At 68.7% G+C, this 55136-nt stretch carries 55 protein-coding genes and 6 pseudogenes (1 of these 61 running past the window's edge); 42 read left to right on the forward strand and 19 right to left on the reverse strand.

Going from position 1 to position 55136, the window contains the following annotated elements:
* Positions 1 to 182 precede the first annotated feature (182 nt).
* The 3 genes from ACFVVO_RS34380 to ACFVVO_RS34390 form a co-directional block, all read right to left on the reverse strand.
* Positions 183 to 662 (reverse strand): hypothetical protein, encoded by a 480-nt coding sequence (locus ACFVVO_RS34380; protein ID WP_386341258.1) that lies wholly within the window; start codon positions 660 to 662, stop codon positions 183 to 185.
* A 414-nt stretch (positions 663 to 1076) separates the two neighbouring features.
* Positions 1077 to 1364, reverse strand: coding sequence for a hypothetical protein (locus tag ACFVVO_RS34385; RefSeq protein WP_390060310.1), 288 nt, complete (start codon positions 1362 to 1364; stop codon positions 1077 to 1079).
* Between the two features lie 64 nt (positions 1365 to 1428).
* Positions 1429 to 2040 carry an alpha/beta fold hydrolase gene (locus tag ACFVVO_RS34390; RefSeq protein WP_390060312.1) on the reverse strand — a complete coding sequence of 204 codons (612 nt, stop codon included), beginning with the start codon at positions 2038 to 2040 and terminating at the stop codon, positions 1429 to 1431.
* 76 nt (positions 2041 to 2116) lie between these two features.
* Here ACFVVO_RS34390 and ACFVVO_RS34395 point away from each other — a divergent pair, with 76 nt between their 5' ends.
* From ACFVVO_RS34395 to ACFVVO_RS34410, 4 genes and pseudogenes are all read left to right on the forward strand, one after another.
* Complete coding sequence (locus ACFVVO_RS34395) at positions 2117 to 2605, forward strand: MarR family winged helix-turn-helix transcriptional regulator (protein WP_390060313.1); 489 nt, start codon at positions 2117 to 2119, stop codon at positions 2603 to 2605.
* A 186-nt stretch (positions 2606 to 2791) separates the two neighbouring features.
* Positions 2792 to 3361 (forward strand): annotated as a pseudogene (locus ACFVVO_RS34400) (IS5 family transposase); the annotation flags it as partial.
* Between the two features lie 144 nt (positions 3362 to 3505).
* Complete coding sequence (locus tag ACFVVO_RS34405; RefSeq protein ID WP_067271683.1) at positions 3506 to 3910, forward strand: PaaI family thioesterase; 405 nt, start codon at positions 3506 to 3508, stop codon at positions 3908 to 3910.
* The gene (locus tag ACFVVO_RS34410) at positions 3903 to 4580 is read left to right on the forward strand and encodes a TetR/AcrR family transcriptional regulator (protein ID WP_390060314.1); all 678 of its coding nucleotides are present in this window, start codon (positions 3903 to 3905) and stop codon (positions 4578 to 4580) included. Before ACFVVO_RS34405 ends, ACFVVO_RS34410 begins: the two co-directional genes overlap by 8 nt.
* Here ACFVVO_RS34410 and ACFVVO_RS34415 read toward each other — a convergent pair.
* Entirely contained in the window at positions 4568 to 4798 is a 231-nt protein-coding gene (locus tag ACFVVO_RS34415; RefSeq protein ID WP_390060316.1) for a Tn3 family transposase, read from the reverse strand. The genes ACFVVO_RS34410 and ACFVVO_RS34415 overlap by 13 nt on opposite strands.
* Positions 4799 to 4832: 34 nt before the next feature.
* On the opposite strand from ACFVVO_RS34415, the gene ACFVVO_RS34420 reads away from it, so the two are divergent.
* Positions 4833 to 5012, forward strand: coding sequence for a hypothetical protein (locus tag ACFVVO_RS34420; RefSeq protein ID WP_390060318.1), 180 nt, complete (start codon positions 4833 to 4835; stop codon positions 5010 to 5012).
* 448 nt (positions 5013 to 5460) lie between these two features.
* Here ACFVVO_RS34420 and ACFVVO_RS34425 read toward each other — a convergent pair.
* A pseudogene (locus ACFVVO_RS34425) lies at positions 5461 to 6186 on the reverse strand (alpha/beta hydrolase family protein); the annotation flags it as partial.
* 472 nt (positions 6187 to 6658) lie between these two features.
* Here ACFVVO_RS34425 and ACFVVO_RS34430 point away from each other — a divergent pair.
* The gene (locus ACFVVO_RS34430; RefSeq protein WP_390060319.1) at positions 6659 to 7483 is read left to right on the forward strand and encodes a GNAT family N-acetyltransferase; all 825 of its coding nucleotides are present in this window, start codon (positions 6659 to 6661) and stop codon (positions 7481 to 7483) included.
* 72 nt (positions 7484 to 7555) lie between these two features.
* Here the strand turns inward: ACFVVO_RS34430 and ACFVVO_RS34435 are convergent, their stop codons facing one another.
* On the reverse strand, positions 7556 to 8008 hold the full coding sequence (locus tag ACFVVO_RS34435) for a DUF6192 family protein (RefSeq protein WP_390060321.1): 453 nt from the start codon (positions 8006 to 8008) through the stop codon (positions 7556 to 7558).
* Positions 8009 to 8202: 194 nt separating this feature from the next.
* A complete protein-coding gene (locus ACFVVO_RS34440; protein ID WP_390060322.1) occupies positions 8203 to 8580 on the reverse strand; it encodes an STAS domain-containing protein in 378 nt (125 codons plus the stop codon).
* A gap of 162 nt (positions 8581 to 8742) precedes the next feature.
* Here ACFVVO_RS34440 and ACFVVO_RS34445 point away from each other — a divergent pair, with 162 nt between their 5' ends.
* Complete coding sequence (locus tag ACFVVO_RS34445; protein ID WP_390060324.1) at positions 8743 to 9222, forward strand: ATP-binding protein; 480 nt, start codon at positions 8743 to 8745, stop codon at positions 9220 to 9222.
* A 118-nt stretch (positions 9223 to 9340) separates the two neighbouring features.
* On the opposite strand, the gene ACFVVO_RS34450 is transcribed toward ACFVVO_RS34445, so the two are convergent.
* The 3 genes from ACFVVO_RS34450 to ACFVVO_RS34460 form a co-directional block, all read right to left on the reverse strand.
* On the reverse strand, positions 9341 to 9589 hold the full coding sequence (locus ACFVVO_RS34450) for a hypothetical protein (RefSeq protein WP_390060325.1): 249 nt from the start codon (positions 9587 to 9589) through the stop codon (positions 9341 to 9343).
* Positions 9590 to 10217: 628 nt separating this feature from the next.
* A complete protein-coding gene (gene tpg / locus ACFVVO_RS34455; protein WP_390060326.1) occupies positions 10218 to 10694 on the reverse strand; it encodes a telomere-protecting terminal protein Tpg in 477 nt (158 codons plus the stop codon).
* 116 nt (positions 10695 to 10810) lie between these two features.
* Positions 10811 to 11560: an IclR family transcriptional regulator C-terminal domain-containing protein gene (locus tag ACFVVO_RS34460; RefSeq protein ID WP_390060328.1), complete on the reverse strand. Its 750-nt coding sequence runs from the start codon at positions 11558 to 11560 to the stop codon at positions 10811 to 10813.
* Positions 11561 to 11674: 114 nt separating this feature from the next.
* On the opposite strand from ACFVVO_RS34460, the gene ACFVVO_RS34465 reads away from it, so the two are divergent.
* Genes ACFVVO_RS34465 through ACFVVO_RS34475 form a run of 3 tightly spaced genes read left to right on the forward strand, consistent with a single transcriptional unit; the run spans position 11675 to position 14432 of the window.
* Positions 11675 to 12973: an aromatic ring-hydroxylating dioxygenase subunit alpha gene (locus ACFVVO_RS34465; RefSeq protein WP_390060330.1), complete on the forward strand. Its 1299-nt coding sequence runs from the start codon at positions 11675 to 11677 to the stop codon at positions 12971 to 12973.
* On the forward strand, positions 12973 to 13437 hold the full coding sequence (locus ACFVVO_RS34470; RefSeq protein WP_390060332.1) for an aromatic-ring-hydroxylating dioxygenase subunit beta: 465 nt from the start codon (positions 12973 to 12975) through the stop codon (positions 13435 to 13437). The genes ACFVVO_RS34465 and ACFVVO_RS34470 overlap by 1 nt, the downstream gene beginning before the upstream one ends.
* A complete protein-coding gene (locus ACFVVO_RS34475) occupies positions 13434 to 14432 on the forward strand; it encodes a PdxA family protein (RefSeq protein ID WP_390060334.1) in 999 nt (332 codons plus the stop codon). The genes ACFVVO_RS34470 and ACFVVO_RS34475 overlap by 4 nt, the downstream gene beginning before the upstream one ends.
* Here the strand turns inward: ACFVVO_RS34475 and ACFVVO_RS34480 are convergent.
* A complete protein-coding gene (locus ACFVVO_RS34480; RefSeq protein ID WP_390060336.1) occupies positions 14429 to 15637 on the reverse strand; it encodes an RNA-guided endonuclease InsQ/TnpB family protein in 1209 nt (402 codons plus the stop codon). The two genes, ACFVVO_RS34475 and ACFVVO_RS34480, sit on opposite strands and share 4 nt — an antisense overlap.
* A gap of 158 nt (positions 15638 to 15795) precedes the next feature.
* On the opposite strand from ACFVVO_RS34480, the gene ACFVVO_RS34485 reads away from it, so the two are divergent.
* The 11 genes and pseudogenes from ACFVVO_RS34485 to ACFVVO_RS34535 form a co-directional block, all read left to right on the forward strand.
* Positions 15796 to 16803: a 2Fe-2S iron-sulfur cluster-binding protein gene (locus ACFVVO_RS34485; protein WP_390060338.1), complete on the forward strand. Its 1008-nt coding sequence runs from the start codon at positions 15796 to 15798 to the stop codon at positions 16801 to 16803.
* A 23-nt stretch (positions 16804 to 16826) separates the two neighbouring features.
* Entirely contained in the window at positions 16827 to 18197 is a 1371-nt protein-coding gene (locus ACFVVO_RS34490) for an MFS transporter (protein WP_390060340.1), read from the forward strand.
* Positions 18198 to 18567: 370 nt separating this feature from the next.
* A complete protein-coding gene (locus tag ACFVVO_RS34495) occupies positions 18568 to 18717 on the forward strand; it encodes a hypothetical protein (RefSeq protein WP_390060342.1) in 150 nt (49 codons plus the stop codon).
* A 613-nt stretch (positions 18718 to 19330) separates the two neighbouring features.
* A complete protein-coding gene (locus ACFVVO_RS34500; RefSeq protein ID WP_390060343.1) occupies positions 19331 to 20545 on the forward strand; it encodes a hypothetical protein in 1215 nt (404 codons plus the stop codon).
* Positions 20542 to 20850, forward strand: coding sequence for a hypothetical protein (locus tag ACFVVO_RS34505; protein WP_390060345.1), 309 nt, complete (start codon positions 20542 to 20544; stop codon positions 20848 to 20850). The genes ACFVVO_RS34500 and ACFVVO_RS34505 overlap by 4 nt, the downstream gene beginning before the upstream one ends.
* A gap of 702 nt (positions 20851 to 21552) precedes the next feature.
* Positions 21553 to 21843, forward strand: coding sequence for a DUF6087 family protein (locus ACFVVO_RS34510; protein WP_390060346.1), 291 nt, complete (start codon positions 21553 to 21555; stop codon positions 21841 to 21843).
* 980 nt (positions 21844 to 22823) lie between these two features.
* Positions 22824 to 24656, forward strand: a complete 1833-nt coding sequence (locus ACFVVO_RS34515) for an AMP-dependent synthetase/ligase (RefSeq protein WP_390060348.1) — start codon at positions 22824 to 22826, stop codon at positions 24654 to 24656.
* Positions 24657 to 25201: 545 nt separating this feature from the next.
* The gene (locus ACFVVO_RS34520) at positions 25202 to 25522 is read left to right on the forward strand and encodes a DEAD/DEAH box helicase family protein (RefSeq protein ID WP_390060350.1); all 321 of its coding nucleotides are present in this window, start codon (positions 25202 to 25204) and stop codon (positions 25520 to 25522) included.
* Positions 25516 to 25785, forward strand: a complete 270-nt coding sequence (locus ACFVVO_RS34525) for a DEAD/DEAH box helicase family protein (protein WP_390060351.1) — start codon at positions 25516 to 25518, stop codon at positions 25783 to 25785. Before ACFVVO_RS34520 ends, ACFVVO_RS34525 begins: the two co-directional genes overlap by 7 nt.
* A 48-nt stretch (positions 25786 to 25833) precedes the next feature.
* On the forward strand, positions 25834 to 27297 hold the full coding sequence (locus ACFVVO_RS34530) for a Helicase associated domain protein (protein WP_390060353.1): 1464 nt from the start codon (positions 25834 to 25836) through the stop codon (positions 27295 to 27297).
* Positions 27298 to 27317: 20 nt separating this feature from the next.
* Positions 27318 to 27572, forward strand: a pseudogene (locus tag ACFVVO_RS34535) (LLM class flavin-dependent oxidoreductase); the annotation flags it as partial.
* A 94-nt stretch (positions 27573 to 27666) separates the two neighbouring features.
* Here ACFVVO_RS34535 and ACFVVO_RS34540 read toward each other — a convergent pair.
* Positions 27667 to 28878 (reverse strand): tetratricopeptide repeat protein, encoded by a 1212-nt coding sequence (locus tag ACFVVO_RS34540; protein WP_390060354.1) that lies wholly within the window; start codon positions 28876 to 28878, stop codon positions 27667 to 27669.
* A gap of 50 nt (positions 28879 to 28928) precedes the next feature.
* Here ACFVVO_RS34540 and ACFVVO_RS34545 point away from each other — a divergent pair, with 50 nt between their 5' ends.
* Together ACFVVO_RS34545 and ACFVVO_RS34550 are read left to right on the forward strand one after the other, a co-directional pair.
* The gene (locus ACFVVO_RS34545) at positions 28929 to 30191 is read left to right on the forward strand and encodes a hypothetical protein (RefSeq protein WP_390060355.1); all 1263 of its coding nucleotides are present in this window, start codon (positions 28929 to 28931) and stop codon (positions 30189 to 30191) included.
* Between the two features lie 131 nt (positions 30192 to 30322).
* The gene (locus ACFVVO_RS34550; RefSeq protein WP_390060356.1) at positions 30323 to 31858 is read left to right on the forward strand and encodes an ISL3 family transposase; all 1536 of its coding nucleotides are present in this window, start codon (positions 30323 to 30325) and stop codon (positions 31856 to 31858) included.
* 136 nt (positions 31859 to 31994) lie between these two features.
* Here ACFVVO_RS34550 and ACFVVO_RS34555 read toward each other — a convergent pair whose 3' ends face one another.
* Complete coding sequence (locus ACFVVO_RS34555; RefSeq protein WP_390060358.1) at positions 31995 to 32372, reverse strand: STAS domain-containing protein; 378 nt, start codon at positions 32370 to 32372, stop codon at positions 31995 to 31997.
* Between the two features lie 176 nt (positions 32373 to 32548).
* Between ACFVVO_RS34555 and ACFVVO_RS34560 the strand changes: the two genes are divergently transcribed.
* Together ACFVVO_RS34560 and ACFVVO_RS34565 are read left to right on the forward strand one after the other, a co-directional pair.
* Complete coding sequence (locus ACFVVO_RS34560; RefSeq protein WP_390060360.1) at positions 32549 to 33013, forward strand: ATP-binding protein; 465 nt, start codon at positions 32549 to 32551, stop codon at positions 33011 to 33013.
* Between the two features lie 637 nt (positions 33014 to 33650).
* Positions 33651 to 34910 (forward strand): protein kinase, encoded by a 1260-nt coding sequence (locus ACFVVO_RS34565; RefSeq protein ID WP_390060362.1) that lies wholly within the window; start codon positions 33651 to 33653, stop codon positions 34908 to 34910.
* Positions 34911 to 35202: 292 nt separating this feature from the next.
* Here ACFVVO_RS34565 and ACFVVO_RS34570 read toward each other — a convergent pair whose 3' ends face one another.
* Both ACFVVO_RS34570 and ACFVVO_RS34575 read right to left on the reverse strand, forming a co-directional pair.
* Positions 35203 to 35619 (reverse strand): YeeE/YedE thiosulfate transporter family protein, encoded by a 417-nt coding sequence (locus ACFVVO_RS34570; protein WP_390060363.1) that lies wholly within the window; start codon positions 35617 to 35619, stop codon positions 35203 to 35205.
* Positions 35619 to 36275 (reverse strand): YeeE/YedE family protein, encoded by a 657-nt coding sequence (locus ACFVVO_RS34575; protein WP_390060365.1) that lies wholly within the window; start codon positions 36273 to 36275, stop codon positions 35619 to 35621. The genes ACFVVO_RS34570 and ACFVVO_RS34575 overlap by 1 nt, the downstream gene beginning before the upstream one ends.
* A 1570-nt stretch (positions 36276 to 37845) precedes the next feature.
* On the opposite strand from ACFVVO_RS34575, the gene ACFVVO_RS34580 reads away from it, so the two are divergent.
* The 7 genes from ACFVVO_RS34580 to ACFVVO_RS34610 all read left to right on the forward strand — a co-directional run bounded on the left by ACFVVO_RS34580 (position 37846) and on the right by ACFVVO_RS34610 (position 42896).
* Positions 37846 to 38889 carry a YihY/virulence factor BrkB family protein gene (locus tag ACFVVO_RS34580; RefSeq protein WP_390060367.1) on the forward strand — a complete coding sequence of 348 codons (1044 nt, stop codon included), beginning with the start codon at positions 37846 to 37848 and terminating at the stop codon, positions 38887 to 38889.
* 159 nt (positions 38890 to 39048) lie between these two features.
* A complete protein-coding gene (locus ACFVVO_RS34585; protein WP_390060369.1) occupies positions 39049 to 39501 on the forward strand; it encodes a phosphatase PAP2 family protein in 453 nt (150 codons plus the stop codon).
* A 375-nt stretch (positions 39502 to 39876) separates the two neighbouring features.
* Complete coding sequence (locus ACFVVO_RS34590; RefSeq protein ID WP_390060436.1) at positions 39877 to 40308, forward strand: phage holin family protein; 432 nt, start codon at positions 39877 to 39879, stop codon at positions 40306 to 40308.
* Positions 40305 to 40754, forward strand: a complete 450-nt coding sequence (locus ACFVVO_RS34595; RefSeq protein ID WP_390060371.1) for a DUF3618 domain-containing protein — start codon at positions 40305 to 40307, stop codon at positions 40752 to 40754. Before ACFVVO_RS34590 ends, ACFVVO_RS34595 begins: the two co-directional genes overlap by 4 nt.
* A gap of 4 nt (positions 40755 to 40758) precedes the next feature.
* The gene (locus ACFVVO_RS34600; protein ID WP_390060372.1) at positions 40759 to 41025 is read left to right on the forward strand and encodes a DUF4235 domain-containing protein; all 267 of its coding nucleotides are present in this window, start codon (positions 40759 to 40761) and stop codon (positions 41023 to 41025) included.
* 385 nt (positions 41026 to 41410) lie between these two features.
* Positions 41411 to 42532, forward strand: coding sequence for an endonuclease NucS domain-containing protein (locus ACFVVO_RS34605; RefSeq protein ID WP_390060373.1), 1122 nt, complete (start codon positions 41411 to 41413; stop codon positions 42530 to 42532).
* Between the two features lie 220 nt (positions 42533 to 42752).
* A complete protein-coding gene (locus tag ACFVVO_RS34610) occupies positions 42753 to 42896 on the forward strand; it encodes a hypothetical protein (RefSeq protein WP_390060375.1) in 144 nt (47 codons plus the stop codon).
* Positions 42897 to 43061: 165 nt separating this feature from the next.
* Here the strand turns inward: ACFVVO_RS34610 and ACFVVO_RS34615 are convergent, their stop codons facing one another.
* Together ACFVVO_RS34615 and ACFVVO_RS34620 are read right to left on the reverse strand one after the other, a co-directional pair.
* The gene (locus ACFVVO_RS34615; RefSeq protein ID WP_390060376.1) at positions 43062 to 43820 is read right to left on the reverse strand and encodes a calcium-binding protein; all 759 of its coding nucleotides are present in this window, start codon (positions 43818 to 43820) and stop codon (positions 43062 to 43064) included.
* Between the two features lie 155 nt (positions 43821 to 43975).
* Positions 43976 to 44475, reverse strand: a pseudogene (locus ACFVVO_RS34620) (molecular chaperone Hsp90); the annotation flags it as partial.
* 800 nt (positions 44476 to 45275) lie between these two features.
* Between ACFVVO_RS34620 and ACFVVO_RS34625 the strand changes: the two are divergent.
* The 4 genes from ACFVVO_RS34625 (at position 45276) to ACFVVO_RS34640 (ending at position 49261) form a co-directional block, all read left to right on the forward strand.
* Positions 45276 to 46310, forward strand: coding sequence for a type IV toxin-antitoxin system AbiEi family antitoxin domain-containing protein (locus ACFVVO_RS34625; RefSeq protein ID WP_390060378.1), 1035 nt, complete (start codon positions 45276 to 45278; stop codon positions 46308 to 46310).
* 132 nt (positions 46311 to 46442) lie between these two features.
* Positions 46443 to 47291 carry a nucleotidyl transferase AbiEii/AbiGii toxin family protein gene (locus ACFVVO_RS34630; RefSeq protein ID WP_390060380.1) on the forward strand — a complete coding sequence of 283 codons (849 nt, stop codon included), beginning with the start codon at positions 46443 to 46445 and terminating at the stop codon, positions 47289 to 47291.
* A gap of 303 nt (positions 47292 to 47594) precedes the next feature.
* Positions 47595 to 48440, forward strand: a complete 846-nt coding sequence (locus ACFVVO_RS34635) for a sigma factor-like helix-turn-helix DNA-binding protein (RefSeq protein ID WP_390060381.1) — start codon at positions 47595 to 47597, stop codon at positions 48438 to 48440.
* A complete protein-coding gene (locus ACFVVO_RS34640) occupies positions 48437 to 49261 on the forward strand; it encodes a hypothetical protein (protein ID WP_390060383.1) in 825 nt (274 codons plus the stop codon). The genes ACFVVO_RS34635 and ACFVVO_RS34640 overlap by 4 nt, the downstream gene beginning before the upstream one ends.
* Before the next feature lie 525 nt (positions 49262 to 49786).
* Here ACFVVO_RS34640 and ACFVVO_RS34645 read toward each other — a convergent pair.
* Positions 49787 to 50185 (reverse strand): VOC family protein, encoded by a 399-nt coding sequence (locus ACFVVO_RS34645; RefSeq protein ID WP_390060385.1) that lies wholly within the window; start codon positions 50183 to 50185, stop codon positions 49787 to 49789.
* Positions 50186 to 50301: 116 nt separating this feature from the next.
* Here ACFVVO_RS34645 and ACFVVO_RS34650 point away from each other — a divergent pair, with 116 nt between their 5' ends.
* Positions 50302 to 50964, forward strand: a complete 663-nt coding sequence (locus ACFVVO_RS34650; RefSeq protein WP_390060387.1) for a TetR/AcrR family transcriptional regulator — start codon at positions 50302 to 50304, stop codon at positions 50962 to 50964.
* A gap of 166 nt (positions 50965 to 51130) precedes the next feature.
* Here the strand turns inward: ACFVVO_RS34650 and ACFVVO_RS34655 are convergent.
* A pseudogene (locus ACFVVO_RS34655) lies at positions 51131 to 51364 on the reverse strand (TetR/AcrR family transcriptional regulator); the annotation flags it as partial.
* 674 nt (positions 51365 to 52038) lie between these two features.
* On the opposite strand from ACFVVO_RS34655, the pseudogene tpg (ACFVVO_RS34660) reads away from it, so the two are divergent.
* From tpg (ACFVVO_RS34660) to ACFVVO_RS34680, 5 genes and pseudogenes are all read left to right on the forward strand, one after another.
* Positions 52039 to 52399 (forward strand): annotated as a pseudogene (gene tpg, locus ACFVVO_RS34660) (telomere-protecting terminal protein Tpg); the annotation flags it as partial.
* 500 nt (positions 52400 to 52899) lie between these two features.
* Entirely contained in the window at positions 52900 to 53121 is a 222-nt protein-coding gene (locus ACFVVO_RS34665) for a hypothetical protein (RefSeq protein ID WP_390060389.1), read from the forward strand.
* Complete coding sequence (locus ACFVVO_RS34670) at positions 53118 to 53726, forward strand: RNA polymerase sigma factor (RefSeq protein ID WP_390060391.1); 609 nt, start codon at positions 53118 to 53120, stop codon at positions 53724 to 53726. Before ACFVVO_RS34665 ends, ACFVVO_RS34670 begins: the two co-directional genes overlap by 4 nt.
* Position 53727: 1 nt before the next feature.
* Positions 53728 to 54438 (forward strand): hypothetical protein, encoded by a 711-nt coding sequence (locus ACFVVO_RS34675; RefSeq protein ID WP_390060393.1) that lies wholly within the window; start codon positions 53728 to 53730, stop codon positions 54436 to 54438.
* 128 nt (positions 54439 to 54566) lie between these two features.
* Positions 54567 to 55136, forward strand: partial view of a hypothetical protein gene (locus ACFVVO_RS34680; protein WP_390060395.1) — the 5' portion only. It continues 243 nt past the right edge of the window; 570 of the gene's 813 nt are visible here — the first part of the coding sequence; the start codon lies at positions 54567 to 54569; its stop codon lies off the right edge, out of view.

The following is a 55136-nucleotide window of genomic DNA, read 5'->3' on the forward strand; positions in this document are numbered from 1 at the left end:
ACACCGCGCACGCCGACGTCAATGCGGCCATCAACATCAAACACGCGGGCGGGCAGCCCGTGTCAGCCTGTGGAGACCTCGCCGCCAGGCGGTCTGTGAAGCAGGAACCTGAAAGCCGGGCGACCGGCCGAACCCCCTCATAGGGGAATCCCCCTCGTTCACGAGGGGGAGGACGTCAAACATCACTCGATACCGAGGGGGCCGATGCCCAGGTCCTCACGCATGAGGCGACGCATCTGCGCCATAGCCTTGCGTCGTCGCTCTATCAGGGGGGCGTCGTCGGCGGAGCCGACAGCCACTCCACGGGCATAGGCGTCGCGGATCGCGCGCAGGCGATGGAACGCCTCGTTCCCCGCCTCCACGACCTGCGGGGGGCCCACGAGCCAGAGGCGTTCGCTCGCCGTGTAGATGCCGGTGCCGCGCACGGCTTCCCGCACCGCCGCGTCGCGTGCCGACTCGGACATGTGGTCGCCCAGGGCGACGGCCCGTATCTCCTCACCCGCGGCTTTGAGGGCGGAAACATACTCCGTGTAGACCTCGCGCCGTACTTCCAGAGCGTGCCTGGCTTCCTCCCGCCGCCACCGGTTGCGGTCGGCGATCAGAGTGGCTGCGATGCCGATGACGGCACCGGTCAGCGTGGAGAGCAGGGGCGTCCAGTCCATGTGGCGCAGCTTGTCGAAGCCGGTGCGCTGGCGCCAGTGGCTTTCGCTACGCGTCGCTGTGACCAGCACTTTCGAAACGCGCCCCTAGCGCTCGCTGCGTGTCGAGCCAGGGATCGTCAGCTGCACGCGGTTGGTACGCAAGATGTTCGGTTGAGGTCCAAGAAGATGGCGGAGACGGGACCCCTGGACGGGTGCCGTTAGTCGTGCGGGTTGCTGTTGAGCCGGGCCGAAGCCTCACCGATGACGCCTACGTCAGCGAGCCCCGCTCGCCCCGCGCGGCCGTTGCGCGATCTCCGTGATCACCCCTGGTCGAGGACAGGGCCACTGCCCGCTTGGGGCGCCCGGGACGATGCTGCCTGCCTCACAGCGGAAGGGTTCCGCTGGCCGAGTCTCGGTGCTCACCAGCCGGTGGCTTCAGGCGTGTTCCTGCTCGTCCGTCTTCTCGCCGGCCGTGGGCTGGCCACGGCGTCGGCCCATCAGGGTGCATCCCAGGGTCACCAGGCCGATGGCGATGAGCTTGGCGGCCCCGTGGTAGCCAAGCGCCGACTCCTGCGGGGTGCCGGGCAGCCGGAGAAAGACCCATGCTGTCGCGATGCCCCCGAAAGCGATCAGTGCGATAGCCCCCCACGTTCCCAGGTCCGCCCACCAGGGTCCCGCGACGTAGTTGGGCTCGTCGGCCTGTTCAACGGCCTTGTCGTCCACGGTTTGATTCTCCTGCGCGTGAGGGGGCGGTCGCGCAGGAAGACGGGGGCCCGGCGCGGAAGGTTCACCGCCGCCAGGCCGGCTTCGTCCCCGCATGGTGCACGTACAGGCGTTTGAAGTCCTCGTCCACACCGGTACCCGCGGTTTCCCAGTCGAGGTAGGTGCCCACCCGCCGCTCGGTGGGCCGCAGCAGCATCCACAGTGCGCGCAGCAGGTAGCCCGGCCGGTATCCGCCGAACACCTGGGTCGGGTCGAGCAGCGCGAGGCGCTGCACCCGACGCGGGGCGTGCAGCGCGTACGCGGCGGCCACCCAGCCCCCGTACGAGTGCCCGCACAGGGCGGCCGCCGGCAGCTCCAGCCCGTCCAACACGGCGTCCAGCCACGCCGTGAGGTCCCGCGGCGTGCGCAACGGCAGTCCGGCGCGTTCGCTGCGGCCGACGTCGCCGAGGATGTCGACTGCGTACACCCGGTGCCGCGCGCCCAGCGCCGGGGCGTTGGCGAACCACGCCGTGCCGGTGGCTCCGCCGCCGTGCAGCAGCACCAGGGGCCGGCTGTCCGGCGGGCCGTAGGCGTGCACCCGGGTCGGGCCGTACGACGTGGGCACGGTCAGCTCGGCGGTCCCGGCCGGCCAGCGGGCCAGCAGCGCGTCGTAGGCGGCGAAGTATGTTTCGGACACACCGGCTCCTCGGCAGATCGCATGACATATTCTCTCGCTGAGCGAGATACTAGGCAGGCGAGAGGATGGCGCGTCAATGAGTACCGAGGAGACTCGACAGGACCCCCGGATCCGACTGGTCCACCAACTGCGTTCGGCGACAGTCGAGTTCGACCTGCTCGCCGCTGAGTTCGCCGCCCGCCACGCATTGCACCCCACCGACCTGCGGGCCCTGATCGCCCTGCTCGACGCAGCCCGGGCCGAACGACCCATGACGCCCGGCCGGCTCGGCGAACAGCTCCGCCTCAACTCCGCCGGCACCACCACCCTCATCGACCGCCTGGAGCGGCTCGGCCTGGTCCGCCGCGAACGCGACACCACCGACCGTCGGCGAGTCCTGCTCACCGTCGAACCACGGGCGGTCGACCTCGGCTGGTCTTTCTTCGGCCCCGCCATCGGCACGCTGCTCACTGCTATGGACGCCTTCACCCCGGTGGAACTCGACACCGTTGAACGCTTCCTCAGCGCGATGGCCATCGCCACCGCCACCGCCCGCGGGAATGCCGCTACCTCCCCTGACCCGTAGCCGAGCGCAGTTGGGCAGCAGGACGCTTCACATCCCGGCCGCACCGGCCACGCATGATGCCTCCGGGAGCCGACGACGCCGGGGAGTGTGACGACCAGTGACCTGATAGGCGACCATCACAACGCGCGTCTGGTGGGGTGGGAAGTCGTGGGGCAGGTAGCGCCAGGGGATGCCGGTGCGGTCGCCGTCTACGGCTACTTCGCCCGCTGGGCAGCCGACGGCATCTTCGACCAACTCACCGGCCTGTTACGCGGCAAAGTCCGCCAAGCCGAAGGCCGCACCAGCGAGCCCAGCGCCTGCCTGATCGACAGCCAGAGCATCAAAACCTCCGCCACCGTCCCCCTGACCAGCCAAGGCATCGACCCGGCCAAGAAGATCATCGGACGCAAACGGCACATCGTCACCGACACCCTCGGCCTCCTCCTGGCCGTCACCGTCACCGCCGCCAGCGTCCACGACTCCGCCGCCGGCACCCACTTGACCCGAGTCCGCGAGCGCCACCCCACCATCACCAAAGCCTGGGCCGACAACGGCTACAAGACCAAAGCCGTCGAACACGCCGCACACCTCGGCATCGACCTCGAGATCGTCCAACGCAACCCCACCGTCCGCGGCTTCCACGCCCAACCCCGCCGCTGGGTCATCGAACGCACCCTCGGCTGGCTCATGCACCACCGCCGCCTGGCCCGCGACTACGGGCGGCGGAGCCGAAGTGGGACGGTTCTCCAGACACTTGAAGTTGTCTCATCCGAGTGACAGCTCGGCGTCTCTCAGCACGCCTCCAATCGGCACCGGAAGCCGGCACAGCCCTGCAGCCTCGCGCCACAGGCGTGGACGCGAAGCGTGACGTCCACATAACATGTCACCGTTAACTTAACGGCGACAACCTGAGGGGTCGCGATGACCATCACCGCGCAAGACGTCTACACCTTGGCGCCGTTCGCCAGGACGCTCGGGATACGCTTCGGATCCCTCAAGGCCGACGCTGTCACCGCGCAACTCGCCTACACGCCCGAGCAGTCCACCGTCGGCGCCGCGATGCACGGCGGGGCACTGATGGGGCTGGCCGATGTAGCCGGCGCCGTGTGCGCCACGCTGAACGGGACCGCCGACACCGTCCCCGCGACCATGGAATCCACCACCCACTTCCTGCGGCCCGTACACGGCACCGGCGCCTTCGCGACCTCCCGCCCGCTGCACGTCGGCAAGTCAACGGTCGCCGTGGAAATCGACATCAGGGATGACAAGGACCGGCTCTGCGTCCGCGTCACTCAACTCGTTGCCCTCCGGAGGCGCCATGACTAAGGGACCCGGCCAGACCACGGCCGACGGCCGCGCCAGCACAACCGAAGGCCGTCGGCGCAGTCGCGCCAAGCGAGGCCACGGCGGCCGACTGAGGGACGAGCTCATCGAAGCGGCCGGCACGCTGCTCGACGACGCCGGCGAGGACGGCGTGACCATCCGTGCGGTGGCACAGGCTGTCGGGGTCAGCACCCCCTCGGTATATCTGCACTTCGACAACCGACTGGAACTGCTGCACACGGTGTGCCTCGGGATCTGGGACGAGCTCGGCCGACGGATGCTGAGCATCAGCGCCCAGACCACCGACCCGTTCGCCGAACTCCACCAGCGCAGTGTCGCCTACATCAGGTTCGGGCTCGACCATCCCCTGCGCTACCGCCTGGTCGCGACCGGACCCGCGACAGCCGCCACTGAGCAGGTCGCCGACGCCTGCTTCCGATTCCTGCGGGAAACGGTGCAGCGATGCGCCGACGCCGGCGTGCTCCATGGCGATGTGACGGCGCTGACCCGGGCCATTTGCGCGTGCCTGCACGGCGCCGTCTCGCTGCTGATCCTCCAGCCGACCTCGAAATGGCCCGACGACATCCCCCAGTACGCAGACGATGCCGCCACCCTCGCCTGCCAGGGCGCCGCCGCCCTCTCACGCACGCATCACGGCCGCTACGAAACGTGAACTGTTCTGCCCTGGGCAACGCTCCGCTCCGCCTCGCTGGCGTTCTCATCGGCTGACGGTTGGCGCAGCGGTCGGCGGCCGGCCTGCGCGGGGCGGGAAAAGGGCTGGTCCTCCCTGCCCTTGCGGTAGTGCTGGCGCAGTACGCCGCGCTGTCCGAAGAAGATCCGCCGGGCCAGGCGGTGGCGGGCCTCGGCGGTGTTGAGCTGCTTGCCGATCATGCGCCGATTTTGAAGTGGCCCAGACAGCGAGCTGATGTCTCATGAGACATATCAAAGTCTGGAGAACGACGGCTGGCGTGCACTGCTGTCCTGGGACGCTCACCGCCTGCCCCTGCGCTCCCGCAGGGGCACCGACCTCGAACCTTCCTTCCCGGAGCTGCGCGCAGGCGCCGAGCAGCTTCCCGACGCGACCGCCCTGGACGGGGTTATGTGACCTGTACGGGTGTCTCAGACCCAAGGTGTCTCAGGCGGTGCACCTCCGTAGACGAGACGCGTTCGCCGCCGATGGTTCGGGGAGCCGAGGATGGAGATAGGGCCGTGCGACCGTTGTCCGGTCCCAGCGACGTGTAGGCAGTCCCGCTTTTCTGTAGGCGAGTGCGCTCGCGTCCCCGTTTCCTGTAGGCAGGTTCCGTGGCTCTGTTCGCGAGTACCAGCAGCAGTTATTCACCAGTTTGAACGGTGTGCGCGGTCGGCTGCGATTCGAACAGTGCAGGAGTCTGGGCAGCGCAGAGGCAGCGAATACGGCTGAGGGTCCTGGGTGCCAAGCGCTTCACAACGTGGCGGCCGACCGCCCAGACACCGTCGTCGAGTACGAGCCCGCTGACTGTCCCTATGCGCCCTCTTCCGCCTCGCCCGGCAGGGCGCCGATGGGGGCGGGAGGCTTACTTGGATTCGACTCGTCCTACCGGGTTGGGGCCGGTCGTCAGTGCCTCGCATTCGGTCGGCCATGTGGGAGCGCCGGGGTGAAGCTGGGTGTGGAGATAGGCCGCGGTGAGCCGGGCGAGGGCGGCGACTCGCTCGGGGTCCTCGTCCGTGGTCTCGGCGGCGTCGTATCCGGCGATCCCGCCAAGTCCGTGCTCCGCGTCGAACAACGTGAACAGGGTCTTGGGTCCGGGGGCGAGGGTGTAGGGGTCGGCGTGCCAGTCCGGTCCCATGTCCGTGAAGTGCCGGGAGTCGTCCTTGTCGCCAGCGACGACCAGCGCCGGTGTGGTCATGGTGGAGAAGTCGACGGCGCCAATAATGGGCCACTGCTCGGCCATGGGCCCGTTGAAGGCGTCGCCGCCCCTGCCGGGCGCGGCGAGCAGTACTCCGGCCTTGATCCGAGGCTCGACGAGGTGCACCACGTTCCCGGTGCCGGGGTCATTGAGCCCGGCGCCCAGCAGGAGGGCGGCGGTGAAGCCGCCGAGCGAGTGTCCGGCGACGGCGACCTTGGCGGGATCGATCCGTCCCGCGAGCTGCGGCACAGCGCGTTCGATCAGGTCGAACCGGTCGAGGATGTAGGTCATGTCCTCGGCGCGGGAGCGCCAGAAGTCGGGTGCGCCGGGTGCGTCGGCGACCAGGTGGCTCAGTGTCCGGGAGGTGAGGTGGGTGGGCTGAACGACAGCGAATCGTGCGGGCGGTCCACCGCGAACTGGTTGTGCGTGCTGCCCGTCAGTCCCCGCCCGTGGACGCACCGTCGCTGACGACGCTGCACCGGGCGATCCGCCGTGATCTGACGCCGGGGGAGCGGGCCGGCCTTGCGGGTGGGGAGCGGGCGGCGCGCAAGCATGATGTGTTCCTGGCCCGGCCGCGCGGCTGGCGCAACCAGGTGTGGGAGACCGACCACGTCCAGGCGGCGGTGCTGGTCGATCCTCGAACAGGACATCCGAGCACCAGTCCCAGTCGAAGTCACGGTGGCCTTCCCGTGAGGGATGTTCCGTTCGGCTGTGACACTGACGGTGGTCTGGTGGAGGCTGGCGTCGCTGGCCCTGTGGGGAGGAAGCTGGGGTAAGGCCGAAAGCGCCAGAGAGCGTGGTGATCAGCTTGAGCCGGTTGGGATCACCCCGTCTGCGTCCGTATGAGTCGGCGGATGAGGCGGCGGTGCTTGAGTTGCTTGCGGCAGATCGGCTGCCTGGGCAGCCGATCTGCACCGCTTCGATGCTCGCTGACGCGCTGGCCAGCCGCTCAGTAGCTGATCCGGCTGCGTGGGCGGCGCTGGATGGGCTTGTCACTACTGTGCTGTGCACGCCCGATGGCGGCATTGGCGGCATCGTCTGCTGTGCCGGGCGCCCCTGCGACGACGCGTCGTTGATCTTGTGGCTGCACTGCCGTGACAGCTTCGAGACGGCCGCGACTTTGATCGCTCGGGCTCTGGAATGGAGCGGCGCCCGCCTCGTGTATGCCTTCCCACTCGCCTCCGCCCTCACCGGGGGCCTGATAGGTCTGCCGGAGCGCCGTAGCCGGGCTACGCACGAAGCCCTCCTGGCTGTGGGCTTCACCGGTCTGGGGCGGTGCCGGTATCTGCGTGCCGAGCTTCCCGTCGCAGGCTTGCCCCACCTCGGGGACGTGGTGCTGAAGGACACTGTCTCGCCGCCCGGCAAGCGTCTTGAGGTCCGCCGCTATGGGCGGGTGCTGGCCCAGGCCATCGTGGAGCGTCCTGTCGGCGGGGTCGGCGTGATCCGCAGCCTCACGGTCGCCCCGGATACCTGCGGCCTGGACTTGACCCTGGGTCTGCTGGGCAACGCTATGGACGTGCTCCTCGGGTTCGGTGCTCGCGAGACGATCGTCTACCTGGATGAGTCTCATGATGACCCGGAGTGGGATCCCGCCGCTGCCCTGCGCACGTATCTGTTCGCTGACTTCATCGAGGTCGACCGGCTGCTCACTTTCACCAGGCCGCCGACGCCGTCTGGGATGCGGGGTTAGACAGCTTGCGTGAGAGACTGGCGAGTGCTGGATAAGCCGTTCGTAATCCCTCGCATGTCGGCGAGGCGTTCATCATCCAGTCCAGTGACCTCTCCACGACCCGGCGACGGGGCAGGACCACAAACTCGGAGCAGTCCTCGGCCGGGCATCTGCCGAGCGGCCTGGGCGACGGGGCTGTGTTGTCGAAGTCCTTTCGCGGGCCTGCTGGCCCTGCACGGTCTGGGCGTTGACGTGGAAGCGGGCCGTGTCGTTGCACATCACCTTTAACGCGACTTCCAGCCGGCGCAGCAGCCCGGCGGTGGCCTTCACTGCCACCGTCTCATTGCGGGTGGGCTCCTCCACCGCTCGAATCTTGTCCTGCACCGGGACGTGGGCCGCGATCACCGCGGCGAAGAGAAGCGCTGCGGCCTCCGCCGAGCTGGCCGCGCACACCCGACGAGACTGGGCACGCCGGCAGATCCGCGCCATCCCCGGATCCCGCCCCGTTAGCCCGCCGACCGGAGCAGCATCCAGGCGGCTGGTCACCTGCCAACTATGGCCAAGCTCCTGTTCTGCGGGAGTGTGACACCCCCGGTCCTCTTGGCGCTGTAGGGGGGTGGCCCCAGGGATCCAGGGGTCCCGTGGCGCTCGCTATCCCCCGTTTGAGCGAGCAGTCGCGTACAGGGGGCAGGCAGGTACGTCCCCGTCATATGCCCGCCCCGTACGCGCTGCTGTCGAGGTCAGCCGGTCAGTGCGTGGTCGAGGGTTTCGCGGCAGTCGATGACGGTGTCGAGGCCGATGAGTTGCAGGGTGCGCAGCACCGTACCTGTCGGGTTTGACAGGCGGAGCCAGCCGCCGGCCTCGGTGAGGGTGCGGTGTGCGGCGATGAGGATGTTGATGCCGCTGGAGTCCATGAAGGTCACCTGCCCCAGGTCCACAACGACGTGGGGGCGGGGCGTGCCGGACAGGTCAAGGGCCTGGCTAAGCGCGTCGCCGGTGTGGTGGTCGATCTCTCCGGCCACTGTCAGGACGTGGATCCCGTTGGTGGTGGTGGCCACGATGGACAGCTGCTCCGGCTGCACAGCCTGTTCGGTGTCCGCCACTTCTTCCTCAGCCATGTCGGTGATCCTGGCACAGCCAGGTCTTCATCCGGAATCCGTTGCCCCGTATGTATCGGGTGATGCCCGGGTGAGACGCAGGCAACACAAGGGAATCGTGTATCACTCTCGCTGTGGCGGGTATCCGCGCGAAGTGTGAACGGGGTATTGAAGGTGGCCACGATGGAAGCAGCGCCTGTGGGTGAGGACGGCACCACGCCGGGCGAACAGGTCCTGCAGGCCACCATTGCCCTGGACGGGAACGACACGGTCATCGCCCAGGCCCGTCACCTGGCCGCCGACTTCCTCACCCATGTCCAGGCCGGCCATGGCCTGCCGGTCTCGCAGCGGGCCATGGATCTGACGCAGCTGGTGGTCAGCGAGCTGGTCACCAACGCCATCAAGTACGCTCCCGGCCCGGTGCTGCTGGATGTGCGGATCGCCGGCGACACGGTCGAGGTCGTGGTGTGGGACTCCGACCCGGTGCTGCCCGTCGCCCGGGCCGCGGACGTCGGCCGGGTTGGCCAGCACGGCCTGGAGATCGTCATGGCCGTCTGCCAGAGCTTCGAAGCGCAGCGGGAGCCGGTCGGCAAGCGCATCACCGTCCGCATCGCCCTGCTGGACGATCCAGGCGGCGCCATCGCCGGCCGCCGCCCCCTGTAACGCTTGCCTGCTGCTGCCGATGGTGGCGTTCGCGCTGTACGGAACGGACCGCATCGAGGACTGGCCGCCGGGCCCGCCTCGCAGCGACCGCGCTGCGCCGCTGCGGCCCGGGTGGCTGTCAGGGTTCCAGTTCCAGGCACAGTCCGACTTGGTGACCGCCGGCCCGGCCCTGCACCGGTGTCATGGCGCTGGCGCCATCGCTGGTGAGGGGCACGCTACTGGTCGACAGGGCCGCATACGCCTGGGCGAGTTGCAGGAGGGCGGCTGCGGCGGCGCCTGGCTCCTTGTCCACGACGGCGGCCGTTTCTCGCGTGATGGCGGTGAGCAGTGCGTCGCGCGCCTCGATGGCGGCGGGAACTTCACGCACCTTGAGCACTGCCGTCGGTGCGGGTTCGCGGGGGCGACGTCCTGGATTTCCATGTGCTCTCTTTCGCTCGAACCCTGATGCCGTGGGGCTTGCGCAGCAGCCCTCGGCACAGGGAGGGGTGGTGGGGCTTTCGAGTAGCGCTACCAGTGGACGGCCGGCCACGGCGGAGGCGCGCCGGTGCGCCCCTTGAGCGAGACCGATTCCGACCCGCTTCACCGGTCAACAGGGGGAGCGTCAGGGCCAGGCCATTGATCAGGAAGCGGCAGTTCGCCCAGCCGATGCGGCCACCTGACCACAGCGGCGGTGGTCACCCGGTGGTGTCCTTCCTGGTCTCGACTGCGGAACGCGGCGAGCCGGCCGGGCGTGCGGGTTCTTCGGCCGGTTCCGAGTCGCACGCTACCGTGCGTACCTGCTGCACGTTGCGGAGACGGCCAGGCTGCGCCCGCCACAGCCACCTGCGGCCCGCCGCCAAGGCCCGGTCGGCAGTGCAGCCGGGGCCCCGGGCGTGGACCCGGGGCACCGGGGCCGCTGCGGCAGCCGCTTTCCCTGTGCCGCAGCGACGCCTTTCCTGATGCGGGACCATAGTGGCCCGTGAACCGTGCAGGCCGCGTCCGCCGGCCCGGGCACGTCACCGCACCGTAAGAAGGCCGCCGGCGAACAGCTCCCGGGCGACCTCTCCTGGCAGGGGCTGGGTGATCCACCGCACCCGCGGATCGTCCGAGGACCCTGCCGGAGCAACGAACCCGAATCGCGCCCTGGTATGGAAGACGAAGCCTTCCGCCTCGGCCTGGGCACGCAGGCGGGCCCGTACCCGGGGCTGCCACCGCGCCAGGACCGCTTCTTCGATCGCCTTCACCTGCAGGGGACCCGGCGGGCGACGCGCTCCGGGCTTCTTCGTCACCCACCGCTGCACGGTGCGCTGCGACACTCCCAGCACGGCGGCGACCCTCCGGGTGGAGCCCCGGTGCGCCTTCAGCAGAAGGACCGTGCGGTGGTGCGGCGGGAGCGGGAGGAGCAGCACACGCGGCAGGCACTGTCGGAACTCGCTCTCGCCGGGCCGCGGGAAGGCGACGCGGCGAAGGTGGCGGCGCGCCGGCCGCCGCACCCTGCGCCGACGGCGGTCATGGGCCTGCCGGTGGGGGAGGGCGGTGCGCTGGAGGGTGAGTTCACCCCCGGCGCGGCCGCCTTTGTCAAAGTGACAGGTTGACCGGATCCCGTCTCCTACAGCTTCCGGCCGAGCGCTGCCGCGTGCTGCTGCATCACCGGGGCAACCCGGTCGCGGAGTTCATCGACGGTGACGCGGGAGCTTGAGGCGCTGACCGAGATGGCGCCGACCAGCTGGCCGGCCGGATCGTGGACCGGTACAGCGATGGAGAGCAGCCCGAGTTCGAGCTCCTCGGAGTTGATCGCCATGCCTGCGGCGCGGACAGCCCGGACGCGGTCTTCGACTTCGGCGGCCGTGGTGGGGGTCCCTGGGGTGCGTGCGGGAAACGGAGCGGCGGCGAGGTAGTCGGCCAACTCGGTTGAGTCCAGGGCGCCGAGCAGAACCTGTCCGGTGGAGGAGGCGTAGAGGGGGAGCCGGGCGCCGACACGTATGCCGTTGTCGATGAGCCGGGTGCCTTCGCTGCGCGCGATGAACAGTGATTCGTTGTCGTAGCGCACGGCCAATGAGGCGGACTCGTCGGTTGCGTCGCGGATGGCGGCGAGGTGCGGCTGGGCGAGTTGGGGAAGCGCGGCGGACTCGCCGTAGGTGGCGCCGATGCGCAGTACGCGGGGAGTGGGCGCGAAGAACTTCCCGTCGAAGGTGACGTAGCCGAGCTCGGTGAGCGTGTTCAGGCAGCGGCGTGCCGTTGCCCGGCTCAGGCCGGTGGCGCGGGACGCATCGCTGATGGTGAGCCGGGGAGTGCTGTCCCCGAATGCCTCGAGGACTGCCAGTCCCTTGGCAAGTCCTGCCATTCCTTCGACGGCCATGCGGCCTCCCCCCTTGACAGATGTGACTACTGGCAAATCTACTGGCGCTCTGTTCGGATAGCGAGCAAACGTTCGCATAGCGAACGAGGGTTGTCAAGCACTGGAGGTGCACGCATGAGCGCACGGAACACGGGGGCGGGTGCTCCGGCCCCGGCCGGGATTTCGGAGCGCCGCTGGCCCGAGTCCCTGACCGAGGTGCCGTACTGGGTCTTCCAAGACGAGGACGTCTACCGGGCCGAGCAGGAGCGGATCTTCCACGGCCCGATGTGGAACTACCTCTGCCTCGAGGCCGAGCTGGCCGAACCGGGCGACTTCTGCGCCACCTTCATCGGCGAGCAGCCGGTGCTCGTGACCCGCGACCACGACGGCCAGATCTACGCCTTCGAAAACCGGTGCGCCCACCGCGGCTCGCTGATCGCTATGGAGCACTACGGCCACACCAAGGACTTCACCTGCGTCTACCACGCCTGGACGTACAACCTTCAGGGTGACCTCACCGGTGTCGCCTTCGAAGAGGGCATCAACGGCAAGGGCGGCATGTCGCCGGAGTTCTGCAAGGCCGCCCACAGCCCCCGGCGGCTGCGGCTGGCCAATGTGCACGGCTTGGTCTTCGGCAGCCTGGACAACGACGTGCCGGAGATCGAGGAGTACCTCGGCCAGGAGATCCTCGACCGGATCGAGCGGGTCCTCGGCGGCCGCAAGCCGGTCGTGCTAGGCCGGTTCACTCAGAGCCTGCCGAACAACTGGAAGCTGTACATGGAGAACGTCAAGGACTCCTACCACGCCAGCATCCTGCACCTGTTCTTCACAACCTTCGGGCTCAACAAGCTGAACCAGAAGGGCGGCATCATCGTCTCGGAGAACGGTGGCCACCACGTGAGCTGGTCGGCCATCAACCCAGAGGCGGAGGCCGCGGCGCACTACAAGGACCAGAAGATCCGCTCCGACTCCGAGTACCAGCTCGAAGACCCGTCGCTGGTCGACAGCTTCAGCGAAGTCGGGGACGACATCACGCTGCAGATCCTCTCGGTCTCGCCCGGCTTCGTACTCCAGCAAATCCAGAACTCCGTCGCCGTACGCCAGGTGCTGCCGACCGGGGTCGACTCCACCGACCTCCACTGGACCTACCTCGGCTTCGAGGACGACACCGAGGAGCAGCAGCTGATCCGCCTCAAGCAGTCCAACCTGGTCGGTCCGGCCGGCTATGTCTCCATGGAGGACGGCGCCATCGGCGGCTTCGTGCAGCGGGGCATCACCGGGGCGAGCAAGGAGTTCGCGACCGTCCAGATGGGCGGTGACCAGGCGGTCTCCAGCGAGAGCCGGGTCACCGAGGCTTCGATCCGCGGCTTTTGGAAGGTCTACCGCGAAGCCATGGGTTTCGCCGTCAGCGCGGGCAAGGGAGCACAGGCCTGATGGATGCACACAACCTGATCAGCCGGGCCCAGGGGCACTACGTCCGCGCCATCGATGACGGCCCGATCGAGGACTGGCCGGAGTTCTTCGCCGACGACGCCTTCTACAAGGTCACCACGGCGGACAACCACCGGCGCGGGCTGCCGGCCGGGATCATCTGGGCGAACAACAAGGCGATGCTCAAGGACCGGGTCTCTGCGCTGAAGGAGGCCAACATCTACGAGCCGCACGCCTACCGGCACATGCTCGGCCAGCCTGCGGTGCTTCAGGAGAGCGAGGCCGGCGCGACCAGCGAGACCTCGTTCCTGGTCATCCGCATCACCGGGAACGGGCCGACCGATGTGTTCGCCAGCGGCCGCTACCTCGACGAATACGTCTTCGAGGACGGCAGAGCCCTGATCAAGAAGCGGATCGTGGTCTGCGACAGCTCCCGTGTCGACACACTGCTGGTACTGCCGCTGTGACCGGGATACCCAGACTGCTGCTCACCACCGGCGACCCGAACGGGATCGGGCCGGAGATCGCGCTCGCGGCGGTCGCCGAGCTCGATGACCAGGCGCCGGTCGTGGTGGGCGACCGTCATGTACTCCAACCGTACGCTGAGCGCGCGGGGCTCGCGCTGCGCGCGGCGCAGCCGGGTGCGGCCGCCGAGCGCGGCGTGTGCGACCTGGTCGACGTCGGCGCCCTGGCCCCCGGTGACCTGGCGGTCGGTCAGGTCACCGCGCCTGCGGGCGCCGCCACCATCGCGTACACCGCCGCAGCGGTACGGCTGGCGATGGACGGCAGTTACGCCGGTGTGGTCGCCTGCCCGCACTCGGAGACGGCCGTCCACCGGGCCGGAATCGCCTTCGCCGGCTACCCGCCGCTGATCGCGGAGCTCACCGGAACCCCGCTTGAGAAGGTCTTCCTGATGCTGGTCGGCGGCGGTCTGCGAATCGCGCACGTCACACTGCACGAGCGGCTGGCCGACTCGCTGGCCCGGCTCACCCCCGAGCTGGTCACCAACGCCGGGCTGGCGCTGCACCGGGCGCTGCGGGCAACCGGCATCGCCGATCCCCGGATCGGCGTCTTCGGGCTCAATCCGCACGCCGGTGAAAACGGCCTGTTCGGCGACGACGACAAGCTGGTCACCGAGCCTGCGGTGGCTGCTCTCCGCGAACTCGGCGTCCCCGCCGAGGGCCCTGTCGGAGCCGACATCCTGCTCGGCGGCGCCCGCCACCACGACGCCTACCTGGCGATGTACCACGACCAGGGGCACATCCCGGTCAAAGTCCTGGCCGGACGTACCGCGGCCGCAGTCACCATCGGTGCCGGTGCGCCGTTCGCCAGCGTGGGCCATGGCCCCGCCTTCGACATCGCCGGGCAGGGCAATGCCGACCCGGGCGCCGTGCTCGCAGCTCTCCGGCTGCTCGCTCCGACTGTGTTCAGGAAGGCTGAGTTGACTTCCTCCCCCGCCTAAAGGCGGGGGATTCCAGCGGTCGCCCGCTGGGGTTCCTGCTTCATCGACGACCGCCCCGTCCGGGAGGACTCCCGTTGAGGTCTTACACCGTCTCCACAGGCAGACGCCGCCAGCCCGGCGGCCAGGATGTTGCGTGCCGCGTTCACGTCGCGGTCATGCACGGCGCCACAGGCGCACGTCCACTCGCGGACGTTCAGCGGCAGCTTCCCGCGAACCGTGCCGCAGACCCCGCACAACTTGCTGGACGGGAACCAGCGGTCGATCACGACGAGTTCGCGCCCGTACCAGGCGCACTTGTACTCCAGCATGGAGCGAATTTCCGTCCACGACGCATCCGAGATGGCTCGCGCGAGCGAGTGGTTCTTCAGCAGGTTGCGGACGGTGAGGTCCTCGATCACGACCGTTTGGTTCTCACGGACGAGCCGAGTGGACAGGTTGTGCAGGAAGTCGCGGCGCCGGTCGGCGATCCGCGCGTGGATGCGAGCGGCCTTACGCCGGGCCTTCTCGCGGTTGGCCGAGCCCTTCGCCTTCCGCGACAGCTCCCGCTGTGCGCGGGCGAGGCGGGCACGGTCGCGGCGTTCGTGCTTCGGGTTGGCGATCTTCTCCCCGGTGGACAGCGTCACCAGGGAGGTGATCCCGGCGTCGATGCCCACGGCCGCCGTGGTGGCGGGGGCCGGGGTGATGGTGTCCTCGCAGAGCAGGGACACGAACCAACGCCCGGCCGCGTCGCGGGACACGGTCGCCGTGGTCGGCTCCACGCCTTCGGGCAGGGGACGCGACCAGCGGATGTCCAGTGGCTGGGCCATCTTCGCCAGCGTCAGCTTCCCGTCACGCCACTTGAACGCGCTGCGGGTGTACTCGGCCGACGCTCGGGACTTCTTCCGGCTCTTGTAGCGCGGGTACTTCGCTCGCTTGGCGAAGAAGTTCCCGAACGCGGTCTGAAGGTGACGCAGCGCCTGCTGAAGAGGGACGCAGGACACCTCCGCCAGGAAGGCCAGTTCCTCGGTCTTCTTCCACTCCGTGAGCGCCGCCGACGACTGCACGTAGGAGACGCGGCGCTGCTCGCCGTACCAGGCGCGAGTGCGGTCCTCCAACGCCTTGTTGTACACGAGGCGGACGCAGCCGAACGTGCGGGACAGCTCTGCTGCCTGCTCGTTCGTGGGGTAAAAGCGGTACTTGAACGCCCGCTTGACCTGCTGCGTCATAGCTCACACAGTATCAGTTCCCGTGTGAACTACGGGTGTCGGTCGGTGGCCATAGACGGCGAATCGCCCTGGCGGCGATTCGCCTTTCCCTGCCCCGCTACGCGGGAGCTTCGTTACCTCCCCGGCCTGAAAGCCGGGGTATCCACGAAGGAGACCCGATGACCTTCACCATCAGTGTCCGCGGCTCTGATATCGCCTTCGGTTGCGAGCCGAGGCAGAACGTCCTGGACGCCGCCGAGGCGGCCGGTTGGGCGATTCCGTACTCCTGTCGCAAGGGCGTGTGCGACACCTGCCTCGGCTCGGTGACCGCAGGCCCGCTGGACATGCCAGGCAGTGGTTCCGTCTGCGGCCCGGCCGAGGTCCGGCTCTGCCGGGCACAGCCAACCGGCGATATCGAGATCGCGCCGCGCCGGATCGCGGCACGGACCCCGTCGGTGCGCAAGCGGCTGACCACAACGGTGTACCGGCGCCGCCAGGTCGCCCCCGGCGTCACCGTTCTCGACCTGCGCTACCCCATCGGCCGGCGGACGCCCTTCCAGGCCGGCCAGTTCCTCAACGTCATCCTCGACGACGGCGATACCCGGTCGTACTCGCTGGCCAATGCACCCCAGTACAACGACCTCGCCCAACTGCACGTCCGGCACGAACCAAACGGCGTGTTCTCAGCACGGATCCTGCAGCAGCTGGAGTTCCACGACACCGTGGAAATCGAGGCGCCCTTCGGCGAGTTCTTCGTCGAGGACGGCGATGGGCCCCTCCTCCTGCTCGCCACCGGCACCGGGTTCGCACCCATGCGGTCGATCATCCTCGACCACATCGCCCGGCGCCTGACCCGCCCGATCCACCTGTACTGGGGCGCCCGCACCCTCGAGGATCTCTACGCCCGCACCACCCTCCAAGCCTGGACCCGGCGCTACCCATGGTTCCGGTTCACCCCAGTGCTCTCCCAGCCGCACACCGGCTGGGAAGGCGCCGCCGGTTGGGTACAAGCAGCCGCGATCGCGGACCATCCCGACCTGAGCAGCCACCACATCTACGCCTGTGGCAGCGAAGCGATGACCCGAACCGCCGCCCAGGAGCTGGCGCGCGAGCGCGATGTGGCTTCCGACCAGTTCCACTCCGATGCGTTCGTCCCGGCCGCGGGAGCCCTCGCCAGAGTCGAGTAACCCTTCTCCATGTGGAGTGCATTATGTCCAAAACCACTTCATCCCCGTCCGCCGCCGTATCGGACCCCCAGGGGCCGCTCAAGCTCCCCGGCTTCATCGACGGACGCCGCCCGGGCGGTTTCCAACTACGTACCGTGCTGCTGTGCGGGCTGGTCATGCTGCTCGACGGGTTCGACACCCAGGCGATCAACTACATGGCCCCGGCCATCACCCAGGACTGGGGTATGTCCAAGGGCACCATGGCCACGATCTTCTCAGCCGCACTGGTCGGCCTGATGATCGGCTATCTGCTGCTGGCCCCGCTCTCCGACAAGTTCGGCCACAAGCGGCTCGTCATGGCGGGAGTCGCAGTCTTCTCGCTCTCGACGCTGGTCTCGGTGTGGGCGCAGAGTCCCGACCAGCTCATGATCATGCGAGTGATCACCGGAATAGGCCTCGGCGCAGCCACCCCGAGCACCATCGCGCTCACCGCCGAGTACAGCCCCAAGCGGCTGCGGGCCAGCCTGGTCCTGGCGATCTACTGCGGTTTCTCACTCGGATTCGTGGCCGCCAACTACGCCGCCGACTGGCTCATCCCCGCCCACGGATGGCGCTCAGTCTTCGTCGCCGGCGCCGTGCTGCCCCTGGCCCTGCTCCTCGTACTGGTCTGGCAGCTGCCCGAGTCGATCTCCTATCTGCTGCGCCGCGGGGAAAACGCCAAGGCGTACGCCCTGTGCCGCCGGATCGACCGGACGCTGCCGAAGACGGACAAGGCGCAGGTCGAGGCGGAAAGCGCCGGCCCCGGCAAGCGGGTCAAGATCACCGAGCTGCTCTCGGGCCGCCAACTGCTCGGCACGGTCCTGCTGTGGGTCGTCTTCGCGATCAACCTGGCGTTGTTCTACGGCCTGCAGAGCTGGATGCCGACCATCCTTGCCGATCGCGGCTACTCCGCCGGCACCCTGGCGACCGCCGCGTCCATGACGACCATCGGCGGCATCGTGATCGCCTTCGTGGTCGGGCCCGCGATGGACCGGCTCGGCGCCTACGGCTCCCTGGGCACCCTCTACTTCGTCGGCTGCGGCTTCCTGGTCCTCATGGGCCTGGTGCTGGGCTCGCCGGTCTGGATGGTCCTGGCGGCGATCTTCCTGGTCGGCTGCGCCGTCAGCGGCGGCCAGAAGAGCGTCATCGCACTCGCTGCGGCCTTCTATCCCGAAGAAGTACGCTCCACCGGTGTCGGCTGGGCGTTGGGCATCGGCCGCGTCGGCGGCATCGTCGGCCCGCTGATCGTCGGAGGCATGCTGGCCGGCGGCATGGGCCACGAGCAACTGTTCCTGATCCTCGCGGGCCCCACCGCGCTGTGCGGTCTGATCGTCCTGTACCTCGGACACCGCGCGAAGCAACTCAAGACAGCCTGATCCCGGAAACCGGCGCTGCGGGGGCCGGGAGGCCGTGCTGGCCTGTGCCGTCCCCTGCACACGGTGTGCGTGCCGATTATTACGCCCGGGCAGGTCCGCGTGTGTGTACTCGTGAAGGACGCCGAGTCGATCACGTCGATGGATGTCCAGCTGGTCGAGTCGGCCGGGCTCGGTGATCGGTTCGAGGCTGGCCGCAGGGGTGCTGCGCGGTGCAGGGCGCGGTGCAGCCTGTGCTCGTGTAGAACGATTCCAACTCGACGAGTGCGTGAAGTAGGTGGGCCTGGTTGCAGATCAAGGTGCGTGCCGCGCCCGCATCACTGCCTTGAGAAAGACCTGACCGCGACCCGCACCAGCCTCCGAAGAATGATCCGTGACGAAAATCTTCGGTGAGCGAGCACCTGCGATCCGCCAGCCCGTCGACGCACGACGCAACCGGCCCGACGAGGAAGGCCCCGGCCGGAAGGTCCTGTCGCCGGAACGGGTCGAGCAACTGTCCGCCATCGGCATGCGCTGGACATAGAGCGGCCAACAAGCTCGACCGCCCAGGCACAGCTGCTGGGCCGTGAAGCGTACATCTGGCGTACGGATTGCGTACAGAGTGGGGGACGGACAGCTCTGAGGAGGGGGCCGGTAGGCCCCGGCTGGAGACGCGGCTCTGGATCGTTGGTTGCTGACCCATGCCCCCAGCTTGCTCTCTCGTTCCTCCTGCTGTCCGCTGCTCTCGCCGTCCCCGCTGATGGTGATCCGTTCTCTTCCTGACGCACGCAAAGCTGTAATCCCGTCTCGTACCTCGCAGGGTCTACGGCGGTCCATCGGGGGGGCCATGCCGTATGAGACCGGCCGGGGCGCACGGCTGACGAAGACCGAATCGGATGCCGCGTCCGCGGAGCCATGGCCGTAGTCGTGGGGCACCGTCGGCGTGCGGTTTCGCTGCGCGAGCATCTCGGCTGACTCGGTACCTCTGCTCCGCTCCAGCCGCCTGCAGAATCCGGGCTGCCCCGATGCCCGGCGCAGGAGTTGCCGCACCCGCTGCCGCACCAATTGCGAGTCTGTACGGTCTTTGGTGCAACTCCCGATCCAGGCGCTCGCGACAACGCACCCCACACAGCAAGAACAGGCAGGAAGAAGCAGCAGTGGAACACAGCGATTCCCCCACGGTGCTGCCCCAGGTCGCCCGGCTGGTGGCACGCAGCGGGGACCTCAAGAGCGAGCTGGTGGCCTTCGCGCACAGTCCGCGCTTTGCCCGGCGGTTGGATGCCCGGCTCGAGGAGGCAGCGGACCGGCTCGGCTTCCTGGACGAGGCGCTGGTCATCGAGACCATCGACCACTTCGTGCTGCAGCACCGGCTGGCGGACGGCTCGAGTGTTCTCGAGCGGTTTACGGCTCAGCGGCGGCCGCCGCTGAGCGAGGACGAGCGGGCGATGCTGCTCGGCTGGCGCGAGGTGGTGGAGGCAGTCTTCGAAGTACAGGACTGCGAAGGGGATGCCGTCGTCCTGCACAACCTGCTCGACGACCTCCTGTACCGGGTCCATTCCAACCTGGGGCGGCGTGCCCTTGGCAAACTGAGCACAGGGATGTTCGTGGCCGGCCGCATCGTGCCCGTCCACCCCGACACGGACGCCTGGCTGGTCACCGGCAACCTCACCACCTACCCACCCGGCGACGGACCGCAGTTGGCGCAACTCGCCGTCCAGGCGCTCACCGCCCATCCGCAGCTGCTGCGCCGCAATCCCGAGATGCTGCGCAAGGCCTGGGAGATGCAGGCCGAAGCCCGCGCCGACTTCATCGAGGTGTTCGGCACCGACATGCTCGTTCTGAATCCCGGTGAGGCGGCCGTACGGATGCGGGAGTACCATCGTCACCGGCAGGACAAGGCCCTGGCCGAAATCGGCGATGAAACCCCCGCGCAGGCGATCAACGGCAGGCCCTCCCTCGACGAGCTCAGCAGTCTGCCCGAAGAACTCTGCGACGCGGACACCGTCGCCGTGATCTTCGACGAGACTGAAGGCCTGTGCTACTACGCGGACTTCGGCCACCTCGACGCGCTGTTCACCGATCCCGCCCTGGTCCGTGACCGCGCCTACCTGAGCCGGCTTAGGGAGTACCTGAACGACGACTCCGTCGCTCCCGTGGTCATCCGCCGTCTGGTCCAGCGGCATCCCGACAACGCCGACGCCGTCTTCCGTGCACTCCTGCGCAAGCCCACCTTCGCCTGGGAACGGGACGGGGAGGAGCTGCTGCGCCGCCGCAAGGCGAAGCACTTCGCCCATGAGCGCCTGCCCAGCGTCACCCCGGTCGGCGCCCGCCTCGCGGAACTCCTGCGTACGCAAGGGAAGAAGAGGCGATGAGACTGTCCACCGCCGAACTCGACGCCATGGTCGCCGAGGCGATCGTCGATGCCTACGGCGAGCACGAACAGCTCGCCGCCTTCCAGGCAGTCATCGAGGACCGCCTGGCCTTGCCGTTCACCACCGTCGTGCTCGGCATCCCCGTGACCATCACCGCACTCCAGGAACAGCCCGGCAGCGGCATCGCCGCCCTGTGCAGACACGGCCGGCACGCTCAGGCGATCGGCATCCTCGACCTACCGCTGCCCGACCCCGCACCCGAAGGGTGGGTCTGGGTGGAGGCATACCGGCACTGGACATCCTGAGCCACCTACGCGCCGGACCCTTCTTCCTAGCTGCCCTCTGTGAGGAAGGCGGCGGCAAGGGCCTGATCACCGAGTCGGCTCCCGCCACGAACAGACGCATCCGAGAAGTTTGCAGGCGGTTCGTCGCGGCCATCACCCGCTGTCGTCGTACAGCACCGCTGTCCTTGCTGCTGAAGCCACCGCTTGAAAGCCTGCCCGATGTAGAGGTGGTCCGCGCTGGACTCGTTGTTCGCGGTACGGCGGCACCGCACGGGAGGGTGGTGTGCGAAGTGGCACTTCTTACTGGTGTAGCGCTTGGCCGACAGTCTCTTGCCGCAGCCGCCGAGCAATGAGCCGCAGTAGCCGATTCCTTGGTGGCGGGGTACTCGTCGCTGGTGAAGCGGGGCCGCAGCTCACTCTCCGAGGCGTGTGAAAGGAAGCACTCGCCCTGCGTCGGCCCGGCTTCGACCGCGTCCGCGTCATGGACCGTATCGGGCTGGCCGTCGCACTGTTCACCGAGGGCGAGCCGGAGCAGGGCGCCGCCGCGGCCCACTAGGCGCTGGACCAGGCCGCCAGGATCGACTCCACCCTGGTCGCCTCCCGGCTCAACACTGGACGCCGCCCGCCCCTACCGGACCGCCGTGGTGGACGAGGTCCGCACCCGCGCGACCGATCTCGCCGCAGCCCGGCCGACCACGGTCGCCGCCTGAGACCATCGACGTCATGGGCAAGCACTCCCGACCCGGACCGCCGAACCAGCCGTCCCGAGCTGTGCCGCGCGTGGACGACGGCGACCCGCTCGCGGCGTACGAGAAGCGGCGCCGCCCTCCGCTGGACGTCTGGCGCCGACACCGACCGCTTCACGGCGGCGGCGGACACCTTCGGCCCGACGAGGCGCGGGCCCTTGAGGAGTGGAACGGATTTTCGTACGAACCTGCGGGCACCGCCGCGAACCTCGCGGAGGCCCAGCGGTGGGTGAACGAACAGGCGTCCGCCGACGAGTCGGCGACCTGATGATCGGGCTGGCGCTCGCATAGCTGACGACGAATCCGTTGATACGCACAGGTCCTCCCCGCCGACGCGGGGGTGCTCCGACGCGACGAGGTTCCCGGCGACCCGGGCACGCCCGAGGGCGGGGTTCTTGACGCGCCGCGGACTGCGGAAATGTGATCGACTCCGGAGCTCTCGCAGAACTCTCGCAACTGTTCATTTATGAGAATCACCGTCCGCAACGGTCGTCACGCAGCACTGCCCGGAGCACCCCCACGTCGGCGGGGAGGACTAGGCGGCGGACGTCACGTCGAACACCCACGGCGGAGCACCCCCGCGTCTGCGGGGAGGACAAGATCGACGAGTGGATCGAGGACCTCGCTTACGGAACGCCCCCACGGGTTGCCCTCACGGACGACATGCAGGGCCGGTGGAACACCCTCGCGTCGGCGGGGAGGACCAGACCGAGATCCCGCGCGTCTTCGTGACCCGCGGAACACCCCCGCGTCGGCGGCGAGGACCCGGGCCGTGGTGTGGCTCGAACTCGCCAGGCGGAACTCGGTGGACCCTGTTCCCGATGGCCGGGCTGCTCGCCCTCGCCCGCCGGGCACGCGCCGTACCGACGAGCTGCGAGCCCCGCGGGAGAGCTGACACCGCCACGTGCGAGCACCTCCCCACGGCAGGGCGGACTGCGAACGTGATCGGCGCGGGTCCCACCCCCCGCGTCCCGTGCCACGAACCCGCCAAGCCTGCGGGGCCGGCACCACCCCTCGCCGCCTTGCCGGGCACGCCCCACGAAACCCCCTTGCGAGGGGGCGCCTCTCCGCCTTGCGAACGCTCCCCCCGCGGCCTGAACGGCGTGGGAGAACCCCCGGCACCGGACACCGCGCACCAATGCAACGAGAATTGGCGGACAGCACCTAGGCTCCCGGGATGACGGCCGGTATGTTGCGCCCCTGCCCGCCGCGAGGCGGGCACGGTGAACGGCTCATCATGGGGGTAGCGTGCGCGACTTCAGCCTTCCGGCACTGGTGGAGACCCTGTCGGCGGGAGGCCTTGCGGACTCGGTGTACGAGGTGGCGGAACGCGACCCGAAACTGGAGCAGTTGGCGCGGCGCGACCCCCTGGACGAGCAGAGGTGGTGTGCGGTCACCGCGGCCGAGTTCCGCGACGAGGTCCTGGCGCTGGCCAAGGGGCTGCTGGCCGGCGGGATCCAGTTCGGTCACCGCGTCGCCGTGATGTCCCGCACCCGTTACGAGTGGACGCTCTTCAGCTACGCGTTGTGGTCCCTCGGCGCCCAGGTGGTCCCCGTCTACCCCACCTCCTCGGCGGACCAGGTCCGCTGGATCCTGTCGGACGCGCAGGTGGTGGCCGTCGTGGTGGAACACGAGGACCATGCCATGACCGTGGGGGCGGTCTGCGACCAGCTGCCGCTGCTGAGGGCGATATGGCAACTGGACGCCAACTGCGTCCAGTGGCTGGCGGACGCGGGCTGGGGCATCCCCGACGACGTGGTGCACCAGCACCGCAGGGCAGTGCAGCCGGGCTCGGTCGCCACCATCGCCTACACCTCCGGCACCACCGGCCCCCACCCCAAGGGCTGCCTGATCACCCACGCCGGTCTCGCGGCCGAATGCGACACCCTGAACGCGGGCTGGCGGGAGGTCCTCGCCGAGCCCGGTGAGCAGCCGGCCGTTCTGGCCTTCCTGCCCCTCTCCCACATCTACGGTCTGATGGTGCAGGTCGTCTGCATGCGCGGCGGCATCCGGCTGGGGCATCAGCCGGACCTGTCCCCCGCCGCGCTGCTGCCCGCCCTGGCGTCGTTCCGGCCGACGTACGTCTTCGCCGTGCCGTACATCTTCGAGAAGATCTTCCAATCGGCCAGGCGTTCGGCCGAAGCAGCCGGCCGGGAGGCGCTCTTCGACCGGGCCGTGGACGTCGCGGTGCGCTACGCCGAGGAAGTGGAGCGCCGGGACAGGGGCGAGGGCTCGGGGCCCGGACCGCTGCTGAAGGCCTCGCACACCGTCTTCGACCGTCTGGTGTACGGGCGGCTGCGGGCCGTCCTCGGCGGCCGGGTCCGGTACGCCACCTCCGGCGGGTCGAGTCTCGACCGGGAACTCGGCCTGTTCTTCGCCGGAGCCGGGGTCACCATCCACGACGGATACGGGCTCACCGAGACGACCGCCGCCGTCACCAGCCAGCCACCGGGCCGGCCCCGCTTCGGGACCGTCGGCAGACCCCTGCCCGGCTGCTCCGTCCACGTGGCACGGGACGGGGAGATCTGGGTCCGCGGGGACGTCGTCTTCTCCGGCTACCTCGGCGATCCGGCGGCCACCGGGTCGGTGCTGCGCGACGGGTGGTTCGCGACGGGCGACGTGGGCCGGCTGGACGACGACGGCTTCCTGGTCATCACCGGACGCAAGAAGGACATCCTCATCACCAGTGGCGGCAAGAGCGTCAATCCCCGGGTGCTCGAGGAGCGGCTGCTGAGACATCACCTGATCTCCCAGTGCCTCGTCGTAGGCGACAACCGTCCCTTCATCGCGGCGCTGATCACCCTGGATCCCGAGGCGTCCCAGCACTGGTGCCGGCTTCGCGCACAGCAGCACGCCCGGCCCGGGGAGGCGCCGATCAACGAGGAACTGCGTGGCGAGATCCAGCGGGCCGTGACGATGGCGAACGCGGCGGTCTCCCAGGCGGAGGCGATCCGCGCGTTCCGGATCATCCCGAACGAGTTCAGCACGGCCAACGGCCTCATGACGCCGTCGCTGAAGCTGCGTCGCGCCGCGATCGTGCAGGCGTACGAGGCCGACATCGAAGCGCTGTACGGCTCCTGAGGACCCCTCACCGGCGGTCGGACGGCCCCGCTGCTGATCTTGGGATCATCCACGGTGAAAGCGGGCAGGGCCCGGGGCCAGCACCGCCGGCTCAACCCCGCACAGCCCGGCGAGCACACCCCGCCCGGCTTCGTTGAGCACGATCTCCGCGTCGGCCCGCACGCCGCCGCCGTCCAGCCGGGCTGGGGAGTTGCGGCACGTCCACTGCGCAGCACACCAGCGGCCGGCATACCGTAGCGGGCCGCAGTCCGATTGATCAGCGACGCGGTGAGCTCTCCCGCCAGCGGCACCGTCCGTAACGCCCCAGCTCCCACGGCTCTCCTCACCTGCGTGCTTCGCCCCGTTCCAGCCGGACGCGCTGCCCATCATGGTCCGGTGCCCCCCTGTGCAGCCAGGGCAGACAACTGCACCGCGGGACGCTCCGACCGCGGCCCCGCGCGCGCAAGTAGAGCGATGCCGCCAAGCTCCAACGATGGCCGACAAGGGCCGCACCTGAAGCGTACAAATAGCGTGCTTTTCCCGTACATTTTGCGCACGAAGGGTGTATGTGGGTGATACGGTGCCGCACGGAAGGTCTTGGGCAGTTTCCGCTTCGGATCGAGGAAGAGCTGAATGACTGTGGCCGCTGCTCCCACACGAGGCCGACCCGGAAGGGCGGTGCTTCATGGCGACCAGGCCAAGGCCGTCTCCGCCTGGCCCGCCACCTGCGCCGCCCGGGCACGCGCGGGCTTTATGTGTCGGCGACGGGGACAGGCAAGACGCTGGTGTCGATCCGGATGGCGGACGAACTCGACGCGCGGCTGGTGCTGTTCGTGGTGCCCACGCTGGATCTGGCGGCGCAGACGGCCATGGCGAGCACATGCTGATCGTGTCCTCCCTGGACACGAACGCCCGTGAGGATCTGGTTGCGGCCCGGGTGATGTCGACGACCAGCCCGCACGCGCTGGGCGGGCTGATGTCGGTGGTGGGGGAGGGGGAGGACCAGATCCGGGCGTTGACGGTGATCTGCACCTACGACTCCCTGAACAAGATCGAACAGACCCAGAACACGGGGTACGCGGTGGCGCCGTTCGACCTGGCGGTCATTGACGAGGCGCACCGGATCGCCGGCCGGGCCGACAAGAAGTAGGCGATCGTCAACGACGCCCAGCGCATCCGTGCCGACCGCCGCCTCGACATGACCGCCACGCCCCGCATCTTCGCCGCCCCGGAGTTGGCGGAGTCCGCCGACCTCACCCGCCCGCGCCGAAGGCGCCCGCAGGGCGAGGAGGGGGACGCGTTCGCCAACTCCATGGACAACGAGGCCGTCTATGGCAAGAAGGTGGTCGAATACCCCCTCGCCAGGGCCGTGGCGGCCGGCCGGGCGGCGGACTACCGCATCGTGGTACCCACCCTTACCGACACCGACCTGCGCCGCCGCCTGAATCTTCCCGCCCCCGGCACCGCGGTCCGGGAGGGGAAGGACGAGAGTGCGCTGCGCACCACCGCCCTGCACCTGTCCGTGCTGCGCGCCATGACCGAGCACCGTCTGAAGAAGGTCCTGTTCTACTTCAACCTGGTCTCCGACGCGCGCCGCTTCGCCCGCGAACTGCCCCACACCTTGCGCCTGCTGGCCCGGACCGACCCCGGTCTCGTCTCGGACATCACCCCCAAGCTGTTCTTCGCCCACGGTGAGCACACCCCCGCCCAACGGGGTGACATCTTCACCGCCTTCGCCGCCGTCGACTGCGCGATCCTCGCCAACTCCCGCCTGATCGCTGAAGGCGTCGACATCCCCAGCGTCGACGCCGTCGTCTTCGCCGACCCCACCCGCAGCGTCATCCGCTGCGTCCAGGCCCTCGGCCGCGCCCTGCGCCTGGACGTCTCCGGCAAGACCGCCTCGCTGATCGTCCCCGTCTACGTCCCGCCCGGCACGGACGGCGAGAACATCCTGGGCACCGCGTATGAGCCGGTATGGGCGATCGCCTGTGCGCTGGCCAGCCACGACCACCGCATCCTCGAACGCCTCCCCGACAAGGCCAACCGGCTGCCGAAGGAGACCAGCGACGTCATCGCCCGGCGCTGGCACTTTGACTTCACCGTCCACCCCGAACGCATCGCCCAGGCGATGGACCTGGTCTCTCTCGACCTCCGCGACCCGGCCGTCTCCCGCTCCCGCCGCCTCGGCCTGGCCGCCGCCCGCTCCTACCGCGACGAGTACGGCCACCTCGACGTCCCCGCCGACTACACCGACCCCGCCGGGTACCGGCTGGGCACCTTCATCACCACCATGCGCGACGCCCGGACAGCCGGCCGCCTCGAGCCCGACTGGATGGCCGAGCTCGGCGTGCTGGGCATGATCTGGGACAAGCACGACGCCGCCTGGCGCGCCCGCCTCGCCGCCGCCGACTACCACCGCGCCCACGGTCACCTCGCCGCCCCCGCCACCACCCACGTCGGTGCCTGGCTCGCCGAACAACGCCACCTCGCCACCAAGAACACCCTCGAGGCGGCCCGTGCGGACGCCCTCACCGCCCTTGCCCCGACTGGCGCCTGCCCCACGGCGCGGACTGGCACCGCAAATACCACCTCCTGCGCGCCCACCTCGCCACCGGCGCCGACCCCGCCACCCTCACCCGCGACACCCAACTCGCCGGCGTGAAGATCGGCTCCTGGCTGCATCACGAGGAGTACGCGGCCAAGCGCCTCCCCCGGACCACCTCCCCACAGGGCCCGGCGCGGCTTCTCTTCGCGCCGGACCTGGTCGGCACCTCCGGCGAACTCGCCGAGCGGCTGCACGCGCACGCCGCGTTCCGCGAGATCGACGAGGTGGCGTTCGCGCTGCCGTTCACCTTCGAGTACGAGGACTACGTCCAGATCCTCACGGACATGGCGACGAAGCTGGGCCCGACCCTGGGGTGGCGGCCGGCAGGCTGACGGTGGGCGCCGACAGCCCGGCGTAGGCGGCAACCAGGTCGACCGCGGTGGTGTCGCCTCTGCTCCGCTCGGTCCACGGTGTCCCGGTCCGTCGTCATGCGCCCTCCGGTCCTGTGCCGTCCGTCTCCGTCGGCGTGGCGGTGTCTTCTGGCGGCAGCTCCATGAGGGACATACGTGCTGAGTACGCGACGCTGCGCTGCGAGGGCGAGTCCCCCGCGTTCTCGTGCACCCACTCGAAGGCGGCCCTGGCCGCCGCCGGCCGGCCCGCCCTGACGAGGGCCTGCCCGTGATTGAAGCGATGCACCACTTCCAGGCCGGAGCCGTGGTCCGAGGCCAGGACGTCCTCATACTGCGCGAGCGCTTCCTCGTGTCGCCCGAGACGGCTCAGGACCAGGGCACGCACCCCGAGCAGCCGCACCCGCTCCGCTGTGTGGGTTCCCGGGGTGAGGGCCTTGTCGAGGCGGCGCAGCGAGGTGAGATGGTCGCCGTCGTGGAAGGCGACGGACCAGCCGGTGAGGTCGGCGAGTTGTATCACCGCCATCACCAGACGGCCGGCCTGGGGCCGTTGCCTCAGGTAGCCCTGCTGGAAAAAGGCCCAGTCCGTGCGCTCGAACGAGGTCATCAGGGGCACCAGATCGGTTGCGCAGGCCACTGGATCGACCGGCGGGTAGACGTACCGGGTGTTGGCGAGGTCGAAGCAGGTCAGGGGTGGTGTGGACGTGGCGTCGTAAGTCCAGTTCCCCACATGGGCGTCGACGCGGATGATTCCGTGATCGTGGAACTCGCCCATGGCCCTGCCCAGTGCGTTGGCCGCTGGGAACCGATCCGTGAAGACGTCGCGCCACTCCGGGTAGGGGAAGTGATGCTCATGGAGGTGACGCGGCTTCCAGAGGTGGGAGAACCGCGTGAAGTCGGTCTGCCGCCGCCAGGAGACCTCAACGGGACTGACCTCCTCCTCGTCTGCGACATAGGAGGCGAGATATTCCACGGTGTCTCGCGACGACATCAACAGCCCTTGGTCCGGCAGACGCATCACCGCCGAGCCCGCCACCGAATCGGCCAGGGCCATCGCGCCGAGGTCCTCGACCGCGCCGAACGGTTCGAGGCGCGGCGGCAATCGCAGCACCAGCTCGGCGGGGATCACTTCGCGCAGCCATTCGAGGAAGTGCTGGAAATCCGCTGGGCCAAGGCCTTCCGCAGGAAGGACACGCCAGCCTCGAACGACCGCCTCGCCCAGGGTGATGTCACTGTCGGCCAACGTGTATCCCGTGGGAGCAGCGGGGTATTCCAACTCGGGCTCCTGCACACTGCGTTTCTGGGAGTCCCAGGCTAGCCGCCGACGAGAGGAAGAGACACGTGGTCACATCCAATGAGTCGCCGAACGACGCCCTCACCACCAAGTCGCTGCTGTCGGGCGCATGCCGGTCCGCTACTTCGGGCGAGGCACTGACGTTGCCGGGATTCATGGAACTGACGGCGTTCTGTGAGGCGGTGGTGATCCTCGATTCCGTGCGGGTCATCTCGTCCACGGACGGTTTCACCCACCCACTGACCGACCTTCTCACCGCGGAGGGGGTCCTGACCGAATTCAAACCGGCGCTGAGGCGCCCGGATGCCACGCGGCTGTTGAGTCGCCTGCCGATCGATCTGAAGGAGCGCCTGCCTACCGACATCGGCGTAGAGCATCTCACCGACCCCAGCCTGCTCGCCGACACGGACTTCGTACCACCCAATGCGACGGGAATGCTTGACAGTTCGCTGTCTCCACCGGAGGCCGACCTGGACGCCGCCATCCTCGCCCGATGGGTGGAGAGCCTCCCCAACTATCCGAGCCTCGTCGCCCAGGGGGCCCCGTCCCGGGACCGCGCTTACCGGGCCGTCGGCTACCTGCTGGTCGCCACTGCCCAGGGACTCGACTACTTTCCGGATGCCGACAGGTCTCCGTTCGTCGGCTCCGTGCTCAGCCGCCTCTACACGTCACTGCCTCGGGCGGTCTACGAGCGGGTCGCCAAGGCGTGGAACACGGAGGGCGACGAGGAGGCCGGGGTGATTCCGGAATGGGACATGCAGGTGCAGGTCCCCATTCCACCCGTCGCCGCGCGCGTTCTCGACAGCTGCCGGTCTCTTTCCGACCTCGGCCCCCAACTGCTCGAACTCAGAAACGAATTCGTGGGCTATCGACGGCACTTCCGTGAGTTCAAGTCGGAGCTGCAGAACGCGCCCACCTTCCGGCAGCGCAAGGAGGTTCGGCAGAAATTTCAGCAGCGCCTGGAGCAGGCCTGCGGGCCGGACAAGGAAGTGATCAGCGTCCAGGAAGTGCTGAACTTCGGCGAGCAGTTGACCAAGGCCGCCGCGGCGCCGATGGCACCCACCTCGTACTCGGCCGCTCTGCTGACCCAGCCCATCGAGTGGATTCGCCGCTGGTGGAGCCGTCGCCCCTTGACCGTACTGTTCCGCATGGACGGCAAGGTGCCCAATTTGTCCACCTACGGCGAACTCATCGGCAAGCTCTGGGGCCACGACGTCCACGACGGGCTCCTGGACGAATACGTCCGTCAGGCGCGGCGGGTGGAGCGCCTCGCTCTGGCCTCAACCGCATCCACCGACGATGCCGGTTGAACCGCCCCGCCCTCACACCGAGAACTCCCGGATCACCGTGTTCCGGAACACCGCCGTACGGGACTGTAAATCGTTCGGCCCTGTCGCACATTCGGTGGTGACGGAGAGTCGTGAGGGTCGTTGACGTTCCCGTGAAGGATGTCAACGAGGTTGTGCAGACGGTCTTTTCGGGTCTGTACCCGCTGGTCATAGAGGTGGTCGCCGACGAGGGCGAGCGGATCGTCGTGCGAGCTCGAACGCCGACGGCGGCAGCGGTCTGCCCGGTGTGCGGAGCGTCGTCCGGGCGGGTGCACGGATATCAGCTGCGGACGGTGGCCGACGTGGCGGTCGATGACCGTCGGGTGGTGGTCCGTGTGCGGGTGCGGCGCCTGGTGTGTCCGACGCGCGGTTGCTGCCACACCTTCCGCGAACAGGTGCCCGGCGTTCTTGAGCGATACCAGCGCCGCACCGCCCGCCTGACCAGGCAAATCAAGGCAGTGGTCAAGGAGTTAGCGGGCCGAGCCGGGGCGCGTTTGCTGGCGGTACTCGCGGTGAGCCTGTCGCGTCACACGGCCCTGCGCACGCTGTTGCGCATCCCATTGCCCACCGGGCGGACGCCCCGCGTGATCGGTGTCGACGACTTCGCTCTGCGCCGGCGGCATCGCTATGCCACCGTGGTGATCGACGCCGAAACCCATGAGCGGATCGACGTGCTGCCCGACCGCACCGCCGACACCCTTGAGGCATGGCTGCGCGAGCATCCCGGCATCGAGGTCGTGTGCCGCGACGGCTCGGCGACCTACGCCGAGGCCATCCGCCGCGCCCTGCCCGACGCGATACAGATCGGAGATCGCTGGCATCTGTGGAAAAACCTATGCGAAGCCGCCCTCAGCGAGGTCAAGGCACACAGCACCTGCTGGGCCACCGTGCTGGAAGCACCCCTCTACGACGGGCCCCGCGCCCAGACCACCCTCGAACGCTGGCACCAGATCCACGACCTCCTCGACAAGGGTGTCGGCCTGCTCGAATGCGCCCGGCGTCTGCAACTCGCCCTGAACACCGTCAAACGCTACGCCCGCGCGGATCGACCCGAGCGGATGCTCCGCGTCCCCAAATACCGCGCCAGCCTCGTCGACCCCTACCGTGAACACCTGCGCAAACGCCGGGCCGAAGACCCCGCCGTCCCCGTCAACCACCTCTTCGAAGAGATCAAGGCCCTCGGCTTCACGGGCTGCCTGAACCATCTGCACAAGTACATCAACCAAGGCCGCGCAGACGCCGAGCGCAGCCACATCTCCCCGCGCTGGCTCGCCCGGATGCTCCTCACCAGGCCCGGCAACCTCAAAACCGAACAACACGAGCTCCTGGCCAAACTCACCGGCGCCTGCCCGGAGATGACCCAACTGGCCGCCATCATCAGAGACTTCGCACAGCTCTTGATGCCTCGCGCAGAAAATGCCGACGGGCTCTCGCGCTGGATCGTCCAGGTCCGCGCAGCCGATCTACCTCATCTACACGCCTTCACTCGAGGGCTGGAGCGTGACAGCGACGCCGTGATCGCAGCTCTCACGCTTCCGCACAGCAACGGCCCCACCGAAGGCGTCAACACCAAGACCAAGCGGATCGCGCGCCAGATGCACGGACGAGCAGGCTTCACCCTTCTTCGCCACCGCATCCTCCTCGGATAGCAGCACGCTGCGTCACCACCGAATGTGCGACAGGGCCGTTCGCTACACAGACCCGGTCGTTGAGCGGTTCCGTCAGGGGCACGTCCTGAAACCCCTGGTGGGGTTGGCTTCGCTTCTGGGCCTGCTCCTGTCGAGGTCAGTCGGTCAGCGCTTGGGGCAGGGTTTCGTGGCAGTCAATGACGGTGTCGAGGCCGACGAGTTGCAGGGTGCGCAGCACCGCACCTGTCGGGCTTGCCAGGCGGAGCCAGCCGCCGGCCTCGGTGAGGGCGCGGTGTGCGACGATGAGGACGTTGATGCCGCTGGAGTCCATGAAGGTCACCTGCCGCAGGTCCACGACGACGTGGGGGCGGGGCGTGCCGGACAGGTCAAGGGCCTGGCTAAGGACGTCACCGGTGTGGTGGTCGATTTCTCCGGCCACTGTCAGTACGTGGATGCCGTCGGTGGCGGTGGCCACGACCGACAGCTGCTCCGGCTGCACAGCCTGTTCGGTCTCCGGCACTTCTTCCTCAGCCATGTCGGTGATCCTGGCACAGCCAGGTCTTCATCCGGAATCGCTGCCCCGTATGTATCGGGTGATGCCCGAGTGAGACGGAGGTAACACGGGGGCATCGTGTATCACTCTCGCTGTGGCGGGTATCCGCGCGAAGTGTGAACGGGGTATTGAAGGTGGCCACGAGGGAAGCAGCGCCTGTGGGTGAGGACGGCACCACGCCGGGCGAACAGGTCCTGCAGGCCACCATTGCCCTGGACGGGAACGACACGGTCATCGCCCAGGCCCGTCACCTGGCCGCCGACTTCCTCACCCGTGTCCAGGCCGACCACGGCCTGCCCGTCTCGCAGCGGGCCATGGATCTGACCCAGTTGGTGGTCAGCGAGCTGGTCACCAACGCCATCAAGTACGCTCCCGGCCCGGTGCTGCTGGATGTGCGGATCGTCGGTGACACGGTCGAGGTTGTGGTGTGGGACTCCGACCCGGTGCTGCCGATTGCCCGGGCCGCGGACGCCGGCCGGGTCGGGCAGCACGGCCTGGAGATCGTCATCGCGGTCTGCCAGGGCTTCGAAGCGCAGCGTGAACCGGTTGGTAAACGCATCACCGCCCGTATCGCCCTGCTGGACGACCCAGGTGGCGCGGTCGCCGGCCGGCGACCTCTGTAACAGCCCGGCGCGCGGTCAAGGACGTATGGATGCGTCCCGCCAGCGGCAGCGCTCGTCTGCCGGTTGGAGCACCGACTGCCGGCTAAGCGGTCGGTGACGAGGTTGCGTCGAAGAAGCTCGGGTCAGTGTGTGTCATGGGTGATCAAGTTGTGGCGGCTGTCGACGTGCACCTCCATGAAGGTGCTGGTCCAGCAATCATCTCCGTCAACCCGTGACACTCCTGTCGGGCCGGGCGCTGATCTAAGTGACCCCGGGTGGGGTCATGGCGCCCAGTCTCCGGGGGGAGGCAAACGGGCGCGGCAGGGGCAGGCCTGGTTTCCCCCCGTAACCGGGCCTGCCCTTGCTCGCATTACTGCTTACCGCCCGGCGGTCGGCCGCTGTCTGTGTGCGGGCTGTGACACCACCGGACCTGTCGGCGCTGTATGAATGGACCCAGGACCTAAGGGTCCCGTGGTGCTCGCTCACCCCCCGTTGAGCGAGCAGCCGCGTTGCAAGGGGCAGGCAGGCACGTCCCCCGGTGTCTGCCTGCCCCGTACGCGGTGCTGTCGAAGGCTGTCGCGCTAGCGAGTCCTGGCCGGCCGGCCACCTGCGGCCCGAAGGGTTACAGCCCTTCAAGGGGGGTGGGGTCCGCTGAAGTATGAGCGTTGTGGTGATCGGGGTGTGTGTGCAAGGGCTGCTGGCGGACCGCTATCAGTTGCAGGAACGGCTGGGTCGTGGGGCGATGGGGGAGGTGTGGCGGGCCGCCGACCAGCTCCTCGGGCGTCTGGTGGCGGTCAAGCTGCTCTTCGCGGAGGCGGCTGCGGACGCCGAGCGCTTTCGCCTGGAGGCGCAGACCGCGGGTCGGCTCAACCACCCCAACGTCGTCGGCATGTACGACTTCGGCTCGCACTATGACCGGTTCTACCTCGTCATGGAACTCGTCGACGGCTGGACCCTCGCCCAGGAACGGTCCCTGCGCGGTGTCCTCAACCCGCAGGACGCGGCAACGATCGCCGCCCAAGGGGCAGCCGGTTTGGCCGCGGCGCATCAACGCGGAGTGATCCACCGGGACATCAAGCCCGCCAACGTGATGCTGAGTAAGGACGGCACTGCGAAGATTGCCGACTTCGGGATCGCCCGCTTCGCCGACGAGGCGGCCAGTACTCTGACCGCCACCGGGAAGATCCTCGGCACCGCCGACTACCTCGCTCCCGAACGCGCCCTCGGGCGCGCCGCCCAGCCCGCGTCCGACGTCTACTCCCTCGGCTGTGTGCTGTACGAACTCCTCACGGGCCGGCCTCCGTTCCGCGGCGCGACCTCCCTGGCCGTGGTGCAGCAACACGTCGACGCCACCCCCGCACCACCCAGCCGGCTGCGCCCCGACATACCGCAGCAACTCTCCGACTACGTACTGCTCCTGCTCGCCAAGGACCCGGCCCACCGGCCCACCGCCGAGCAGGCGGCCTACTGGCTCGCCGGCTCTCACCGGACGCCGACCTCGCCCGCACCCCACAGCATGCCGACCCTGCCCGCGCCGCCCATGACTCCCGCTCCCGGCCCGCGTTCCCGTCGATCCCGCAGTGCGACGCACCCCCGCCCGCGCGGCCGGCGCAGATTGGCCACCCAAGCCACTGTCTGCGGCATCGGCTTGGCGCTTTTCGCCGCCGCAGCAGCACTGGGAGCGTCGATGCGATCCGGCGATGGCGCCCCCTTGCCGCCCTCCTCGCCCGCCCCGGCGACGGCCACCCCGGCTGCGGTCACCTCGGTACCCGCACCCAGGACACCGTTCCCGGCCGCATCCTCTGCCACTTCAACCGTCACCGGGCCGCCTGCGCGGGAACCCGGTGACGACCAGGACCACGCAAGCCGGGACAAGCACGGACGTAAAGAGGGCAAGATGCGGCACTCCGACGACTGAGCCGCTGCTGTCTGCGGCACAGCAACCCCAGCGCTTTCAGGTACTTCGGCGCCGCACCGGCCGCAAGGCCCACGAGCCGAAATGGACGGGTGGGGAGGCCTTACGCGATGGGCCGATCTCGATGGCCGTCGATCCCGCGGGTGTGATGGGCCGTGTGGCTGGCGGCACCTCGGCGATCAGCTGACTCAGGCAGGACCGAGGCATCCGCGGGAGGGAGCGCGGTGCGCCAACTCCTGAGGATCGCTGAGAGCGTGTTGGCTCCCTGGCGGGGGAGTGTCGATGGACGTCCCGGTTACAGGCCGCAGGAGCCGCGGTCGAGGTGGAAGTAGCGGGCGTTGGCCCAGCGGCACAGCCTGATGCCGACGGTGACGCCGACGATGGTGACCAAGGCGGGGAGGTATCCGCTGGCGACTTGGATGATCGGGATGGCCGGGCACCCGCCGGAGATCGCCCAGCCCGTGCCGAACAGCACAGCGCCCGGGATCACGCCAGCGTGGATGCGCCCGGGGGTGCGGCGGATTCGCAGCAGAGCGAACGCGCACACGATGATCACGACGGCACCGGCGAAGGAGAGGAGCATGCGCAGGTCCTGGAAGGTGAACATGCGGTTCAGCTCGGTGTAGTCGCCGAAGCCGATGTTGGAGACGGTGAAGCCGAGAGCCAGCCCGGTGATGATGTTGGCCAGCAGAATCGCGCCCCGAGTACGCATCAGATCACCTTCCACAGCAGGAACGACACCGCGACGGCGGTACCGAAGAACACGGCGGTCGCAACGAGGCTGACCGGGCGCAGGCGACCGCAGCCGTTGAGTCCGTGACCGGAGCTGCACCCGCCGGCCAGCCGAGTGCCGAAGCCGACAAGCACGCCTCCGACGAACAGCAGGACGAGCATCGTGATCGGATCGGCAGTGACCAGGTTGCGAAAGCCCGGGCCCATGTCGAAGCGGAGGTGGAATCGGCCGGAGGTGAGTGCGGCGATCAGTCCGCCGAGGAAGATCGACACCAGCAGGGCAGCCTGGGTGACCAACGGGGCTGGACCCGGGCCGGCGACCGGGGTGTCCTCACTCACCGTCGGCTCGGCGTCCACTTCGAGTGGCTGTGACGCCCCGTACGCCCCCGGCGGCACTACGGGCTCGCCCGGGCTAGTACCGAAGTGCTCCGCCGTAGCCACGGCAAGGGCTTCCGCCAGAGCACGCTCGTCGGTGAACTCCTCGTCCATCCTCTCCAAGCGCCGCTCCCTGCGCCAGTGCAGCACGCGATCCCACGCGGACGACACCCCGAAGGACCGGTCCGTGGTGAGGGCGTAGTTGATGGTGATCAAGGCGAGCCCGGCAGCGCCGGCCCACCAGGGCCAGTAGCCGCTCATGCGGGGCCTCCCATCCATTCGGTGAAGCGAGCCCACAAGCCGCGCTTCGGGCGGGTCCCTTGCCGTGCACGCCGGGACGGGCGGTCCTGAGGCCGGGGAAACTGCGGGGATGGTGACGGCCGGTGTACCGAGACGGAGATCGGCGCAGATGCCGGCCCGAGCCCACTCCCGGCTTCTGACGCCGCGACCGCAGGTCCTGACGGCTGTGGCGGCCGAGCCGGTTCGGGCTGCGACCAGGACGCACTCTCAGGTGGAGACCACGGATGTGGCTGGGGCGGTGGGGCCTGCCGGGGCACTTGGTCGGCGGCGCCGGACCGACCCGTGTCGGTGGACGCGTACTCGAGGTGCCGCGCGAGGGCTCCGTTGGGCAGCAGACTGATCGGCACACGCTCCCCGGTGAGCGACATCTCATAGCGCGCGCAACCGAGCCACTGATCCTCGCTGTCGCAGTAGTAGTCGCGCCACCCCTGCAAGCTCGATCTAAGCAAGGGAAAAAGGGGGCAGCCTACGGCGTGCGAGCAACTCACGTTGCTCCCTTCTGACCGGCACACACCACCCATTGGACTGAGCGGTTGCCCGTTCTCGGTTTCATGCCCTCACCGCACCAGGCCGACGATCCCAAAAGGACGCGGTGACGGCCTGTCAATGCGGAATGCCTCCTCCACTTTTTCGGCCGGGCGTGATCGAACCACTGTGCCGGTGCCCCGAGCAACCTGAGGGATATCTGTCACCGTGACCGTTCCAATTCGCTGGGTGAGATATGTCATGCGGCACCCAGGCCTTCCTGTCCCTCATAGCTGGATAAGGGCGCCAAAAGGCGTGGCCTGTGCGAAGGTTGCCGCGCTCTATGGCCGGGTCTGTTGCCGACAGGCGCCAGTGATCCGTGGAGATCGTGCCTATTCGGAGGTTCATTGTGGTGGAAATGTGAAATCTGGCTGTGACGAAACTGTTGATATTACTGAGCCGTACAACAGGATCGGTGCCAACGGAGGAAACCATGTGCCAACGTGCTGTCTGCGGGTCGTGCCGGAAGGCGACTTACGAGGGCTGCGGAAGACACGTGGAGCAAGTACTCGTCGGCGTGCCGACACTTCAGCGATGCACGTGCGAGCCGACGCCGCGCACGAGTGCACGCACACTGGAGCCGACACCTCCAACGAGGCCGGCACAGGTCCGGCCGGACACCAAGAACGGCTGGTGGGGCCAGCTCATCGCTTGGATGAAAAGCCCAGCATGACGGCAGCATAAGATCCCTCTGTGGGACGGTTCGGCGACGTCGGCCGGCCGATGTGCACGCGCCCCGGTTACCCGGAGTGCTTGGACTGGACGGGCAGAACTCTTTGACGTCTCTGGGCTGACTCGCCCCGTGGACGGGCCGGGGCTTGGCACGGTGCATGTCCGGCTGGGACTTGTCCGGCCGATCATCCGGGCTGCGTGATTGTGGACGTGTGAGGCGACGGGTGTCATGGGAGACGCGACACTGACCGCGTAGCAGGGCCGTAGGTGACTGCTGGCCCGCATCCCAGCAGTAATGGCCGTTAGGGGGCTGGCGTGGGGTTACTCAGTGGGTATGGCGAATCTGCATCCAGGAAAAGACGCCGACCACGATGACGAGGTGCCTGCACCGGAGAAGGCCGGTCCGGGTCCGGAGGTCGAACAGCGGGCACCGGATGCCCCGACCAAGTTGCCCAAGCGGTCGTGGGGCAAAGTCCTCAAGGGAACGCTGAAGGAGTTCAAGGACGATGAACTCGCCGACCGCGCTGCGGCCTTGACGTACTACGGGGTGCTGTCGCTGTTCCCGGCGCTGCTGGCGCTGGTCTCCCTGCTCGGCATCGCCGGGAAGTCGGCCACCGACACGGTGCTGAACAACCTCAAACAGTTCGCCCCCGGCTCCGCCCGCACCATCATCACCGGGGCCGTGGAGCAGTTGCAGGGCAACGCCGGTACCGGGTCGGTCATGGCCCTCGTCGGTCTGGCACTGGCGATCTGGTCGGCGTCCGGCTACGTGGCGGCGTTCATCCGCACGTCCAACGCTGTCTATGACATGCCGGAGGGCCGCCCGGTGTGGAAGGTGCTGCCGGTGCGGGTCGGGGTCACGGTCGTGTTGATGGTGCTGGCTGTGATCAGCGCGTTGATCGTGGTTTTCACCGGCTCTCTGGCCCGCCGGGCCGGGCAAGCGCTGGGGGTCGGGGACACGGCGGTGACGGTGTGGTCGATCGCCAAGTGGCCGGTGCTCGTCGTCCTGGTCACCGTGATGATCGCGATTCTGTACTGGGCGAGCCCCAACGCGAAGGTGAAGGGGTTCCGGTGGGTCACCCCGGGCAGTTTCCTGGCCCTGGTGATCTGGATGATCGCCTCCGCCGGCTTCGCGTTCTACGTCGCCAACTTCGCCTCGTACAACAAGACCTACGGCACGATGGCCGGCGTCATCGTCTTCCTCGTCTGGTTGTGGATCTCCAACCTGGCGATCCTGCTGGGCTTGGAGTTCGACGCGGAGACGGTACGGCAGCGGGCCATCGCCGGCGGCCATCCGCCCGAGGCCGAGCCGTACACCCAGCCCCGCGACACACGAAAGTGGGACGAGGAGGACCGGCGCCGCATGGACGAGACCTGAACGCCCGGCAGCACCGACGCTTCCGCGCCGCATGGCTGATGATCTACGGGATACTCGCAGACCATGGACGTGATGGCTGGGATTCGTGAGACAGACCGGAGCCTGACCAAGCGACTCGCTGCCAGTGCCTCACCCGGGCTTCACCGGACGCTGTCTGCGGTGGAGGAGGCGGCGGAGGGAACCAAGCTGTGGTGCGGCGCGGCCGCAGCGATGGCCTTCATGGGCGGCCAGCGCGGCCGCAGGGCCGCCGCCGCGGGCCTGATTGCTGTGGCCGTGGCGCAACTGGTGTCCAACGCGGGGTGCAAGCAGTTGGCCGAGCGTCCCCGGCCACCGAAGGAGTGGTTCCCGCACAACGAGGTCGAGGACCGTCCCGACTCCTCGTCCTTCCCCTCCGGGCACACCGCCGCCGCGGTCGCCTTCACCGCCGCGGTTGCCACGGCGTGGCCGCCGGCCGGAGTGCTGTGCGCGGTGCCGGCCGCCATGGTGGCCGTCGAACGTGTGCAAAGCGGCGCTCACTACCCCAGCGACGTCGCCGCCGGCGCCGCCATCGGCCTGGCCAGCGCCTGGCTCACCCGCCGCGCCCCGCACCTGGTCCTGCGCTCTTGGCTCTAGCGGCCGTTTCCCGTGACCCTGCGGCCGGACGGTGCTGACCGGCCGGTGGCCGGGTCACCTCTAATGTCGACGTCAGCACTCGGCTGAGTTTTTCTGTATGCGCCGGCCCGCTCGGAACGTGCCCGAGCGGGCCGGCTTGTGTACCCGGCAGCCCCAACTGCCAGGCACGCGCGGACAAGCCCTCGGGCCGGCGCCGCGCCGTACCAGGACTGCGGGCGTGCGGGTAACCCACAAGCTGCGACTCAACCCATTCGCTTGTGTACCGCGTCGAGGCGGTGTCCTGATCTGGTCAGTTCGGGGTACTCGCGTGCTCACGCGACGGGCCCCTGCACGGCCCGTCGTTGGTCAGAACACAGGAGACGGGAGGTGATCGTCGTGTCGACCATCCAGCCACCCCCTGGCGGGCGCAGTAGTCCGCAGGGGACCGACGAGCCGGTGAGCGAGCTGGTGCAGCGCGCGTCGCAGCAGCTGACGGAGCTGGTGCGCGGCGAGATGAGGCTGGCGCAGGCGGAGATGAAGGAGAAAGGCAAACGCTACGGCAAAGGCGGTGGCCTGTTCGGCGGCGCCGGGGTGGTCGGCTTCCTGATGCTGCAGGCCCTGGTGGCCACCGCGATCGCCGCCCTCGCGGTGCCGCTGCCGGTATGGGCGGCGGCGCTGATCGTCACGGCGGTGCTGGGTGTGATCGCCGCGGTGATGGCCCTGAGTGGCAAGAAGCAGATCAAGGAAGGCGCGCCGCCGACGCCCGAACGGACGGTCGAGAGCGTGAAGGCCGATGTGGCCGAGATCAAGGAGAGTGCACAGCGATGACCCAGCCGCCCCACGAGCAGACAACCGCTTCCAGCCCTGAGGAGTTGCGCGAGCACGTCGAGCACACTCGCGAGGAGCTCGGGCAGACGGTCGAGGCGCTGGCGGCCAAGACGGACGTCAAGGCCCGCGCCCAGGAGAAGGCAGCCGAGGTCAAGCAGCAGGCCGCCGCCAAGGCCGGGGAGCTGAAGGCCAAGGTCGCCCATACGGCAGCCCAGGTACAGGAAAAGATCCCCGACCCGGTGAAGGACAAGGCCGCATCCGCCGCCGGGCAGGCCCGGGCCAAGGCCGCCCAGGCCACCAGTCTGCTGCAGGAGAAGGCACCCGAACCGGTGCGGCAGAAGGCGGCCCAGGGGGCACAGGCGGCGCGGGACAACCGCACCCTGCTGCTGACGGCAGCCGGTGTGGCCGCCTTGATGTGGCTGGCGTGCCGCCGCCGGAAGGGGTGAGCGGATGAAAGCCTCGAAGATCGCCTACAAGCCGGTCGGTCTCGCTCTGGGAGCTGTCAGCGGCATGCTCGCCGGGGCCGTGTTCAAGCAGGCGTGGAAGATGCTCGGCCACGACGAGGACGCCCCCGACGCCACCGACGAGGACCGCACCGGGACAGAGGTGCTGCTCGCCGCCATGCTGCAGGGCGCGATCTTCGCTGGGGTCAAGGCCGCCGTCGACCGAGCTGGCGCCGCCACCACACGCCGTCTGACCGGCACCTGGCCCGGCTGACGTCAGTGGACCAACCGGGGGTGCCGGTGCGACGTGGACACCGGCACCCCCCTTGCACATCTTCCCCGCACGGACAGGTCCCACGACCGTGTCCGCTTCCCACGCTATGTCCGCCCTGACTGCCGTAGCCGCCCTCGGCCTCATCCTTGCCGCCCGGCGGGCCGCCACCCACCGGTCCCGAAGTCGCCTGATACTGGCCACCTCACCCTGGCACCACGGGCCGACTGGTGTGCTGCGTGGCTGCCCGCATCTGGCGCATCCGCTCAACTCAGCGGCCCAGCCCCTGTATCTGGCACTTCTGTGGCACGGAACTGAGATGACGGTCTGGATGAAGTGCTGACTTCGGTGTCTGCTTGACTTCAGGTCTGAGCGGAGGGGAGCGGGCATGCCGCTGGAATTCGGGCTGTGGCGGGTGGACGACAGGCCGGTGCGGGTCACCACGAGGCCGATGCCGCTGGAGTCCCGGTTGGAAGAGCTGATCGAGGCCGATCCGGGGATACTGGGGACACCGTTGCTCTTGATCGGCCGTCAGGTGCCCACGCTGTATGGCAAGGTCGTCGACCTGCTCGGCATGGACGCCGAGGGGAGCCTGCATGTACTTGAGCTCAAGCGGGATCGCACGCCGCGTGAGGTGGTGGCGCAGGTCCTCGATTACGGTTCCTGGGTTCAGGAGCTGACCAACGAACAGATACGTGACATCTATGGTGCGTACGCCCGCCGCAGGGGACTGGTGGAGGAGCTGGACGAGGCGTTCGCACTGAAATTCGGCGGCAGTCCGCCAGAGGCCTTGAACTCCACTCACTCCCTGACCGTCGTCGCGAGCGAGATCGATGCGGCGACGGAGCGGATCGTCAGCTACCTGGCATCCGGCTTCCAGGTGCCGGTCAACGTCCTGTTCTTCCGGTACTTCGAGGACGAGGGGCGCTCGTACCTGGCACGCACCTGGCTGATCGATGACGCCGAAGCCACGGTGCCATCGGCGGGAGCGAAGGGGCGCGGAAAACAGGAGCAGTGGAGCGGAACGGACTGGTACGTGTCGTTCGGTGATGAGCCCGGCAGCCGGAGCTGGGACGATGCGCTTCGCTTTGGGTTCGTGTCGGCTGGTGGCGGGGAGTGGTTCTCCCGCACGATCCGGTCCTTGCCGCTCGGAGCGCGCGTATTCACCCACATCCCCAAGGTGGGGTACGTGGGCGTCGGCACGGTGTCCGGAGAGCCTCAGCCGTTCGAGGAGGCCGTCCTCGCCATCGATGGTGAGAGTCGACAGATGGCTGATCTGCCTCTGAAGGGCACCTACCGAGCCGCTGGAGAGAGCGCACAGAAGGATGGGGAAGATCGTCGTGAGTGGATCGTCCCGGTCACGTGGGGACATGCCGTACCCCGCGAGAGGGCATTGTGGCGTCCGGGCTTCTTCGCCAACCAGAACTCTGCCTGCAAGCTCCGTGCCCGCTTCACGATCGACGAGGTCTCCCGCCACTTCGGTGTCGATGACGGCCCTGCTGATGCCTGAGACGCCAACACCCGGGGCGTAGGACTCCATGTTGTGCACGCAGTGGGCCAGGCGTGAGCGCTGTGCTTGGGAAGCTCGGGTTATCTGCGAGTGTCTGCTGAGCTGACCTACGGCGAAGGAGCAACGAGACCCGTGTGGCCATCGACCCAGCGGCACATGCGGATGTCGACGATGAAGTGGCTTTGCAACGGCGTCATCGACTTCAATTCTGAGGGAGTCCATGACTGACAGAGAGCTGATCGACAACCTCCGTGACCGGCCGGGCATGTACTGCCTGGATGGGACCTACTATGCGGCGGCCATGCTCGTCGAAGGGGTCGACCTGGGCACCTCGGGCAGGTTGCTCGCCGGGTTCCGCGAGTGACTGCTCGCCCGCAAGGGTGAGGAAAGCAGCTTCATGTGGATCCCGCTCGTCCTCGCTTTGTCCGCCGGCTGCCTGCTCGTGGCACAAGTGAGAAGCAACGTTCCGGCCCCGGAGGCGGCGTGCGCTTCGGGGGCCGGGCGGTACCGCTGCCTGCTTCGTGACCGCTTACTTCACGTCGACGTAGTCGCCCGTGGCGCTGACAGCCGCAGTGGTCGAGTTGCCCGCGAAGGAGAAGCGGAAGTAGCCGTCCTCCTTGGCGGTGGTCGTCGTCTTCAGGTTGCCCTTGGAGTCCGCCGTGACGGTCTTCAGCGTGGTGTAGCTGCTGGAGCTCTTCTTGCGGAACTGCAGCTTGACTGCCTGGGAGCCGTAACCGCCGTACTTGAGCGACTCCCAGTTGGCCCGGGTGAGGGCGCCGGTGACGGTGAGGGTCTTGCCCTTTGTCACCGGCTCGGGGGCGGCGTTGGTGTTGAGCTTGGCGGCGCGCTGGAAGGAGAAGGAAGCGGCCTTCTCCGTCCAGATGAAGTCGCCGTCCTTGGCGTCGATCCACGCGGAGACGTACCAGGTGCCGGCGTTCTTGTTGGTGAGGTAGTCGACCCTCGGGTCGATGGTCACCGAGGCGGTGCAGGTGGAGGTGGTGGCGTTCACCACGGTGCAGGTGGGCTTGCCGGTCGACTCGATGCCGTTGTCGGGGCCGAAGAGGTCGAACGAATCGGCGCCCTTGATACCCGAGTTGTCCGTCGCGGTCACGCTGACCTTGAACGTCTTCGCGGCGGAGGTGCCGATGGACACCTTGTTGTCACCGTCCACGACCACCTTGGTGATCTTGGTGTCGCCATAACCGCCGTCGGCCTGGGCGGCCGGGACGGCGAGGGCGGACAGGGCCAGAGCGCCGCTCACCACGGCGACAGAGGCACGGATGCGCATGTGTAGTCCCCACGTCAGAGGGGTGCGCGGTCGCGGCTCGACGGCGGTCGCGCACCCGGTTCAAGTCTGCAGAGCCGATGGCTCGTCAGACTTGACCCGGGACGGAAGTGAAAGGTTGTACTACTGGTAAGAAACCAGTGTGGGAATTGTCGAGATCAGTCGAACCACCGGTCGCGCGCCAGCTCCCCGGTGCGGGTCGGGACCTCCAGCAGGGCCGCGACCTCGAAGCGGCGGGGCCACTGGCCGGCCGCCCAGGCCAGGCCGCGGCGACGCCCTCCAGGGTGGCCGCGTGCAGGACGCCGTCGTCGGTAGGGCGCCAGTCGATCTCGACGCCGTCGACGACCAGCTCCTCGTGTTCGACGTAGGTGGCGGGGGTGTGCGAGCCGAGCCGCACCCGCACCGGCTCCGGTACGTCGTGCTCGGCGCCGTCGGATTCGACCGACTCGGTGACGGACTCGCTCAGCCGCCACACCTGGAACAGTGCGGCCAGTTCGGCGGCGCGGGCCGGACAGACCGGCAGCAGCGGGACGCCGGAGGTGAAGGGGAGCAGGTCCGGGGAGTCCACGACCACCGCATCGGCCGCGTCCACGACCCGTACCTGCCCGTCGACCACGGCCCGCAGCTCGTCGGGCAAGGTCACCTGGTCCGGGTCCAGCCCCGATGGTCACCCAGGCTGCCCTGCTGGTGCCGATCTTTCTCTGCGGCCGGGTATGTCTTCGCGGTACCCGGGGCCCAGCACAACCCCGTCGGCCTCGACCGCACCTTCCAGCCCCGGGCGCACCGTGCGAGGACTACCGGTTCGGTAAGTGGCCGCTGATGCTTGCCGGAGCTGTCGGAGGGTAGCTCGGAGTGCTTGCAGAGCCAGAGCCTCCACCGTTCAGCAGGGCCAGCAGCAGGAATATGAACAGGATGGCCCCACCGCCGCCGGCCGCCACCACGGCCGGGCCGCTGATCTGTCGGTGGTGCGCGCGGACGACGGTTCCGTCAGCGCGGCGGTAGCTCCGCACCCATGTCGTTTGGCTGGCCGTGGTCGGCTGAGGCCGAGTGGCGGCTGTGCGAACCCGGCGAGGGGCTGCTGCCGAGCGAGGTGTGCTGGCAGTAACCGGACGGGTGCGACGGTGATGCGGGCGGACGTAGGTGCCGTCCGAGCGGCGGTGACCGCGAACGTAGGTCATGGAAGATTCCTCGGGAGGTCGGGGGAGCGGCCCGTGCGGGCGTGCCTACGAAGGTAAGGCCCGGCACTGACAACGATCCGGGCCAACTGCGTTCCCTGCATTGGCAGTTGACATCGTGGATGTCGTAGGGGCTGCGTAGCTGGCGGCGCACTCGGAACCGTGCTTCGCAGTTTTCGCGGAGCGTCAATGTCAGATAAATTTACATCTCAGATGCCGTTGGTGCAGAGTTTGTTACATCTAAGGGGTAACTATCTCTGCGGTTGTGTGTAACTATCTCTGTATGAATCGTGCGGAGCAGGTGGCAGCACTCTCTGGAGTCGCTGCAGACCAGTGGGGGCTGGTGACGGCTGCGCAGGCCAAGGAGCTGGGCGTGGGCGGCGTGCAGCTGAAGCGGCTGACGGAGACCGGCCTCTTGTCGAACGTGGGCCGCGGTGTCTACCAGCTGACCGCAGCAGGCGTTCCGTCCCATCTGGAGGTGAAAGTCGCCTGGCTGCGCCTGCAGCCCCAGTGGTTCGTCTTCGACCGGGCCGTCGGGAATCCGGACTCCGGCGTCGTCTCCCACGCCTCCGCCTGCCGGCTGCTGGACCTCGGAGACATCCCCGCCCCGGAAGTGGAGATCAGTGTCCCGCGTCGGCGGACCACGACCGAACCGTTCGTGCGCCTGCGTACGGCGCAGGTGGCGCCGGCGGAGATCACCATCGTCGATGGCCTGCCCGTCACCACGGCCGTGCGTACCATCACCGACCTGCTGCACGCCGGTGCCGACGGCGGGCATGTCGGCGGAGTCATCGCCGATGCCGAGCGCCGTGACCTGATCACCGTGGACGACCTGGCAGAACGCGTCCATCCGTTCGCTCGGAAGTACGGCCTGAAGGCCACCGCCACCGGACACGACCTGATCAACCACCTCGTCGCGCAGGCCGGGGAAAGGCTGCGCCGCCAGGAAGTCGACCGGGCAAGCCAGGAAGGCTTCGACCAGGCCGTCGACCTCCTGGCCGAACGCCCCGACCTCATCGAGCTCATGTGGGCGAGGCGGGCAGCCGCGCGCCAGCAAAACAACCTGTCGGCCACCGCATCTGTGCTTGACCCTGCGCTGATGGAGGCGCTGCTCGCGCTTACGGAGTCGGTGCGGAAGGTCGCGCAGCCGAATCCGGTGAGGGATGAGGCGTTGCGGAAGGCGCTGCTCCCGCTTGCGGAGTCGGTGCGGAAGGCCGCGCAGCCGCCCAGTTGCGCAGGCGGCAGTGCCGACTCCGGTGATGGCCATCAGGAACCGGATGGCACCAGCAGTCAGGGGCCAGAGGGATCTGGTGCTTAGGCGCACTGAAGTCGATCACCTGGGCGTAGAGTCTGCGGATCCAAGTCAGCGCGCCAGGGGGGGCGATCCGTGGGTAAGACGTACCAGACTCCATCGGCCTTCAGAACCGCTCTGAACCAGTCCGCCAAGAAGATGTCCAAGCAGACCGGCATGAACGTCTCCGACCTCATGCGGATCTTCTACTTCAACCGCCTGGCAGCCCGGGTCTTCACGCTGGACCCCGACGGCTGGCTCATCAAGGGCGGCCAGGCCCTCCTCGTCCGCTACCGGGGCGCTGCCCGTCTCAGCAGCGACATCGACCTCCAGGCGGCCGAGCCCGGACTGGCCCCGGACGAGGCACAAAAGCGCGTCCTGGAAGCCGCCGCCCACGACCTGGGCGACTTCCTGCGCTTCGCCCCCGGCAAGTACACGGCGGCGTCCGACCCCACCCGAGGCGGCTCCCAGCACTTCGAGGTCTTCCTCGGTCCCACCCGCGTCGACAGAGTCAAAGTGGACATCACGGTCCGCCGCTTGCTCGCCGGCACTCCCGAAACTCTCCCCCTCGCCTCCGCTGTGGACCTTCCCTGGCCCATCGACTGGCCCACCGTGCGGCTCTACCCCCTCATCGACCACATCGCCGACAAGATCTGCGCCCTGTATGAACGGCACGGCGACGGGGGTTCCAGCCGCTACCGCGACCTGGCCGACCTGCTGCTGATCAGCCAGCAGGAGACGGTCGACGGGCCCACGGCCTACCAGGCGATCCACCAGGAGGCCGAACTTCGGCGCCAGCGAGGCATCGACCTCACCCTGCCGAAGAACTTCGAGGCTCCCGGAATCGCCTGGCACGACCACTATCCGAATGCTGCGGCACTGGTCATCGGGCTCCAGGGATGCCGCACCTTCCCCGAAGCAGCCCACGCCGCCGAAGCCTTCCTCAACCCACTGCTCGACGGCAGCGTGCGGGGGAACTGGGATCCCTCCGAGGGCGCCTGGCAGTAGCGCCCTTCGACGCTTCCCGCCGCACCTGGGGCTTGCCCCGGCTACCGCCGGCGTGCCTACTCACGCTCTACACGAGCTGAGCGCGGGGCACCGTGCTCCAGGTCGCGGCTGGAGAGCCGATTCGCCCGTCGCGAGCCAGCCGGTCGGGACCGGCATCTGCACGTCCCGCATCTCCAGCCTGATGCTCTTGGCGGAGCCGCGCACGCACGGCGCTCTGGACGCCCGGGCCGGCCTCTCGGCTCGATCGCGGCGCATGTCTCCAGTGCGCACCGCTCCTGGCTGGGTCCGGTCCGCGAGGCCTACTTGGCCGCCGCGCTGTCCTCCGGCCTGACGATGAGCCGGCTCGGTGAGGAGCTCTACATCTCGAAGCCGAAGATCTCCGAGCTGCTGAGCGGCAAGCTCTACCCCCGCTGGGAACTCCTTCACGACGTCGCCGTGGTCCTGGGCGTCTCGGTCTGGCCGCTGTACCGGCTGTGGCGGCAGGCCGCGCTGGAGACGCAGAACAAATCCCGCGCCTGGATTGAGAAGTCCTCCGCCGCCCGCGGGACGATGATGGCCACTCGCGCCACCCCGCCCATGGAGCTCTCCGCGTTCCGCGAGATCACCGAGGGCGGCTACCGCCTCTACGCCGGCGTCTTCCTCACCGGGTGCCGCGACGCGGCCCTCGAGGAGACCTACGACCAGCTCTGGCTCTCCTGGGACCAGGCCCTCGCCAGCCACGACACCCGCCGTTACGCCTTCACCGTGCTGCGCACCGCGGTCATGGCCCGCACCCCGCACATCGACGGCCGCCCCGAGTTCAGCGAGGCCGCCTTCGACACGATCGCCCTGCAGACCGCCTCCGACGTCGGCGAGGCCGCCGAGCAGGTCGCCGAGTCCATGGCCCTGTTCAAGGCGATGAGCCGGCTGCCCGACAACCAGCTCGACGTCATGGTGCTGCGCGTCCTCCACGGCATGACCCACGAGGACGTCTCCCACTTTCTGGGCCAGCCGCTGCCGAGGGTCCGCTCCGACGAACGCCATGCGATCCGCTTCCTCGAGGACACCCTGTCCCCGCCGCCCCCTGCCGAAGAACTCGAGGACACCGTGTCTCCGCCGCCCCCTGACGAAGAACCGCCGCCCCCTGCCGAAGAAGGAGACCAGCCATGACCCGCATCGACGGCATTCTCGCCCGGGCACGCCTCGCCACGGAACGCACCGCTCCCCGCGACATCGTCGACACCCTCTCCTGCCCGTCCGCCCGCTCCCCGCAGCCTCCAACCGCCGCCCATGACCGGCCTGGGGTGTCCGGCCGGCGGCGCGATGCCGAGGAGGCCGCCGAGGACCTGCGGGCCCTGTGCGAGACCCTCGTCTCCCACACTCCCGCCCACGAGGTCGCCGACTTCGTCACCGAGCAGGTCCCCGAACCCCGCAGCGCGCTGGTCCTGGCCTGCGTGCTGCAGCTGACCGACACCGACGACGGCGCCCGCTTCTGGTGGCAGTACGCCGCCGGCGCCGGACAGCCGGCCGCCGCCTACTGCCTGTACCTCCACCACCTCGCCGCCGGCGAGGACGCTCCCGCGAGCTGGTGGCACCAGCAGACCGACGACGTCCAGCCACCGCCCCCGCCCCCCGCCTCCACACCCAGGCCCGGCGCCGTGAAGGGGTGGGCACCCGCCCTGAACCCCGTCACCAGCACCTCCACCACCACGATCCTGCGCATCCTGCGCCACCTCGCCAAACAGACCGTCCGGGACCGCACCACCGCCGTGACCCGCCTCATGGCCTACATCCCCACCGCCGTCACCGTCGGATACCTACGCGAACCCGACATGGAACTCCCCCTGCCTGGCCACGACTTCGCCCAGCGTGTCCGTGACCTCCTCGCCGCAGCGGCCTGCCGCCCGGACGTCGCCGACACCCTTCCCGCCCGCACCTCACACTCCGAACAAGACCTCCACGACCTCCTCCAGCAGGCCGCCAGCCACTGACCCAGCACCCCACGGAAACGCACGTCGTCCGCGGCACCGCCTGTCCAAGGGACGCCGCGGATGACGTGCCGGGCGCGAGCCCCACTGCACAGTCTGGACGCCCCCTGCTCTGCTAGGCGTACGCATACCGCACGGAAGATGGACGCAACGCGTTGGCGGGTCCTGCTCATCGTCGAACCACGGGCGGTCGACCTCGGCTGGTCGTTCTTCGGCCCCGCCATCGGCACGCTGCTCACGCCTTGACCCCGGTGGAACTCGGCACCGTTGAACGCTGCCTCAGCGCGATGACCACCGCCATCACCTCCGCCCGCGGGAATGCCGCCGCTACCTCCCCCAATTCGTAGTCGAGCGCAGTCGGGCAGCAGGGCAGGTCCGGGCTCCCGGCCAAGGGGGAGGCTGGCCGCAAGACCGATCTCATAGCGGCGCCGCCCTCCGGCACGGTGCCGAAGATGTGCCGTGCGCCGTGACGGACAGCGCCTGCCAGGCCTGGCCCGGCAGCGTCTGCGGGTAATCGGCCACGAGGTGTCAGGCGTGTTCGGGGCCGGACGGGGCGGCCCATTCGACGAACTGAACGATCACGCCGTTGGGATCGGCGACCTGGAAGAGGCGTTCGCCCCAGGGCTCCTCCCGCAGCGGCATGGTGATCTCAACGCCCTCGGCCCGTAGCCGTTTCGCCTCGTGCTCGATACCGCTGGTGGTGAAGGCGAGGATCAGGCCGCCGGCGGGCCGGTCACGCTGGTCGGCCGGCAGCACCTCGGTGCCGCGGGCGAGGAGGACGACGTCCACCGCCGCGTCCTCGCGCGACAGGGAGGCGAATCCCTCGGCCGCGGCCTGCTCCACGTAGCCGAGGTGGGTGGTGAAGAACCGCTTCGAGGCGGCGACGTCGTCGACGGTGAGCGAGACGGTGGACGCGGTGATCTGCAAGGTGCTTCTCCACATCTGTTTCGTCGATTCCTAACAAACTTAGTACCGACGTAAAGTTACGTCGCTCCCCCTCGGTCGTGTCAACATAAAAATGCCACGAGGGTAAGATTCCTTCCATGACGCGCGACGCCACCCCGCCCGCGCCCCCAGGGCTGCGAGAAGCGAAGAAGCAAGAGACCCGGCAACTCATCTCCGACGTCGCCACCGACCTGTTCCTCAGCCAGGGATTCGAGCAGACCACCATCGCCGAAATCGCCGCCGCTGCGCGGGTGGCGAAGAAGACGGTGACCAACTACTTCCCGCGCAAAGAGGACCTGGCCCTGGACCACCAGGACGCCTTCGTCGCCTCCCTGGCCGGTACGGTGACCGGCCGTCAAGCAGGTGAGTCCGCCCTGGCAGCCCTGCGCCGTGCCTTCGCCGACGCGGCCGCCGCGGCCGACCCGGTCGCCGGATTCTCCGGCCCCGGCTTCGCCCGCATGATCGCCGACAGCCCCACCCTCTCGGCCCGCCTGCGTGACCTGCACGACCTGCGAGAGACCGCCTTGGCCGACGCCTTGGCGGACGCCACCGGCACACCCCGCGGCGACATCACCCCCCGCACCGCCGCCGCCCTGCTCGGCGCCGTGCACCGCACCCTGTTCCAGCGCATCCAGGAACTCACCCTCACCGGCCAGGACAAGGCCCGAATCTCCGCCACCGTCATCGCGGAGGCGGACCGCGCCTTCGGGCTGCTGGAGTCCTCGCTCGCCGACTACGCCTCGGTCAACACGAGGCCATAACCGGCCAGAGCGGCCGATCGGAGTCTTCGCCCTTTTCTGAGTCCCGGGACGGATCGAGAACCGGGAAGTCGGCCTCCGACAGTGGAGAAAACCTTGACCGAACCGCTGGAGCCAGAAGGGTAGACCGTGGGGCCCGGCGATGCCGCCGCGGAAGCGAGCCGGTCCGTCAGCCGTGTGCGCTGCCGTCGCGCAGCAGGGCGAGCTGGCGCAGTACGGCCTCGGTGAGCCGCTTGTCGTCGTTGGTGACGAGGAGGTCGAGCAGGGCGCCCTGCAGTACGGCCAGGGCCAGGGTGCGGTGGGTGGCACCGTCATCGCTGTCCCGTTCGGACGGCGGCTGGAAGCAGGCCAGGACGCCAAGCCAATCCTCCACCGTCGCACGGGCGAACCCGGCCCAGGCCCCGGTTCGAGCGGATCTGGTGGCTGCCGGAGGTCGAAATCCCCTTCACCCGTGACGACGTCGCCGCTTGGGTGTCCGGTCTCCTCGACCACGTCCCCCCCGGCTGCCCCTGTCGTTCGTGACCCGGCTGGCTGAGGCGGCGGAACGCACTGCGGACGACGGGCTGCGCCGGGTCGTCCTGGACGAGGCGGAGGTCCCTTGAAGGAGATCACCGCGCCCGGCGAGGACGTCGACGAACAGGACGAACATCAAGCTCTTGACCGCCATCGGCGACTATCGACGACGCCACTACCGTGCCGGCCCCGACATACTCGGCCCGCCTCGACGGCGACGAATGGGACCACCTCACCGACGCCATCGACCTCTACGCCCACGTCCGCGTCCAACAGCGCGGGGCTGGCGGATCTGGTCTTTTACGTAGCGCTCGACAACCGCTGGGACCAAGCCGACAAATGGGCCCTCAACCTCACCGCCGCCACCCAGTACCGTTGCACGACCCGCTCCGGCGACAGGGACGCGGCTCTGGAGCGCTGGTTGCTGACCCATGCTTCTAGTCGCAGACGGTGTTCCTCCGTCTCCGCCTTCTCACCGTCGCTACCGCCGTCCTCGCGGCCGCCGATGACGATGGTCTCGATGTGGCTCCTCGGGACTCGCAGGTGCCCTTCGCGTTGGTCGCCGACCTTGCCGGGCGTCTGGCGGACGCCGTCCGCGCCCGCTGGCAGCCCCGCGTCCGCGAGCAGGCCCGGAAGCAGGCCGCCACCAGCACCGGCATCATCATCGACCCCCGCGCCCGGTTCGGGTTCACCGCTGCACCCGGCACCACCGACGATGCCCGCATCCGGCACCTCACTCTCGCCCTGTCCCCTGCCTACGCAGCCCGCATCTTCGACGCCCAGGCCGCCGGCGCCACCGAGCAGCAGCTGCGCGCCATCACCGCCGAGAGCCTCGGCGAGGCCTATTTCCGCCGACGGCGGGCGCTGCGCCCACGGCCTGGAGGTGGAGTTCACCGATGTCGATGACGCAGGCCGCCGCGCGTAGGGCCCCGTTGCGCTCCTTGCGTAGTGGGGCGGCGTACTGCGTCTGCTACGCGAAGTCGTGCTGCAGCCTCCGACTGGAGGTCCAGCCGCGTGGCACTGGGCATCGTGCCGTCGACGGCAGGGGGGAGGGGGCGGACGTTGAGGGGCGGAAGCCCGGCAAGGCAGCCGCAGCCACCTTCTTGAGTCTTGGCGGCACACGGCGACATGTGAGTTGAGTCACAGTGTTGGGGTCGGGATGGGTGGGTGAATTTGCGCAAAACGGGTCGGTCGTCCCGTTGGGTGGCGGCGGCGCAGGTGGCGGGGGTGGCGGAAAAGGTGGCGCGGGGTGGGGGAGGCGGATGCGAATACGCACACGAATTTGCTGTAACCGGAGCGTCATCTTCCGTAAAAATCTCATGGTGAGAGCTCTGCACGATCGGTGGGGGTGAGGTTGTTTGCTGATGATCAGGAGCAACGAGGCTTCAGGCACCGGTAGTTGAAAGGCGCGATGAGCGGCGTCCGGTGCTGCACGAGAACGAAGGAAACACCGTGACACTGGACGACGTCGCCAGCCTCGTGCTGGCTTCCGCCGCCGCAGCGCGGGCCTACGCGCCCGATGCGTGCGCCGGAGTGCGGCGCCTGCTGGGTGTGGGGGTCCGCGTGGGTGCGCAGACGCTCCTCAAGGAGCAGCTGTCCGTCCGGACCGACGCCACCCGTCATGAGGACGCCGGGGGCGGCCGATGACCGGACAGCCCCCCGACGGCGAGGACCGGGCCGTGTGCGAGCCCAGCGAGGTAATGCCGCCGGCCTTCTGGGCCTTCCATGAGCTGTACCACCAGGCGTATTTCGAGTACGCCTACGTGCAGCTGGGCGAGCACGGCTTGGCCGACCGTCTCGTCGACCAGACGTTTGTCTTCCTGGCAGTGATCTGGCAGCAGGTCACCGAACGCGAGAGCCCGGAGGCATTCGCCTGGCGGCTGCTCAAGGAGCGCGTCGCCGTCGCACTCGCGGACCAGGGCCGTGAGCCGGCGGCGCTGGAGACCCTGGCCTTCGAACGCGCCACCCGTGCGGCCTGCGCTCCGATCCTTCACGGCTTCCGTTCCGCATTCCGGGCACAAGTGAGCGAACTCGAAGAGGGTCTGGGTCTTTATGCGGCGATAGCCCGGCTGCCGGAGCGCCAGTTTGATGTCATGGTCCTGCAGTACGCCCTGGGCTTCACCACCAAGCGGACCGCACTGGTCATGGGCGTGTGCGAGGCCACGGTGCGCTCCACCCGCCGCGCTGCCAAGCGGCACCTGGCCGCAGGTCTGGGACTGCAGTTCGGCGAGGACCCCGACGATGAGGAGTGAGATGCGCCCCCACCAGCCGCGCACCCTGACCGAAGCCCTCGACCAGGCCCGTATCCGCGAAGGCGCCTACACCACCGCTCACCTCGAGGCCTCCCGCCGCCGCATCACCGAACAGCTCCACGAGCTGCGCTGGACCCAGGCCATGGTCGGCCCCGGGACGGGCCGGCGCCCCGCGCACCGGCTGATGCTGCACGAACAGGCCGGCCACGACTTACGCGCCCTGTGCCAGGGCGTCATTCACGACGACGACGCCGCCCGCCGCATCGCCCGCTTCGACACCACCCGCGACCCCGGCGGCGCCCTCGCCTTCGCCTGCCTTCTGCTGCTGGCCGACTACGAGGAAGGCGCGCAGTTCTGGCTCGAGTACGCCGCCGGTGGCGGCCAGGCGACCAGCGCCGTGTGCCTGCACCTGCTGCACCTGCACCGCGGTGACATGCGCGACGCCCGGTACTGGGCCGAGCAGATCATGGCTCTGGAAAGTGAGCCCTGGCAGTACGCGCCCGTCGCTCATCAGGTTGTCGATACCACCGTCCCGGGCCCGGCCGGCATGGCCGTCTACCTCGACCTGCCCGACATCGCGGCCGCCGTGCCGCAGGAGGCGGTCAAAGATGCCGTCGACGACCTGACCGTCGCCACCCTTGACGGCTTCGGCGCCATCCCACAGCCAAGCCCCGACCTGGCCCACCAACTCCAGGACCTCGTAGCCCACTGACGCGCGCGGGTGGTCTTCGTGCACCCCGACCGTAGCCTTGTCGAGTCGGCCACCCTGGTGCCCGCAGCGCGGAGCCCTTGCAAGGAGACCTCCGAGTGATACCCGAGCCCCGCAGACGAGGGTCCATCGTGCTGACTGAGCCGACCTACGTCTACGTCATGGTGCACCGGCGCCTTCGGGCCGCGAAGGTTGGGAAGGGCATGGCCCGGGCCGGCCGGATATCCGGTCACTTGGCGAAGGGCTGGGATGTCTACCGGGCCGTACTGATGCCGGACCACGCCTCGGCCTCGGTGATCGAAAGCCGGGTCAAGAGTCAGCTGGAGTCCGAGGGCCTGGCTCGATTTCTGCCGCAAGCTCAGATGCCCCAGGGTGGCTACACCGAGACAGTATCTCTGGCTCAAAAGTCGGCAGCCCAACTATGTCGGATGGTGCTGGAAGCCGAGGCCGCGACTGTGGTGGCCTGGGACCCCGACGATGTCGGGGCCGGGTATGTGGAGGACCTGACCCCCTTGGTTCTGATGCTCGCCTGGAACGGGCGCGAGCGGCTGCTTTTGCTTGCCAACGGCCTACCCGACGGCAAGCACGAAGGACGGCTTGAGTGGTCGGTGGCGCGAGAGCTGGCTGCTCGGCCCGGCTGGATGGTTTGGGCTGCGATGACAACGGTGGAATACGGCGGTGACCCTTATGTGGACGTCGAC

This window comes from Streptomyces sp. NPDC058145 (genome assembly GCF_042884245.1).
GTDB lineage: Bacteria > Actinomycetota > Actinomycetes > Streptomycetales > Streptomycetaceae > Streptomyces.

Coding starts and splice junctions, on each gene's coding strand:
- ACFVVO_RS34380 (WP_386341258.1), bottom strand. CDS start 662: ATGGACTGGACGCCCCTGCTCTCCACGCTGACCGGTGCCGTCATCGGC.
- ACFVVO_RS34395 (WP_390060313.1), top strand. CDS start 2,117: ATGAGTACCGAGGAGACTCGACAGGACCCCCGGATCCGACTGGTCCAC.
- ACFVVO_RS34405 (WP_067271683.1), top strand. CDS start 3,506: ATGACCATCACCGCGCAAGACGTCTACACCTTGGCGCCGTTCGCCAGG.
- ACFVVO_RS34410 (WP_390060314.1), top strand. CDS start 3,903: ATGACTAAGGGACCCGGCCAGACCACGGCCGACGGCCGCGCCAGCACA.
- ACFVVO_RS34415 (WP_390060316.1), bottom strand. CDS start 4,798: ATGATCGGCAAGCAGCTCAACACCGCCGAGGCCCGCCACCGCCTGGCC.
- ACFVVO_RS34420 (WP_390060318.1), top strand. CDS start 4,833: ATGTCTCATGAGACATATCAAAGTCTGGAGAACGACGGCTGGCGTGCA.
- ACFVVO_RS34440 (WP_390060322.1), bottom strand. CDS start 8,580: ATGGCTGAGGAAGAAGTGGCGGACACCGAACAGGCTGTGCAGCCGGAG.
- ACFVVO_RS34445 (WP_390060324.1), top strand. CDS start 8,743: ATGGAAGCAGCGCCTGTGGGTGAGGACGGCACCACGCCGGGCGAACAG.
- ACFVVO_RS34460 (WP_390060328.1), bottom strand. CDS start 11,560: ATGGCCGTCGAAGGAATGGCAGGACTTGCCAAGGGACTGGCAGTCCTC.
- ACFVVO_RS34465 (WP_390060330.1), top strand. CDS start 11,675: ATGAGCGCACGGAACACGGGGGCGGGTGCTCCGGCCCCGGCCGGGATT.
- ACFVVO_RS34470 (WP_390060332.1), top strand. CDS start 12,973: ATGGATGCACACAACCTGATCAGCCGGGCCCAGGGGCACTACGTCCGC.
- ACFVVO_RS34480 (WP_390060336.1), bottom strand. CDS start 15,637: ATGACGCAGCAGGTCAAGCGGGCGTTCAAGTACCGCTTTTACCCCACG.
- ACFVVO_RS34485 (WP_390060338.1), top strand. CDS start 15,796: ATGACCTTCACCATCAGTGTCCGCGGCTCTGATATCGCCTTCGGTTGC.
- ACFVVO_RS34490 (WP_390060340.1), top strand. CDS start 16,827: ATGTCCAAAACCACTTCATCCCCGTCCGCCGCCGTATCGGACCCCCAG.
- ACFVVO_RS34505 (WP_390060345.1), top strand. CDS start 20,542: ATGAGACTGTCCACCGCCGAACTCGACGCCATGGTCGCCGAGGCGATC.
- ACFVVO_RS34510 (WP_390060346.1), top strand. CDS start 21,553: ATGGGCAAGCACTCCCGACCCGGACCGCCGAACCAGCCGTCCCGAGCT.
- ACFVVO_RS34520 (WP_390060350.1), top strand. CDS start 25,202: ATGTGGGTGATACGGTGCCGCACGGAAGGTCTTGGGCAGTTTCCGCTT.
- ACFVVO_RS34525 (WP_390060351.1), top strand. CDS start 25,516: ATGCTGATCGTGTCCTCCCTGGACACGAACGCCCGTGAGGATCTGGTT.
- ACFVVO_RS34530 (WP_390060353.1), top strand. CDS start 25,834: ATGACCGCCACGCCCCGCATCTTCGCCGCCCCGGAGTTGGCGGAGTCC.
- ACFVVO_RS34555 (WP_390060358.1), bottom strand. CDS start 32,372: ATGGCTGAGGAAGAAGTGCCGGAGACCGAACAGGCTGTGCAGCCGGAG.
- ACFVVO_RS34565 (WP_390060362.1), top strand. CDS start 33,651: ATGAGCGTTGTGGTGATCGGGGTGTGTGTGCAAGGGCTGCTGGCGGAC.
- ACFVVO_RS34570 (WP_390060363.1), bottom strand. CDS start 35,619: ATGCGTACTCGGGGCGCGATTCTGCTGGCCAACATCATCACCGGGCTG.
- ACFVVO_RS34575 (WP_390060365.1), bottom strand. CDS start 36,275: ATGAGCGGCTACTGGCCCTGGTGGGCCGGCGCTGCCGGGCTCGCCTTG.
- ACFVVO_RS34580 (WP_390060367.1), top strand. CDS start 37,846: ATGGCGAATCTGCATCCAGGAAAAGACGCCGACCACGATGACGAGGTG.
- ACFVVO_RS34595 (WP_390060371.1), top strand. CDS start 40,305: ATGACCCAGCCGCCCCACGAGCAGACAACCGCTTCCAGCCCTGAGGAG.
- ACFVVO_RS34600 (WP_390060372.1), top strand. CDS start 40,759: ATGAAAGCCTCGAAGATCGCCTACAAGCCGGTCGGTCTCGCTCTGGGA.
- ACFVVO_RS34605 (WP_390060373.1), top strand. CDS start 41,411: ATGCCGCTGGAATTCGGGCTGTGGCGGGTGGACGACAGGCCGGTGCGG.
- ACFVVO_RS34610 (WP_390060375.1), top strand. CDS start 42,753: ATGACTGACAGAGAGCTGATCGACAACCTCCGTGACCGGCCGGGCATG.
- ACFVVO_RS34615 (WP_390060376.1), bottom strand. CDS start 43,820: ATGCGCATCCGTGCCTCTGTCGCCGTGGTGAGCGGCGCTCTGGCCCTG.
- ACFVVO_RS34625 (WP_390060378.1), top strand. CDS start 45,276: ATGAATCGTGCGGAGCAGGTGGCAGCACTCTCTGGAGTCGCTGCAGAC.
- ACFVVO_RS34630 (WP_390060380.1), top strand. CDS start 46,443: ATGTCCAAGCAGACCGGCATGAACGTCTCCGACCTCATGCGGATCTTC.
- ACFVVO_RS34640 (WP_390060383.1), top strand. CDS start 48,437: ATGACCCGCATCGACGGCATTCTCGCCCGGGCACGCCTCGCCACGGAA.
- ACFVVO_RS34650 (WP_390060387.1), top strand. CDS start 50,302: ATGACGCGCGACGCCACCCCGCCCGCGCCCCCAGGGCTGCGAGAAGCG.
- ACFVVO_RS34670 (WP_390060391.1), top strand. CDS start 53,118: ATGACCGGACAGCCCCCCGACGGCGAGGACCGGGCCGTGTGCGAGCCC.
- ACFVVO_RS34675 (WP_390060393.1), top strand. CDS start 53,728: ATGCGCCCCCACCAGCCGCGCACCCTGACCGAAGCCCTCGACCAGGCC.